The 57,671-nt window shown below is 57.4% G+C and carries 42 protein-coding genes (2 of these 42 cut by a window edge); 18 read left to right on the top strand and 24 right to left on the bottom strand.

What is annotated here, in order from left to right:
• Both K5K95_RS16390 and K5K95_RS16385 read left to right on the top strand, forming a co-directional pair.
• Positions 1-2,255: the 3' portion of a hypothetical protein gene (locus tag K5K95_RS16390; protein WP_222585178.1), read on the top strand. Its footprint begins 1,147 nt before the window's first position; only the last 2,255 of its 3,402 coding nucleotides appear in the window; its start codon lies off the left edge, out of view; it ends in the stop codon at positions 2,253-2,255.
• Between the two features lie 596 nt (positions 2,256-2,851).
• Positions 2,852-3,208: a DUF6124 family protein gene (locus K5K95_RS16385; protein ID WP_222585177.1), complete on the top strand. Its 357-nt coding sequence runs from the start codon at positions 2,852-2,854 to the stop codon at positions 3,206-3,208.
• Positions 3,209-3,418: 210 nt separating this feature from the next.
• On the opposite strand, the gene K5K95_RS16380 is transcribed toward K5K95_RS16385, so the two are convergent.
• Positions 3,419-10,591: a retention module-containing protein gene (locus K5K95_RS16380; RefSeq protein WP_222585176.1), complete on the bottom strand. Its 7,173-nt coding sequence runs from the start codon at positions 10,589-10,591 to the stop codon at positions 3,419-3,421.
• 591 nt (positions 10,592-11,182) lie between these two features.
• Between K5K95_RS16380 and K5K95_RS16375 the strand changes: the two genes are divergently transcribed.
• From K5K95_RS16375 to K5K95_RS16365, 3 genes are read left to right on the top strand one after another with little or no spacing between them, the layout of a single operon-like run.
• Positions 11,183-12,541, top strand: coding sequence for a TolC family outer membrane protein (locus K5K95_RS16375; RefSeq protein ID WP_222585175.1), 1,359 nt, complete (start codon positions 11,183-11,185; stop codon positions 12,539-12,541).
• Positions 12,542-12,560: 19 nt separating this feature from the next.
• Positions 12,561-14,720 carry a type I secretion system permease/ATPase gene (locus K5K95_RS16370; protein WP_222585174.1) on the top strand — a complete coding sequence of 720 codons (2,160 nt, stop codon included), beginning with the start codon at positions 12,561-12,563 and terminating at the stop codon, positions 14,718-14,720.
• Positions 14,721-14,729: 9 nt separating this feature from the next.
• The gene (locus tag K5K95_RS16365) at positions 14,730-16,109 is read left to right on the top strand and encodes an HlyD family type I secretion periplasmic adaptor subunit (RefSeq protein WP_090181407.1); all 1,380 of its coding nucleotides are present in this window, start codon (positions 14,730-14,732) and stop codon (positions 16,107-16,109) included.
• Positions 16,110-16,247: 138 nt separating this feature from the next.
• Here K5K95_RS16365 and K5K95_RS16360 read toward each other — a convergent pair whose 3' ends face one another.
• Both K5K95_RS16360 and K5K95_RS16355 read right to left on the bottom strand, forming a co-directional pair.
• Positions 16,248-16,844 (bottom strand): tRNA-uridine aminocarboxypropyltransferase, encoded by a 597-nt coding sequence (locus tag K5K95_RS16360; RefSeq protein WP_222585173.1) that lies wholly within the window; start codon positions 16,842-16,844, stop codon positions 16,248-16,250.
• Between the two features lie 4 nt (positions 16,845-16,848).
• Positions 16,849-17,742 (bottom strand): LysR family transcriptional regulator, encoded by an 894-nt coding sequence (locus K5K95_RS16355; RefSeq protein ID WP_007945995.1) that lies wholly within the window; start codon positions 17,740-17,742, stop codon positions 16,849-16,851.
• A gap of 308 nt (positions 17,743-18,050) precedes the next feature.
• Here K5K95_RS16355 and speB point away from each other — a divergent pair, with 308 nt between their 5' ends.
• From speB to K5K95_RS16325, 6 genes are all read left to right on the top strand, one after another.
• On the top strand, positions 18,051-19,001 hold the full coding sequence (speB, locus tag K5K95_RS16350; RefSeq protein ID WP_090181405.1) for an agmatinase: 951 nt from the start codon (positions 18,051-18,053) through the stop codon (positions 18,999-19,001).
• 10 nt (positions 19,002-19,011) lie between these two features.
• Entirely contained in the window at positions 19,012-19,434 is a 423-nt protein-coding gene (locus tag K5K95_RS16345; protein WP_222585172.1) for a YybH family protein, read from the top strand.
• 54 nt (positions 19,435-19,488) lie between these two features.
• A complete protein-coding gene (locus tag K5K95_RS16340) occupies positions 19,489-21,000 on the top strand; it encodes a purine-cytosine permease family protein (RefSeq protein WP_222585171.1) in 1,512 nt (503 codons plus the stop codon).
• 189 nt (positions 21,001-21,189) lie between these two features.
• Complete coding sequence (locus K5K95_RS16335; RefSeq protein ID WP_222585170.1) at positions 21,190-22,569, top strand: sodium:solute symporter; 1,380 nt, start codon at positions 21,190-21,192, stop codon at positions 22,567-22,569.
• Between the two features lie 85 nt (positions 22,570-22,654).
• Positions 22,655-23,380 carry an MBL fold metallo-hydrolase gene (locus tag K5K95_RS16330; protein ID WP_222585169.1) on the top strand — a complete coding sequence of 242 codons (726 nt, stop codon included), beginning with the start codon at positions 22,655-22,657 and terminating at the stop codon, positions 23,378-23,380.
• Between the two features lie 55 nt (positions 23,381-23,435).
• Positions 23,436-23,687, top strand: a complete 252-nt coding sequence (locus K5K95_RS16325) for an acyl carrier protein (protein ID WP_222585168.1) — start codon at positions 23,436-23,438, stop codon at positions 23,685-23,687.
• A 90-nt stretch (positions 23,688-23,777) separates the two neighbouring features.
• Here the strand turns inward: K5K95_RS16325 and K5K95_RS33080 are convergent, their stop codons facing one another.
• Both K5K95_RS33080 and ptrR read right to left on the bottom strand, forming a co-directional pair.
• Positions 23,778-23,906: a PA1414 family protein gene (locus K5K95_RS33080; protein WP_007914492.1), complete on the bottom strand. Its 129-nt coding sequence runs from the start codon at positions 23,904-23,906 to the stop codon at positions 23,778-23,780.
• Positions 23,907-24,045: 139 nt separating this feature from the next.
• Positions 24,046-24,939 carry a putrescine utilization regulator PtrR gene (ptrR, locus tag K5K95_RS16320; RefSeq protein ID WP_222585167.1) on the bottom strand — a complete coding sequence of 298 codons (894 nt, stop codon included), beginning with the start codon at positions 24,937-24,939 and terminating at the stop codon, positions 24,046-24,048.
• A 103-nt stretch (positions 24,940-25,042) separates the two neighbouring features.
• Between ptrR and K5K95_RS16315 the strand changes: the two genes are divergently transcribed.
• Positions 25,043-26,224, top strand: a complete 1,182-nt coding sequence (locus K5K95_RS16315; RefSeq protein WP_222585166.1) for an MFS transporter — start codon at positions 25,043-25,045, stop codon at positions 26,222-26,224.
• Here the strand turns inward: K5K95_RS16315 and K5K95_RS16310 are convergent.
• The 4 genes from K5K95_RS16310 to K5K95_RS16295 all read right to left on the bottom strand — a co-directional run bounded on the left by K5K95_RS16310 (position 26,169) and on the right by K5K95_RS16295 (position 30,364).
• Entirely contained in the window at positions 26,169-27,101 is a 933-nt protein-coding gene (locus tag K5K95_RS16310) for a DMT family transporter (protein WP_222585165.1), read from the bottom strand. The two genes, K5K95_RS16315 and K5K95_RS16310, sit on opposite strands and share 56 nt — an antisense overlap.
• A gap of 166 nt (positions 27,102-27,267) precedes the next feature.
• On the bottom strand, positions 27,268-28,713 hold the full coding sequence (locus K5K95_RS16305) for an NCS1 family nucleobase:cation symporter-1 (protein ID WP_222590252.1): 1,446 nt from the start codon (positions 28,711-28,713) through the stop codon (positions 27,268-27,270).
• Positions 28,714-29,091: 378 nt separating this feature from the next.
• Positions 29,092-29,481: a DUF2177 family protein gene (locus K5K95_RS16300; RefSeq protein WP_222590251.1), complete on the bottom strand. Its 390-nt coding sequence runs from the start codon at positions 29,479-29,481 to the stop codon at positions 29,092-29,094.
• A gap of 46 nt (positions 29,482-29,527) precedes the next feature.
• Complete coding sequence (locus tag K5K95_RS16295; protein WP_090181387.1) at positions 29,528-30,364, bottom strand: S1 RNA-binding domain-containing protein; 837 nt, start codon at positions 30,362-30,364, stop codon at positions 29,528-29,530.
• A gap of 351 nt (positions 30,365-30,715) precedes the next feature.
• Between K5K95_RS16295 and K5K95_RS16290 the strand changes: the two genes are divergently transcribed.
• The 3 genes from K5K95_RS16290 to K5K95_RS16280 all read left to right on the top strand — a co-directional run bounded on the left by K5K95_RS16290 (position 30,716) and on the right by K5K95_RS16280 (position 32,773).
• Complete coding sequence (locus K5K95_RS16290; protein WP_017337097.1) at positions 30,716-30,904, top strand: hypothetical protein; 189 nt, start codon at positions 30,716-30,718, stop codon at positions 30,902-30,904.
• Between the two features lie 205 nt (positions 30,905-31,109).
• Complete coding sequence (locus K5K95_RS16285; RefSeq protein ID WP_222590250.1) at positions 31,110-31,826, top strand: TorF family putative porin; 717 nt, start codon at positions 31,110-31,112, stop codon at positions 31,824-31,826.
• 77 nt (positions 31,827-31,903) lie between these two features.
• Positions 31,904-32,773, top strand: coding sequence for a DUF6279 family lipoprotein (locus K5K95_RS16280; RefSeq protein WP_222590249.1), 870 nt, complete (start codon positions 31,904-31,906; stop codon positions 32,771-32,773).
• Between the two features lie 126 nt (positions 32,774-32,899).
• On the opposite strand, the gene K5K95_RS16275 is transcribed toward K5K95_RS16280, so the two are convergent.
• Positions 32,900-33,289, bottom strand: coding sequence for a transcriptional regulator (locus K5K95_RS16275; RefSeq protein WP_222590248.1), 390 nt, complete (start codon positions 33,287-33,289; stop codon positions 32,900-32,902).
• A 177-nt stretch (positions 33,290-33,466) separates the two neighbouring features.
• Between K5K95_RS16275 and K5K95_RS16270 the strand changes: the two genes are divergently transcribed.
• Together K5K95_RS16270 and K5K95_RS16265 are read left to right on the top strand one after the other, a co-directional pair.
• Positions 33,467-34,201 (top strand): DUF899 domain-containing protein, encoded by a 735-nt coding sequence (locus tag K5K95_RS16270; RefSeq protein WP_222590247.1) that lies wholly within the window; start codon positions 33,467-33,469, stop codon positions 34,199-34,201.
• Positions 34,202-34,673: 472 nt separating this feature from the next.
• On the top strand, positions 34,674-34,946 hold the full coding sequence (locus K5K95_RS16265; RefSeq protein ID WP_129442062.1) for a hypothetical protein: 273 nt from the start codon (positions 34,674-34,676) through the stop codon (positions 34,944-34,946).
• Between the two features lie 260 nt (positions 34,947-35,206).
• Here K5K95_RS16265 and K5K95_RS16260 read toward each other — a convergent pair whose 3' ends face one another.
• The 6 genes from K5K95_RS16260 to K5K95_RS16235 all read right to left on the bottom strand — a co-directional run bounded on the left by K5K95_RS16260 (position 35,207) and on the right by K5K95_RS16235 (position 41,336).
• Complete coding sequence (locus tag K5K95_RS16260) at positions 35,207-35,575, bottom strand: hypothetical protein (protein WP_222590246.1); 369 nt, start codon at positions 35,573-35,575, stop codon at positions 35,207-35,209.
• Position 35,576: 1 nt separating this feature from the next.
• A complete protein-coding gene (locus K5K95_RS33615) occupies positions 35,577-35,759 on the bottom strand; it encodes a deaminase domain-containing protein (protein ID WP_409999731.1) in 183 nt (60 codons plus the stop codon).
• A gap of 232 nt (positions 35,760-35,991) precedes the next feature.
• A complete protein-coding gene (cdiI, locus tag K5K95_RS16250) occupies positions 35,992-36,351 on the bottom strand; it encodes a ribonuclease toxin immunity protein CdiI (protein WP_222590244.1) in 360 nt (119 codons plus the stop codon).
• 129 nt (positions 36,352-36,480) lie between these two features.
• Positions 36,481-37,128 (bottom strand): transposase, encoded by a 648-nt coding sequence (locus K5K95_RS16245; protein ID WP_261398167.1) that lies wholly within the window; start codon positions 37,126-37,128, stop codon positions 36,481-36,483.
• Between the two features lie 486 nt (positions 37,129-37,614).
• Positions 37,615-37,836 (bottom strand): hypothetical protein, encoded by a 222-nt coding sequence (locus K5K95_RS33070; RefSeq protein ID WP_261398165.1) that lies wholly within the window; start codon positions 37,834-37,836, stop codon positions 37,615-37,617.
• 8 nt (positions 37,837-37,844) lie between these two features.
• Positions 37,845-41,336, bottom strand: coding sequence for a DUF637 domain-containing protein (locus tag K5K95_RS16235; RefSeq protein WP_261398164.1), 3,492 nt, complete (start codon positions 41,334-41,336; stop codon positions 37,845-37,847).
• 403 nt (positions 41,337-41,739) lie between these two features.
• Here K5K95_RS16235 and K5K95_RS16230 point away from each other — a divergent pair, with 403 nt between their 5' ends.
• Positions 41,740-42,012 (top strand): hypothetical protein, encoded by a 273-nt coding sequence (locus tag K5K95_RS16230; protein WP_008076699.1) that lies wholly within the window; start codon positions 41,740-41,742, stop codon positions 42,010-42,012.
• Positions 42,013-42,549: 537 nt separating this feature from the next.
• On the opposite strand, the gene K5K95_RS16225 is transcribed toward K5K95_RS16230, so the two are convergent.
• The 8 genes from K5K95_RS16225 to K5K95_RS16190 form a co-directional block, all read right to left on the bottom strand.
• Complete coding sequence (locus K5K95_RS16225; protein WP_222590242.1) at positions 42,550-43,089, bottom strand: DUF2247 family protein; 540 nt, start codon at positions 43,087-43,089, stop codon at positions 42,550-42,552.
• Between the two features lie 179 nt (positions 43,090-43,268).
• Complete coding sequence (locus tag K5K95_RS16220; protein ID WP_146602964.1) at positions 43,269-43,688, bottom strand: hypothetical protein; 420 nt, start codon at positions 43,686-43,688, stop codon at positions 43,269-43,271.
• A complete protein-coding gene (locus tag K5K95_RS16215) occupies positions 43,685-45,319 on the bottom strand; it encodes a DUF637 domain-containing protein (protein WP_261398160.1) in 1,635 nt (544 codons plus the stop codon). The genes K5K95_RS16220 and K5K95_RS16215 overlap by 4 nt, the downstream gene beginning before the upstream one ends.
• Before the next feature lie 480 nt (positions 45,320-45,799).
• Positions 45,800-46,168: a hypothetical protein gene (locus tag K5K95_RS16210; protein WP_222590241.1), complete on the bottom strand. Its 369-nt coding sequence runs from the start codon at positions 46,166-46,168 to the stop codon at positions 45,800-45,802.
• A 368-nt stretch (positions 46,169-46,536) separates the two neighbouring features.
• Complete coding sequence (locus K5K95_RS33065) at positions 46,537-47,019, bottom strand: hypothetical protein (protein WP_261398159.1); 483 nt, start codon at positions 47,017-47,019, stop codon at positions 46,537-46,539.
• A gap of 328 nt (positions 47,020-47,347) precedes the next feature.
• The gene (locus K5K95_RS16200) at positions 47,348-47,545 is read right to left on the bottom strand and encodes a DUF4926 domain-containing protein (RefSeq protein WP_222590240.1); all 198 of its coding nucleotides are present in this window, start codon (positions 47,543-47,545) and stop codon (positions 47,348-47,350) included.
• Positions 47,546-47,555: 10 nt separating this feature from the next.
• Positions 47,556-56,672 carry a DUF6883 domain-containing protein gene (locus tag K5K95_RS16195; protein ID WP_261398157.1) on the bottom strand — a complete coding sequence of 3,039 codons (9,117 nt, stop codon included), beginning with the start codon at positions 56,670-56,672 and terminating at the stop codon, positions 47,556-47,558.
• A 24-nt stretch (positions 56,673-56,696) separates the two neighbouring features.
• Positions 56,697-57,671, bottom strand: partial view of a ShlB/FhaC/HecB family hemolysin secretion/activation protein gene (locus tag K5K95_RS16190; protein ID WP_222590239.1) — the 3' portion only. The gene runs 732 nt beyond the window's last position; 975 of the gene's 1,707 nt are visible here — the last part of the coding sequence; the start codon falls outside the window, past its right edge; it ends in the stop codon at positions 56,697-56,699.

Below are 57,671 nucleotides of genomic sequence, written 5' to 3'. Positions count from 1 at the left end.
CCCTGCCCTTGGGCTTGCCGATTGTCGATCCGCTGGTGGACAACAAGCTACCGGTCGACACCGCCACCGCCACCGTGCAGGTCGCTAAATACTGGCCGTTGAAAATAGGTGCAATTGTCAATCTCAACTGGCAAACCACGGATCAGGACGGGATTAAAGCCCTGTTCATTTTTAAATTGATCGTCACCGACCCGACCCAGCCCGTCATCTTTCATGTGCCCGCCAAATACATAGCCCCCTACGCCAACACCCCGTTGACCGTGCAATGCACAGTGACTAACCCGGGAGAAGTGGAGGTGTTTTCCAATTTGCTGCAATTGATGTTTGGCGAGGAAGTGATCGGAACGCCCCTGCCACCTCGCGTGGATGAGGCCGAAGCCGACGGCAAGAATCTTGTTCCGTTCAAGGCCCGAAATACACTGACCATTGTGGTGCCGACCAACCCCGCCTTCAAACCGGATGCCCGGCTGACCGTGTCCTGGATCGCAGCGGCCGGAACTCCGTCCGGTGGTTCCTATACCTCGGCGGCCACCTTGGTCAGTGCCGGTCTGATTATCCGCATTCCAAACTCGGTAGTGGCGTTCTGCTTGGGCACCGTGGTGAGAGTGTTCTACACAATTGTTCAAGATGGCAAAACGTACGTCTCGGGCGATTTGAATCTGTCGGTGCAACTCATCCCTCAGGAAAGCAGCGACCTGCCAACACCCACAATCGCCGGCGTAATGACTAAGGAACTGGATGCTTCCAAACTGGCGGGCAATGAAAAATTCAGCGTGGCGCAGTGGTTCTTGCAAGCGTATGGACAGGGTGTCTGGCTGCGCTATGACGGCTTCCTGCCAAACGGCAATGCCACCGAGTACGTGCTATGGACCGGCCAAGCGCATAAATATCCGCCTTCAGCGTTAATCACGCAGGCACCCATCGCGTGGTTGAAGACCCTGGCGGATCAAAGCGTCATGACGGTTAGATTTGGGGTGAACTTCAACGGCGTGGCAGACAAGACAAGGATGGTCGGCTTTCCCCGCCGGGAATACACCATCCGGGCCGCGTTGACGCTGCTGGCCCCTACCGTGAAGGAAGCGTCGAACGGCAAAACACTGGAGCCATTTGCGGCTCAGTACACACTGACCTGCCAAGTGCCGGCCAATACATTTGTCGATGGCGATCAGATCACCGTAAGCTGGATCGCGCCAACCGGCACCTCACCTGAAGGCTCCTATACGTCGCCGGCCACTCTGGTCAGTGCCGGCCTGGCCATCAGCATTCCGATTTCGGTAGTCGCCCACTGTCTGGGCCTGACAGTGACCGTCATCTACAACGTGATCAGAAGGGGCGTTTCATCACCTTCCAAGCCACTGTCACTGATGGTGTTGGCCATTGCCGACTTTGACAGCCGTCTGCCGGCCCCGACCATTCTCCAGGCCGAGAATAGCGGAGTAGGACCTGAACTGGATGTCACCAATCTGACGGGCCCGGCTACGATCCGTTGCCTGGTGTGGCCGCTGATTGCCCTGTTTCAACCTGTATGGCTAATTCTGAGTGGCAAGAACGCCAGCGGGGAGGACATCGCTACAACACTGCTGAGTTTTCCGAAGAATGCCGTTCACCAGGTCTGGATTAACCAAGGGCGCTTCGATTTAACTATTCCCGAGAGTTTTTACAGACAACTTGCCGACGGCAGTATCCTGGAAGCCAAGTTCCTGGTGGCATTTGATAAAAGCGCCGACATCAACAAAGCCATTACCTTTACCTTGCGCCGATATACCATTCGCGCATTGAAACCCATCTTGTCGGAAGACTTTGATCATCGCCCTACGCAACTCATCGCACCCGGTGGGCAAATCGTGCTGGACAGCATGACCATTACTTTCCGCGCAGGGAACGGCTATATGGGGATCACTCCATTAGCCAATGTCATCACAGGTCCTTATCCTCAAATACCGGATCAGTGCTACCGGCAGGTGCTGGAGATGCATTGGCAGGCAAGTGGCACTACGCAACACATGCACATCCAATTCAACTGGAGTTACTCCTTTGTCAGTTTCTACTGCCGATTCGCGCAGTTCAACAACCTTTCGGTTATCTACCGGGATGAACAAGGTAATCTCCTCCACCACATGAATCTTCCCAACAACTTTAATCCTCAGCTGATTACATATTCGACTGCCGGGCATAACTACATCTGGAGCATCGAAATCATCACCCCAGTAATGGATCTCATTGTGTTCGACTACTTCAAAATGAGACGCGTATAAGTTCGATCGTTCTTACGTTCCGCGTGGGAATGCCTCCCCCGGACGCAGAGCGTCCGCTTTTGGGACGCAGAGCGTCCCTTGCTGCATTCCCACGCAGAGCGTGGGAACGATCGAACGTACAACAAAAACCCGCCATTCCCTGAACAGGAATGGCGGGTTTTGTCGTTTCAGGTCACACGGTATTCACCGTCAGAACTGAGCTAAGGGGACTTATCAATTTATCACCGGAGTGAGAATTAAACGGTGATGTTTAAAAGACATCTCCAGACACTCTCTTAGGCTACACATTCTTGCGTCGTTGCCTACGACTGCGCCAGAATCCGCCGGCTTGTGCGCCTTGTGCCGGGTCTCTATTGTTTCCCGGTCGCTGACTGATCAGCGATCGGGTTTAGCAGCTCGGAGATTATCAAGGCACGTCAGTGCCGCCCCTGATCAACCGACATTGTTTTCGTCAGTTGGTCTGCATTATGGCGGCTTGCGTGGGGCACTTCGGTGCGCCGGGTTCCTTGATGCCTGGTCTGCTAACCCGCGTACAGCCGCCACCCATTTCGTTTAGCAGCGGTGGATGACGGCGCCACTCATCAAGGAGTTTCACCATGCCAAAGATCACCCCGAACCCACCCGAAATCGACGACGTTTCCCCCTACGAATCCACCGACCCCAAAAAGCTCAACGAAGCCGCCGACCGCGCCCTCGATTACTACCTCAAACCGGTCATCTCCCAAGACCTCCCCCGAAAACCCAGCACACTCTACCTCGTCGCCCCCGACGCAAACGACGAAACCCTGCTGGTCAACGCGTGCGAAACCTTGGCATCCGCCAGTGTGATGCTGAGTAATTTCGCAGGGCTGATGGAGGGCACGCATCGCAACACCTTGCTGGGGATTCAGCAGGTGGTGATGCTTGGGGAGTTGGCCGTGAATCGGATGCTGGACAGGATTGATCCGCAGTAATTGCGGCCATTGAAGAGTTGATTGATCGTTCCCACGTCGAGGCGTCGAACCGTCTGCGTGGGAATGCAGCCAAGGACGCTCTGCGTCCCAAAAGCGGACGCGGAGCGTCCGGGGAGGCATTCCCACGCAGAGCGTGGGAACGATCGAAGACAACAAAAAACCCGCCATTCCTTCAACAGGAATGGCGGGTTTTGTCGTTCCGACTTCAGGTCACACGGTATCCACCTTCAGCGAATGGTCGTTCAACATGCCGTTGATGATGGTCGCGGTGTCATGTCCTCCTGCAATCACGCCGCCCGCCCCCGGCGTGACGCCGTAGTGGCTGGCCAGGTTGACGCCGGCCAGGTCGATGGTCTGGTTCGGAGCCGCGCCGGCCATGGCGCTGACGTCGATGCTGGTGACGACCGAAGCGCCGCTGCCGACAACTTTGAAGTGCAGGTAGTCATCCAGCGATGCCGCCGTGCCGTTTTCACCTTGCAGCAGTTGTGACAAGTCGAGTTTGTCGGTGCCCGGGGTGAAGTCGGTGACGACGTCGTGGCCGCTGTTGCCTTTGAGCCACTGGAAGGTATCGGCCCCTGGCCCGCCGGTGAGGGTGTTGTTGCCGAGACCGCCAATCAGGATGTCGTCGCCACCGCCACCGTTGAGGATGTCGTCACCCAAACCGCCGTTGATGACGTTGTTATGGCTATCGCCCGTGAGGGTGTCGTTGAAGTTTGAGCCGACGAGGTTTTCGATTCCGGTCAGGGTATCGGTGCCAGCGCCTCCGGTGTTTTGCGCGGTCGCCAGACTCAGGTCGACGGTCACGCCCGCCGTAGCATGTGCGTAGCTCACGGTGTCGATGCCGGGGCCGCCGTCGAGCAGGTCGTTACCAGGGCCGCTGAACAGCAAGTCATTGCCGGCGCCGCCGTGCAGCTCGTTGTTGCCGGAACCGGCGGTCAGCACATCGTTGCCGTCGCCGGCATTGATCACGTTGTTGCCAGCGCCTGCCACCAACACGTCGTCGCCCGCGGTGCCAGTGAGGGTGTGGCCGTCCTGATAGCTGATGCTCACGCCTGCACTGTCACTGCCACCGTGGTTGTCGTTGGCGGTGTAGGTGCCGTGGGCGTCCGGGGTGATGTCGTGGGCGCCGGCGTAGTTGACGGTCATGGTCAGCTGGTAGTTTTCCGACCCCGACCCACTGTTGCCCGGGCCATTGGGGATGTTGGTGATGTGGATCTGGTAGGTGCCGTCCGCCGCAGCCGTGATGGTCTGGCCGTCGGCGAGGGGGATCCATGCGCCGCCGTTGAGCGAGTACTCCATCGTGACGTGCCCCGCCGCCAGGTTGTGGTCCAGGTTGAGCGTTTCGCCCTGTTTAAGACTGACGGTGATGCGGTCCTCATCGTTGGTGCTGTTGTTGCTGACCGAGCCGAGCGCCCCGCTGACCACCAACACGGCCGTCATGGCTGCGGTGTTGGCGACGAAGGCGCTGCGGGCGAGGGTCACCGCCTGGGCGTTGCTGCCGGTGAAGTTGAAGTTCTGATTGGTGCCGATGAAGTCTGCGCCCTTCGCCACCCAACCGGTGTTGAAGGTGGTCGGCGATGCGGTCATCGGATCCTTGTCCACATCGGTGTCGTTGGCCAGCAGCAATTCGCCGGGCACCACGATGTTGCCCGACAGTACGTTGGTGATGATGTGGTCATCGACCGCCACCGGCGCCGTATTCGGAATGACTTTGACCGTCAGCGTCGAGCTGGCCAGGTCGCCATCGTTGTCGCTGAGCGTGAAGCCGATGTTTTCGGTGATCACCACCGATGTGGTTTTTTGCGAGGTGTAGTTGTACTCGCCGGTGTCGAGGTTCACCACCAGGGTGCCGCCATTGTTGGTGGCGATGCTGAGGGTGTTGTTCACGGTGTTGAACGTGCCGTGATTGGCGCCGCCACTGAAGTTCAGCGCGCCCTGGTTGCTGTTGCCTTTAGGGTCGTAGGTGTACGTCGTGCCGTCGACCACGAGGGTTTTGATGAAGCCGCCATCGGCGCCGAATGTTCCGCCCTCCAGCAAGGTGCCCGTCACAGGTGCGCCCATCACCGTGCCCGAGAGCACCGAGTTGAGTTGGTTGAGATCGGTCACCACCACCGCGTTGGTGTTGGTGTGGGAGCTGCCGTCATAGGCCAGCGGATCGAGGTAGGCGTTGCTCACGCCACTGCCCAGGCCGATCGCATAGTTCTTGATGCCGTTGGCGTCGAGGAAGGCTTTGAGTGCGGCCTCATCCGCGCTGCCGATGTCGCCTTCGTTGGGTTTGCCGTCGGAGAAGAAGTAGCCGACGTTCTGCGCCCCGGTCAGTTTGCCCGAGGTGTCGAATGCGGTTTGCATCGTCGCGACCGCCGCATCGTAGTTGGTGCCACCGCCGGCAGTCAGACCGGAAATAATCGACTTGGCCGTCGCCACATCGACCCAGATCGAAGTTTTGTCGGTGGCATTGCTGCTGAACGTGACGATCTGCACCTTCACATCGCCCAGATCGTCGTATTTATCGAGCAAGGCACTGATCGCCTGCTTGGCCAGTTCGAGGCGGGACAAGCCCGGCACCCCGGAGGGGTCGACCATGCTGCCGGAGACGTCGATTACCAGCAGCAGGTTGGAATCGATCTCCACCGCCGCGACCGAACGCTCGGCGCCAACCGCTTTTGGCACGTCATCGACGATGTTGACCACGATGGTGCTAGTGGTGCTGTTGCCCAGCGCATCGGTGGCCTTGTAGGTGAAGCTTTCGCTCAGTGTGTTCGGACCGTCGTTGGCGTCCGGCGAGGTTTTCGGTGCCGAGGTCAGGGTGTAGGTGTAAGTGCCGTTGGGGTTGAGCAGGATTTGTCCGTACGTCCCGGTGGCGCTGCTGACCAAGGTGTAGGTTATAGCGCCAGTCGCACCGGTGACGGAGCCGACCAACGTGCCCGAGGCGGTTTCGCCGGTATGGCCGGGATCGCTGCCGGTGACGGTGCCGGCCGCCAGGTCCTGCCCGTCCTTGCTCAGGTCCAGGGCTTTTTCGTAGACGGTCACGTCATTGTCGCTGACCGCTTTGATGCAGCTGTTGTAGACGTCGATAGTGATGGTGGTGGTGCTTTCATCGCCATCGGCATCACGCACGGTGTAGGTGAAAGTGTCGGTGGCACCCGCCCCGCTCACGGCGTCCGGATTGCTGTGATAGACCGCGTTGCCGTGGGCATCCAGGGTCAGGTAGCCGTAGGTGCCGTTGATGTTCGAACCGAGGCCGCCGATGGCCGAGGTCGAGGTGTCGCCGCCCGCGCGCACGCCGACCACCGCACCACTGAGCGCCGGACCGTCGGCGCCGCCGATGTCGTTGTCCAGCACATTGCCGCTGACTGTGCCGCCTTCGACCACGCTTGCCGTATCCGCTTTGGCGGTCGGCAAATCATCGATGATGTTGACGTTGATCTGCCCCGACGCGGTACTGCCATCGGTGTCCGTGGCGACCACGTTGATATTCTCGGTGAGGCTGTTGGCACCGTTGCCGGTTGGATGGGTTTCGTTATCCACCAGGGTGTAGCTGTAGCTGAGCACGCCGGTGGCAGGATTGAAGCCGGTGATGGTCAGCGTGCTGCCCAACGGAGTGACGATCGATTGCGGGAAGCCTGCCGCGACGCCACCAACCACCACGTGAATGCCGCCGACATCGAGGGTTTGAAGACCATCGAGCGCGGTCACGGTGAAGGTGCCGCTCTGGGTCAGGGCCGGCGCATTGGGGCTGGTGCCATCGCTGAGGTTTTTCTCGTAGACGGTCAGCTCGCCACCGGAAACGTCGAGGCCGTTGAGGGTCACCGGATCATCGTTGTTGTGGACGTTCAGCACCAGGTTGGCAGTGCTGGTGTCGCCGTCGGCATCGGTGAGGGTGTAGGTAAAGGTTTCGGTGCCATTGCCGCCGCCGTGCAGGTTTTTGAAATCTGCATCGTTGGTGTTCAGCGTGTAGGTGTAGGTGCCGTTGGCATTGAGCACCAGGGTGCCGTAAGTGCCAGTGAAGGTGCCCGGGGTGACAGGCCCGGCGTTCGGCCCGGTGGCGACGTGGTCCGCACCTTGGATATCGTTGGTCAGCACGTTGCCATTGAGGGTCAGAACGTTTTCCGCTGCGGTGCCGGCGTTGCTGTCGTTGAAGGCTTTGGGCACGTCATCGACGATGTTGACCACGATGGTGCTGGTGGTGGTGTTGCCCAGCGAATCGGTGGCCTGGTAGGTGAAGCTTTCGGTCAACGTATTGCTGCCATCGTCGGCATGCGGCGTGGTGGTCGCCGGCGATGTCAGGGTGTACGTGTAGGTGCCGTTGGGGTTGAGCAGGATTTGTCCGTAGGTCCCGGTAGCGCTGCCAACCAGGGTGTAAGTGATTGCACCGGTCGCGCCGGTGACGGAGCCGACCAGGGTGCCCGTGGCGGTTTCGCCAGTGCTGGTCGGATCGCTGCCGGTGACCGTGCCGGCGGCGAGGTCCTGGCCATCCTTGCTCAGGTCCAGGGCTTTTTCGTAAACGGTTACGTCGGTGTCGCTGACCGCTTTGATGCCGCTGTTCGACACGTCGATGGTGATGGTGGTGGTGCTTTCATCGCCATCTGCATCGCGCACGGTGTAGGTGAAAGTGTCGGTCGCGCCCGGGCCGTTCACCGCGTTGGGGTTGCTGTGGTAAGTCGCGTTGCCGTTGGCATCCAGGGTCAGATAACCGTAGGTGCCGTTGATGTTCGAACCCAGGCCGCCGATGGCGGATGTCGAGGTGTCGCCACCTGCGCGCACGCCGACCACCGCACCACTGAGCGCCGGACCATCGGCGCCGCCGATGTCGTTGTCCAGCACGTTGCCCGAAACCGTTGCGCCCTCGGCCACCGAGGTGTGGTCCGGGTTGGCGGTGGGCAGGTCGTCGACGATGTTGACGTTGATCTGGCCCGACGCGGTGCTGCCGTCGGTATCCGTCGCCACCACGTTGAAGTTTTCGGTGATGCTGTTGGCGCCGTTGGCGGTCGGATGCGCTTCGTTTTCCACCAAGGTGTAGGTGTAGCTGACCACGCCTGTGGCAGCGTTGTAGCCGGTGACGGTCAGCGTACTGCCGAGCGGCGTAACGACCGATTGCGGGAAGCCCGCCGCCACGCCACCGACCACCACATGAATGCCGCCGACATCGAGGGTTTGCAGACCATCGAGGGCAGCCACCGTGAAGGTGCCGCTCTGAGTCAGGGCCGGTGCGTTGGGGCTGGTGCCGTCGCTGAGGTTTTTCTCGTAGACAGTGAGTTCGCCACCTTCGGCGTTAAGGCCGCCGAGGGTCACCGGGTCGTCGTTGTTGTGGATTTGCAGCACCAGGTTGGCGGTGCTGGTGTCGCCGTCGGCATCGGTGAGGGTGTAGGTGAACGTTTCCGTGCCGCCGCCGCCGCCGTGCAGGGCTTTGAAATCGGCATCGCTGGTGTTCAGCGTGTAGGTGTACGTGCCGTTGGCGTTCAACACCAGCGTGCCGTAAACCCCGGTGAAGGTGCCGGGGGTGATCGGCCCGGCATTTTCGCCGACGGTCACGCGGTCAGCGCCTTGCACGTCGTTGATCAGCACATTGCCGTTGAGGGTCAGCAGGGTTTCCGAGGCGGTGCCGGCGTGGCTGTCATCGAGCGCTTTGGGCACATCGTCGACAATGTTGACGTTGATCTGCCCCGACGCGGTGCTGCCGTCGGAGTCCGTCGCCACCACATTGAAGTTTTCGGTGAGGCTGTTGGCTCCGTTGGCGGTTGGATGTGCTTCGTTATCGACCAAGGTGTAGGTGTAGCTGACGACGCCCGTGGCAGCGTTGTAGCCGGTGACGGTCAGCGTACTGCCGAGCGGCGTAACGACCGATTGCGGGAAGCCTGCCGCAACGCCACCGACCACCACATGAATGCCGCCGACATCGAGGGTTTGCAGACCATCGAGGGCAGCCACGGTGAAGGTGCCGCTCTGGGTCAGGGCCGGTGCATTGGGGCTGGTGCCGTCACTGAGGTTTTTCTCGTAGACGGTGAGTTCGCCGCCTTCGACGTTGAGGCCGCCGAGGGTCACCGGGTCGTCGTTGTTGTGGATTTGCAGCACCAGGTTGGCGGTGCTGGTGTCGCCGTCGGCATCGGTGAGGGTGTAGGTGAAGGTTTCGGTGCCGTTGCCACCGCCGTGCAGCGCTTTGAAGTCTGCATCGTTGGTGTTGAGGGTGTAGGTGTACGTGCCGTTGGGATTGAGCACCAACGTGCCGTAGGTCCCGGTGAAGGTGCCGCCAATGATCGGCCCGCTGTGGGGTCCGACGGGAATGCGGTCGGCGCCTTGTACATCGTTGGTCAGGACGTTACCGGTGAGGGTCAGCAGGGTTTCCGAGGCGTTACTGGCGTTGCTGTCATTGACCGCTTTGGGCACGTCATCGGTGATGTTGACGTCCAGCGTGCCGGTGGCGGTATCGCCGTTGGAATCACCGGCCACCACGGTGAACTGTTCGCTGAGGTTATTGGCGCCGTCACCAGCGGAATGGGTTTCGTTGCCAACCAGAGTGTAGCTGTAACTCAACACGCCCGTGGCCGGGTTGTAACCGGTGACGGTCAGGGTGTTGCCCAGTTGCGTGGTGATCGACTGCGGAAAGCCGATAGCCACTCCGCCCGTGATCACGTTGATCCCGCCGATGCTCAGGCTGGTCAGGCCGTCAGGCGCGGATACGGTGAAAGTGCCGTTCTGGATCAGCGCGCCCGGGTTGCTGGCAGAACCGTCGGCGAGGTTGGCTTCGTTGAGGGTCAGTTCACCGCCCGCCACTGAAAGGCCCGTGAGGGTGACCGGGTTGTTCGGGACATCTGGAACGGGGGGCACAACGCCTGTGCCGCCAGCGCCGCCTGCACCGTTGTCGCCATTGTTCGGATCAGCGGCCAGACGCTCCAGCGGAAACTCGGGAATGCCGTTGAAGCCTGCGGTTGGAAAACCAATGGTTGGATCGACCCGGCCGCCCACTTCTTCGAGCATGACAAAACTGTGGCCGCCACCCGCGGCACCGCCGGGTGCGCCAGTCGGTGCCGGACCGGCCGCCGTAGCCTCAGCGTTCTGGGTCGGGTCATCACCGGCTGCGATAGCTTTTTGCAGCTGCTCGACATCGGTCAGTTGCGCTTGTGTCGGCGTCACTGCTTCGGCGGTGTCCACATGGGGAGCCTGATGCGCGAGCAACTGCGGCGTCATGTCCAGGCTGCTGCCACGCCCAAGGGTCAGTTCTTGGCCATTTTGCAGATGCACCGCCACCGCGCCTTCGGCACCGGTGACCAGTTGATCCCCAGCGAACAATCGGTCGCCCTCGATCAACGCGCGCCGGGTGCCGTCGCCCGCGACCGCGAACACTTCACCAATGACCTTACTGACGATACCGATGAGCGTTGCCATGTGCATTTCCTCCGCTGCCAACCGCTGTCGGCATCCTGTTGTTTGCGAAGAATGTGCTCATGGTTCAAGCAGGTGGCCTGGCGGATCGCCTGCCGGGCGCGTTTACCTGAGTAAGCCGCCGCCCTGGCGATCGTCTCGCCAAGCGTGTCGCTCACGGGCGAGGTGTCCGGATTTTTTGTAAACCTCAATGCAATCAATGACATTGAAGGTCTGTTCCGGGTCAACCTGCTCCGTGAGCGATGCGTAACGATTTTGAAGCAACAGAGTGACAAAAAACCGTCACCCCAAAACCGTTCGCCCCCCTCCCCTTCAGCACTTCTCCGCCCTATGTCGATGAGTGGATGGAACTTTTTCAAAGTCTCAAGAAGCTCCCTAGAGCCTCGAAATCAAGGGCTTTCAGAGTCAACAATGTGCTGGATTTGGCAGAGCGCATAAGTTTTTTTCGGCATAAGTCTTATGAAAAAAATTTCTTAGCTATTCTCTAGAATGTTCTTAGCTCTGTTGTTACAAGAGTGAAACGGTTTCACCTATAAAAGTCGTCAAATAATTGGCGATTGATAAAGCACCATCAGGACTCAGGGAGATGTACCCATGCGCGTTTTAACCCCCCTATGCAGCGCAATTCTGCTGGCCCTGGCCTGTACATCCCAGGCTCAAGCCATGTCATTGACCGAGGCGATCCAGAGCACCATTGCGACCCACCCGGAGCTGGCGTCACGCGTTGACAGCCGTCTCTCGGCCGATGAGCAAGTGAAAGTTGCCAAAGGGGGCTTTTATCCAACAGTTGATCTGAATGCCGCCTACGGGCGCGGGTACAGCGATAACACCAATACCCGGGCGTTGGGCAATCACCACACAGAAACCCTCACCTACACCCAGTCAGAGCTGCGTCTGCGGCAAATGCTCTTCGACGGTTTCAACACCGCCAACGAGGTTGAGCGCACCAAGGGCGTGGTCAATTCCCGGGCCTATTACGCCCAAGGCACCGCCCAGGATCTGGCATTGCGCACCATCGAGGTCTACCTCGAAGTGCTCAAGCGTCGTGAACTGGTGACCCTGGCCACGAACAACCTGCAGGCGCACTTGCGGGTCAACGACCAGATAGGCCTGCGCACCCAGCGTGGCGTCGGCAGCAACGCCGACTCCGACCAATCGGTAGCCCGTAAGGCTCTGGCGCAAAACAACCTCGAAACCGCCGAAGTCGATCTGGCGGACGCCGAGTCGAATTTCTACTCTGTCGTGGGGCGCATGCCCGATGAACTCGAAACACCGTCGTCGATCCGCGGCGAGGTGCCCGACAATCTGCGGGAAGCCCAGCAGAGCATGGTGGAAAACAACCCGTACCTGAAATCCGCACAGGCCGACGTGCAATCGGCCGAGAGCCAGTACGAAGTCGCCAAGTCGCCGTTCTACCCGCGTTTCGACGCCGAAGCGGCAGTGGGTGCCAACAACAACGTGCAAGGCGATATTGGTCACGACAACGAGTGGCGCGCGGGTGTGGTGATGAACTACAACCTGTTTCGCGGTGGCAGCGACAAGGCGCGCCTGGCCTCCGACGCGCACCAGATCAACCAGGCAATGGACATTCGTAACAATGCCCTGCGCCAACTCAACGAAAACATCCACCTGGCCTGGAACGCCATGGTCAACGCCAAGAAACAAACCCCGACCGCGCGCGAATACGCTGAGACCAGCCGGCGCGTTCGCGTGGCGTATCAGGATCAGTTCGGCCTCGGCCAACGCACCCTGCTCGATTTGCTCGACAGTGAAAACGAGCTCTACAACGCCAATCGCCGCTACACCGAAGTGCGCTACATCGAGGAATTCTCGATGTACCGCGTGCTGGCGAACATGGGCCAGTTGCTGAGCAAACAACGCGTGGTGCTGCCCGCAGATGCGATCGCCTCTTCTGAAGTGAAAAACGAAGCGCGCTTGCCTGAACTGAAATAGCTCAACCGGAGCGATCAATGTGACCAGCATGGAACCCGGCAACATCGGTGTTGATCCGCGCCTGAGCTTCGATGACCCGCTTCTGGACGGTCTGTTGATCCTCTGCAAACTCCACGGCGCGACGGTCAGTCGCGCCAGCCTGAGCGCCGGGCTGCCCTTGAACAAACAGCGTCTGAGCCTGGACCTGTTGCCACGCGCAGCGGCTCGGGCCAGCTTGCAGGCGCGTTTGCTGCGCCGTGAACTGGCGGATATTTCCGCACTCAACCTGCCGGTGATGCTGATTTTCAATAACGGGCGCACCGCCATCCTGCGACGTTTTGGCGATGACGGCCGGCTGTTGATCCTGCCCAGCGAAGCCGACGGCGGTGAACAATGGGTCAGTCGTGAGGAACTGGCCGAAAATTACAGCGGCCAGGCCCTGTTCGCCCGGCCACGCCACGAACTCGAAGACTTGCGCTCGCCACTGGTGCCGCGTGTGGAAGCGTGGTTTCGCGACACGTTGAAGCTGTCGAAATGGCTGTACAGCGATGCGATTCTCGCGAGTTTCCTGATCAACCTGTTGGGGTTGATGGTGCCGCTGTTCGTGATGCAGACCTACGATCGGGTGGTGCCGAACCAGGCCACGTCGACCTTGTGGGTTCTATCGATCGGTCTGTTGATCGGCACCGGTTTCGAGCTGGTGTTGCGGGTGGTTCGCGCGCACTTGCTGGACACTGCCGGGAAGAAAACCGATGTAATTCTGTCGGCGACATTGTTCGAACGCATCACCGGCATGGCGATGAAAGCGCGGCCGGCGACCATCGGTGGTTTCGCCCAGAGCATTCATGACTTCCAGGGCCTGCGTGAGTTTCTCACCGCGGTCACGCTGACCAGCCTGATCGACCTGCCCTTCGCCGTGCTGATGCTGGTGGTGATCGGCTTGCTCGGCGGCTGGCTGGTGGTGATTCCGCTGCTGGCATTTCCGATCACGATCATTTTCGCCATGGTGATTCAGGTGCGCCTGCGCGACACCGTGCAGAAAAGCTTGAGCCTGGGCGCGGAACGCCAAGCGTTGCTGATCGAAACCCTCGGCGGCCTCGAAACCCTCAAGGCCTGCAGCGCCGAAAGCGAACGCCAGCACAAATGGGAAAGCACCCACGGCGCCCTCACCCGCCTCGACAGCCATGCGCGCAACCTCTCGGCGCTGGCCACCAACGGCACGCTGTTCATCCAGCAATTCTCCGGCATGGCGACCATCGTCGCCGGGGTCTACAGCATCATCGCCGGTAACCTCAGTGTCGGTGCGCTGGTGGCGACCTACATGCTCGGCAGCCGCGTTCTCGCGCCACTGGGGCAGATCGCCGGTCTGATCACTCGCTACCAGCAAGCGCAACTGACGATGAAAAGCACCGATGCGCTGATGTCCTTGCCGCAAGAGCGCGACGCCAAACAAAGACCGCTGGAGCGCACGCAACTGCAAGGCGCACTGGACGTCAGCGGCGTGACCTTCCACTACAACGGCCAGAATGCGCCGGCACTGGCCAACGTCAGCTTCAGCGTCAAACCGGGTGAGCGGATCGGCATCATCGGTCGCAGCGGCTCGGGCAAGAGCACTCTGGCGCGGCTGGTGATGGGGTTCTACGCCCCGGAAGAAGGCCAGCTGCTGCTCGATGGCCTGGACCTGCGCCAACTCGATGTCGCCGACCTGCGCCAGCAAGTCGGCTACGTCGCCCATGACCTGCCGCTGCTCGCCGGCAGCCTGCGCGACAACCTGACCCTCGGCGCGCGTTACATCAGCGACTCGCGGATGCTCGAGGTGGCTGAATTGACCGGCGTCACCGAGCTGGCTCGCCAGCATCCACAAGGCTTCGACCGGCCGGTGGGCGAACGCGGCCAATTGCTCTCGGGCGGCCAGCGTCAAGCCGTGTTGCTGGCCCGGGCATTGTTGCTCGATCCGCCGATCATGCTGCTAGACGAACCGACCAGCGCGATGGACAACAGCAGCGAAGACGTCTTGCGGCAGAAGCTTCACGGCTGGGTCCAGGGCAAAACCTTGTTGCTGGTGACCCACCGCACCTCGATGCTCAGCCTGGTGGATCGGCTGGTGGTACTGGACAACGGGCGGATCGTCGCCGACGGTCCGAAAGAAGCGGTCATCGATGCACTGCGCAAGGGCCGTGTCGGCTCTGCGGCTGTCTAGGAGCTCACCATGGCCCGTTCATCTTCCGACGCGTCGCTCCCTGAATCGAAGTCGCGCGGCTATTTCGGCAGCTTCGGCAAAACCGCCGAGAGCGAGTTCATGCCGGAAACCGCTGGCGCTTCGTTGCAGGACTCACCCCGTGGTTCGCGGATCACCGTCTGGCTGGCCGCCGGGCTGATTATTGCTGCGCTGGTCTGGGCCAAGTTTGCGGTGCTGGAAGAAGTCACCATGGGCGAAGGCAAGGCGATTCCCTCCAGCAAGGTTCAGGTGATCCAGAACCTGGAGGGCGGCATCGTCACCGAGATTTTTGTCCGCGAAGGGCAAATGGTGAACAAGGGCGACACCTTGCTGCGCCTGGATGACACGCGGTTTCTGTCGAACAAGGGCGAGAGTGAAGCGGATCGCTACGCGCTGACGGCGCAAGTCGAACGTCTTTCGGCGGAAGCGGAAGGCCGGCCATTCAAGCTCTCGCCCGAAGTGATCGCCAAGGCGCCGCAAGTGGCCGAAGACGAGCGCTCGCTGTATGAGCAACGCCAGCGCCGACTCGCCAGTGAACAGCGCACGTTGAGTGAACAACTGCGGCAGAAAACCCAGGAACTGGCGGAATTTCGCTCAAAACAAGGGCAGTTCAGTTCAAGCCTGGCGCTGCTGCAACAAGAGATGAACATGTCTGCGCCACTCGTGGGCACGGGGGCGGTTTCCCCGGTGGAAATCCTGCGCCTCAAACGCAGCGCGGTGGAAATTCGCGGCTCGTTGAATGCAACGACGCTGGCGATTCCCCGGGCCGAATCGGCGATCAACGAGATCAAGAGCAAGATCGACGAATCGGAACAATCCTTCCGCTCGGACGCGGCGAAAGAGCTGAATGAAAAACGCACCGATCTGTCGAAAATCACCGCGTCGAGCATCGCCATCGACGACCGCGTGAGTCGCACCACGGTGGTGTCGCCGGTGCACGGGATTATCAAGGTGCTGAAGGTCAACACCATCGGCGGGGTGGTCCAGCCCGGCAGCGACATGGTGGAAATCGTGCCACTGGAAGACAACCTGCTGATCGAAGCCAAGGTGCGGCCGCAGGACGTGGCGTTCCTGCATCCGGGGCAGAAAGCGATGGTCAAGTTCAGTGCCTACGATTACACGATTTATGGCGGGCTGAGTGCCAAGCTTGAGTTGATCGGGGCGGACACGATTACCGATGACAAGGGCAACAGCTTTTATTTGATTCAGGTGCGCACGGACAAGAATCACTTGGGCGGGGATGTGAAGCCGTTGCTGATCATTCCGGGGATGGTGGCGACGGTCGATATCATTACCGGCGAGAAGAGCGTGCTGGATTACCTGCTTAAACCGGTGCTTAAAGCCCGGACCGAAGCGATGCGCGAAAGGTAGTTTCTGCTGGGATTCCATGTGATTTTGCTACCGCTATCGCGGGCAAGCCCGCTCCCACAGGTGACCGAGTTCTTCCTGAAGAAATGCGATCAAATGTGGGAGCGGGCTTGCCCGCGATGAGGCCATCAGCGACACCGCCTATTTCGGCCCATGGTTACGCTGGAAGGTCTCCTCCCCCATCGCTGCAATCTGCCCCTCGATCAACGCCTCGAACGGTTTTAACAGGGGCTCGAACGTCGTCGGTGCCTCCAGCGTCTGCAACGCCTGAACTATCGCCTCCACCGTCGACAACGCCCCGGGCCCCGGCGCCTTGCGCAGTCGATAGCGCGACACGCCGCCCTCCGCCAGCGTCACCCTCGGCAACGCCGCCAGCAAAGGGTTGAGGTGCAGCAGCTTGCGCGCCTTGCGCCAGGTGCCGTCCGGGACCACCAGCAACAACGGCTCTTCGTTCGCGGTGTACGCCTGCAACGGCTGCGCATCGTCAGCAGGAAACAACAACCGCGCCTGATACCCCGGCTGGTTCAACAACGCCGGCAGACCCTCGAACACCTCGCCCACCACCAACTCGGCATTCTTCAAGCCCAACGCCGCCAATCGTGCGGTGTTCAGCGCATGGTTCACCTCGCTCGGATGCTGCAACAACAGCACCCGCGTGCGGCTGTCGAGGCTGGGGATCAGTGGGCACAGGCAATGGGTTTGTGGGCGCAGACAGCGCGGACATTGGGCTCTGGACATGTTCTCAAGCCTGATTCAGTTGTGCTTTAAGCAGGTCGCGGAAGGTCTGGATCAACGGTTCGCGGCTGCGGCCACGGCGCACGATCATCGAGAACGGCGCCTGATAACCAAAGGTCGCCGGCAGCAACACGCGCAAATCGCCCTTGTCGGCCCACGCCTGGGCGTAATGCTCCGGCAGGTAACCGATGTAGGCACCGGACAGCACCAGGATCAACTGCGCTTCCATACTTTCCACGGTCGCGGCGCTGTGCTTGAAACCGTGGCGGGCCAGTTCAGCCTGGCTCCAATAGCCCCGGCCGACCATGCGTTGCTGGGTGATGACTTGTTCCGGGATGCGCCGCTCGGTGAACAGCGGATGCCGGCTGCTGCAATACAACCAGTGCTGCTCGCGGTAAAGCGGCATGTAGACCAGGCCACTCATGCGCGTGGAAAACGCTCCGATGGCCAGGTCGAGGCGGTTGTCCTGCACGCCGAGCTGCAATTCGTAGGGGCTCATGACCGACAGGTGCAAGTGCACGGCCGGGTGTTCCTGGCTGTAGGCGCCGATGGCTTCGGCGAAAGGCAAGGCCTTGTCGCTGACGGTGGAGTCGATCACGCCGAGGTTCAAGGTGCCGCGCAGCTCGCCCTTGAGCGCCGCCGCGTATTGCTCGAAACCTTCGAGCTCGCCGAGCAGGCGCAGGGTTTCCTGATGGAACAACTCGCCCTTGCTGGTCAGGCTGAACCCGCCGCGACCGCGATGGCAGAGTACCAGGCCAAGGGCAGCTTCGAGCTGGCTCATGTAGGTGCTGATGGCCGAGGTCGAGAGGTTGAGCTCTTGCTGGGCGTTGGCAAACCCCTGATGGCGAACCACGCTGACGAAGATGCGCAATAGTTTCAGATCGGGTAAAGCGTTGGCCATGGGGTTCTCCACCGGTCGATCGTTCCCACGCTCTGCGTGGGAATGTAGCCCGTGACGCTCTGCGTCACATGCACAAAAAAGCGGGACGCGGAGCGTCCGTGGATGCATTCCCACGCAGAGCATGGGAACGATCAGCGGCAAGTCTATCGTCGTCGCGGCCTTTAGTTTAGAAAAATCTGAACTAAGTATTTGCCCGTAGCGATTCTTCCCGTGCACTACATTTCGCAGAATCGCCCCACAACGGTGCCTGTGTCTGTCCAGACCTGCGCAACCGACATAAATAAAACAACGACGATGAGGCCTTTCCTGTGGACAAGATTCTTCACCAACCACTGGGCGGCAATGAAATGCCGCGCTTCGGCGGCATCGCCACCATGATGCGCCTTCCCCATTTGCCAACCGCTGCCGGTCTGGATGCTGCCTTCGTTGGTGTCCCGCTGGACATCGGCACCTCCCTGCGTCCAGGCACCCGTTTCGGACCTCGCGAAATCCGCGCTGAATCGGTCATGATCCGCCCGTACAACATGGCGACCGGTGCTGCCCCCTTCGACTCGCTGTCGGTGGCCGACATCGGCGACGTGGCAATCAACACGTTCAACCTGCTGGACGCCGTACGGATCATCGAAGAATCCTACGACGCCATCCTCGAACATAACGTGATCCCCCTGACCCTGGGCGGCGACCACACCATCACCCTGCCGATCCTGCGTGCCATTCACAAGAAGCACGGCAAGGTCGGCCTGGTGCACATCGACGCTCACGCCGATGTGAACGACCACATGTTCGGCGAGAAAATCGCCCACGGCACCACGTTCCGTCGCGCGGCCGAAGAAGGCCTGATCGATTGCGATCGCGTGGTGCAAATCGGTCTGCGCGCTCAGGGCTACACCTCTGAAGACTTCAACTGGAGCCGTAAACAAGGCTTCCGTGTGGTTCAGGCCGAAGAGTGCTGGCACAAATCCCTGGCTCCGCTGATGGCTGAAGTTCGCGAGAAAGTCGGCGGCGGTCCGGTGTACCTGAGTTTCGACATCGACGGCATCGATCCAGCGTGGGCGCCCGGCACCGGCACCCCGGAAATCGGTGGCCTGACGACCATTCAGGCGATTGAAATCGTTCGTGGCTGCCAAGGCCTCGACCTGATCGGCTGCGATCTGGTAGAAGTCTCGCCCGCTTACGACACCACCGGCAACACCTCGCTGTTGGCCGCCAACTTGCTGTACGAAATGCTCTGCGTACTGCCTGGCGTGACCCACCGCTGAGGGATGGTTGATGAACGAACGTGATCAGGTTCTGAAAGCCGCCGCCGACCTGGTGTCGGCGTTTGCCCGCAACGATCGCGAAGCCTACTTCGGCGCCTTCAGCGCCGATGCCAGCTTCGTCTTTTACACCCTCGAACAGCCTCTGCTGTCACGCGATGCCTATCAGGCTTTGTGGGACACCTGGCGCTCGGAAGATGGCTTCGAGGTGCTCTCGTGCACCTCGAGCAATGCCTTCGTCAGCCTGCAGGGTGATGTAGCGATTTTTATCCATGACGTGGCCACCGAGCTGCGCATGCAGGGGGAGCAACACTTCAGCCAGGAGCGCGAGACGATTGTTTTCAAGAAACAAACGTCTGGCCAAGAACAACAAGGCCTATGGCTGGCCTGCCACGAACATTTGTCCGCAATGCCGGAAGGGCTGCCAACCACTTAGCCAAACAGGTGACGCTCACACACGATGAGCGCGCCTTTATGATCGGAGCTGATCATGAATAACAACAACAAAGACCAAAGCCTTACGCAAATTGAAACCTATGGGGTGGAACAGATCCCGGACAACGAACGCACCGCAGGCCCGACGGACTTGTTCCGGATGATCTTCGGTGGTTCGAATACCTTTGCCACCGCCGTGCTCGGCAGTTTCCCGGTGCTGTTCGGCCTGTCATTTCAGGCCGGTGTCTGGGCGATTGTGCTGGGTGTGTTGCTGGGTTCGCTGATCCTCGCGCCGATGGGCCTGTTCGGCCCGATCAATGGCACCAACAACGCCGTGTCTTCCGGTGCGCACTTCGGCGTGCACGGGCGGATCGTCGGTTCGTTTCTGTCGCTGTTGACCGCCATCGCCTTCTTCTCGCTCTCGGTGTGGAGTTCGGGTGATGCGCTGATCGGTGGTGCGAAACGCTTGATCGGCCTGCCGGAAACCGACCTGACCCTGGGCCTGGCCTATGGCCTGTTCGCGATCCTGGTGCTGACCGTCTGCATCTATGGCTTCCGCTTCCTGCTGTGGGTCAACAAGATCGCCGTGTGGAGCGCCAGCTTGCTGTTCCTGCTGGGCATCTTCGCCTTCGCCGGGCCTTTCGATGTGAACTACGCCGGCACCGTGAGCATGGGCCAACCGGGCTTCTGGGCGGCGTTTATCGGCGCTGCGCTGGTGGCGATGAGCAACCCGATTTCTTTCGGTGCGTTCCTCGGTGACTGGTCGCGCTACATCCCTCGTGAGACGCCCAAAGGCCGGATCATGGCGGCGGTAGTAATCTCGCAGATTGCGACCTTCATCCCGTTCCTGTTCGGCCTGGCGACCGCCACCATCGTGGCGATCAAGGCGCCGGACTACATCGCGGCCAACAACTATGTCGGCGGTCTGCTGGCAGTTTCGCCGAGCTGGTTCTTCCTGCCGGTGTGCCTGATTGCGGTGATCGGCGGCATGTCCACCGGCACTACGTCGCTGTATGGCACCGGGCTGGACATGTCCAGCGTGTTCCCTCGCGTACTGTCGCGGGTCAAGGCGACGTTGCTGATCGGTGTGATGTCGATCGCGTTCATCTTCATCGGTCGCTTCGCGGCGAACCTGGTGCAGAGCGTGTCGACCTTCGCCGTGCTGATCATCACCTGCACCACTCCATGGATGGTGATCATGATCATCGGCCTGGTCGTGCGTCGTGGCTTCTATTGCCCGGATGACCTGCAGGTGTTCACTCGCGGCGAGAAAGGTGGTCGCTACTGGTTCACGCACGGCTGGAACTGGCGTGGCCTGGGTGCCTGGATCCCGAGCGCACTGGTGGGCCTGTGCTTCGTGAACCTGCCAGGGCAGTTCGTCGGCGTGCTGGGCGATCTGGCGGGCGGCATCGACATCAGCCTGCCGGTCACCCTCGGCCTGGCGTCGCTGGTGTACCTGACGTTGCTCAGCCTGTTCCCGGAGTCACGGGAAGTGTTCGGCCCGCAGGATGCACGCAGCAAGGGTTCCAATTCGCTCGGTAAATCGGCGGCTCGACAGGCCGCCTGATCAAACGCATTACCTTCGGCCAACGCATGACCTGTGGGAGCGGGATTACCCGCGATGAACGATGACGCGGTCTGTCTGACAGATCGCTGTACTCCCATCGCGTGCAAGCCACGCTCCCACAGGGATTGATGTTCCCGCAGGAATTGATTTTCGCTTCACCATAAAAAAGACAATCGGAGACACGCCAACATGGCACTGGATTTATTCGTCGTACTCATCTACGCAGCCGCAATGCTGATACTCGGCTACTACGGGATGCGTAAGGCCAAGACCAACGAAGACTTTTTGGTCGCCGGCCGTAACCTCGGCCCGAGCCTGTACATGGGTACCATGGCCGCCACCGTGCTGGGCGGCGCGTCCACCGTCGGCACCGTACGCCTGGGCTACGTCCACGGCATTTCCGGTTTCTGGCTTTGCGCCGCACTGGGTTGCGGGATCGTGGCGCTGAACCTGTTCCTCGCCAAACCGCTATTGAAACTGAAGATCTACACCGTTACCCAAGTGCTGGAAAAACGCTACAACCCGATGGCCCGCTCCGCGAGCGCGGCGATCATGCTGGCCTATGCGCTGATGATCGGCGTGACGTCGATCCTGGCGATCGGCACGGTTCTGCAAGTGCTGTTCGGCCTGCCGTTCTGGGTCTCGGTATTGCTCGGTGGCGGCGTCGTGGTGATCTACTCGGCGATCGGTGGCATGTGGTCCCTGACCCTGACCGACATCGTCCAGTTCGTGATCAAGACCGTAGGCCTGATGTTCATCCTGTTGCCGATCTGCCTGTATCGCGTCGGCGGCTGGGATGAGTTGGTGCTGAAACTGCCGGCAACCGCCTTCAGCTTCACCACCATCGGTTGGGACACCATCATCACCTACTTCATGATCTACTTCTTCGGCATCCTGATCGGTCAGGACATCTGGCAACGGGTGTTCACCGTCAAGTCGGCCAAAGTCGCTCAGTACGCCGGTACCTTCGCCGGTTTCTACTGCATCCTTTACGGACTGGCCTGCGCCCTGATCGGCATGGCCGCTCACGTGCTGATCCCGGACCTGGACAACGTCAACAACGCCTTCGCCGCCATCGTCAAACTGTCCCTGCCGGACGGAATCCGTGGCCTGGTGATCGCGGCTGCACTGGCGGCCATGATGTCCACCGCCAGCGCCGGCCTGCTCGCCGCTGCCACCACCCTGACCGAAGACCTGCTGCCGAAACTGCGTGGCGGTAAACAGTCGAGCCTGGGCATCAACCGCCTGTTCACCCTGCTGACCGGTATCGTTGTGCTCGGCATCGCGCTGGTGGTCAACGACGTGATCAGCGCGCTGACCCTGGCTTACAACCTGTTGGTCGGTGGCATGTTGATCCCGCTGATGGGTGCGATTTTCTGGAAGCGCGCCACCACCGCCGGCGCTATCGCCAGCATGGGCATGGGCTTCGCTACCGCGCTGGTGTTCATGTTCAAAGACGGTCTGGACGCCAACACTCCGATCTACTACAGCCTCGGCGTCGGCCTGGTGAGCTTCGTGCTGGTCAGCTTGCTGTCCCCGCGCCCGGCAGCCGTGGCCAGCCCAGCCTAAGCTGAATATAACGACTTGATGCTTTCTTCGACGGGTGTGGCGTCGGTTGCCACACCCGTTTTTTTTCGCCTGAAGGAAACTGCTTATGAAGATCGTCAGCCGCGACCAGTGGTTCGAAGTCAAACAGCTCAGTGACGGCATTCGGCTGATTCACGAGCCTTACATCCGGCCCTTCTACCGCTGCAACCTCTGGCACGTTCAGGGCCGCGACAAGGACCTGCTGCTGGACAGCGGATCGGGGCTGGTGAGCCTGCGCGAGCAACTGCCGTGGATCACCGAGCGGCCGTTGGTGGCGGTGGCCAGTCACTGCCATTTCGACCACATTGCCGGGCATCACGAATTCCCCGAACGGCTGGTGCATCCGGCCGAAGCCCAGATTCTTGCCGCCCCCGATGGCGAGAACACCCTGAGCACAGCGTTTGTCGGTGACGACATGTTCGAGGCGCACCCGGACTGTCCGTTGTGCTACGCCGAATACCGGGTCAAAGCCGCACCGGCCACCGGCATGATTGAAGAAGGCGACGTGCTGGATCTCGGTAATCGCGTGCTGCAAGTGCTGCACACACCGGGGCATTCACCGGGCGGCATCAGCCTGTATGAAGCGGCGACCGAAACGTTGTTCAGCGGCGACATCATCTACGACGGCCCGCTGATCGAAGACGCCTACCACTCCAATCTCGACGACTACGCCCGCAGCCTGCAGCGCTTGCGCGAGTTGCCGATCCGCACGGTTCACGGCGGGCATTTCGGCAGTTTTTCCGGGGAGCATTTGCGCACGATGATTGACGAGTGGCAGCGCTCACATGCCTGAAGCCTGCTGTACTCAACGTCAGGGAAAACAAGAATAACGCCCTCGAAGAACAGCCATGAAAAGAGCCGCCGTTCGCGCCGCCGTGCATCGCTTTATCAGCCGCCTGCTGGAAAGTCAGGATGACTTCGACGACAACGCCAGTCTGGCGCAGTTGGGATTGGATAAGCAGGAAATCGAAGAGTTGATCTTCCATTTGGAAGATGAGCTGGGCTTGACGGCATTTACGGCGGAAGAAGACCAGATGCTCAAGACCGCCCGGACGGCGAATGACTTGAGCCGGTTTTTGATCGAGATCGGGCGGCATTGAAAATCCGCCCCACTCTATTGCATTTGCGTCTGAGCCGCCGAACGCGGCCTCGCGGGCTCGGCAGCGGCTACAAACACTACTTGCGCCGCGTTACCGGCGGCGCTGCTGGCGTCGGCGTTGTTCGTCGTCAGTACGAATAGGCACAGGTTGCAGAGGCGGTTCAATCAAACCGAGTGCAACACCCAGATCGTGCAGCCAGTTTTGGATTTTCTCTTTCATGGTGCCCCCTTCAGGGTAGTGCCGAGCGACCGGAATTCTGTAGCCGCTTCGCACTGATAATAGTCCGAAGTCCTACGTATTGCTCGTCCAAATCCGCAATGATCTGTTACTGAATTGAACAAAATACTTGACCATTAGTTCAAGCAATCGCCTGATCCTCAAACGCTGTCGATGGATAGACCGCTTGCTGCTGTTCGATCCAGGCATTCAGATTGGCCCCGACCATGCCCTTGCGCCACATCAGCCAGGTGGTTGCGCTGGCAAATGGTTCGGCCAACGGGTGCACCGCCACGCGTTCGCGACCCGGCAGGCTGGCGAGCATCGACTCCGACATCAGCGCCACCCCTGAACCCGCGATCACACAGGCGAGCATCCCCGGGTAGGACTCGATCTCCATCGCCCGGCCCATGGCGGCGTGGTCATGAGCAAACCAGGCCTCCAGACGCATCCGATACGAGCAGCCCTGCCGAAAGGTGAACACTGACCGGCCTTCCACATCCCTCGCGCTACGCACCGGCGGGTGGTCGGCCTCGCTGATCAGCACCAGCCGTTCGTCGCACAATGGCAAGCCATCCAGGCCCGCCAGTTCCAGCGGGCCATCCACCAACGCGGCATCGAGACGACCAGTGAGCAAACCTTCGAGCAATTCGCCGCTGGGCCCGGACTGCACCTGCAGGTTCACCGCCGGGTACGTGCGGTGATAACGCGCCAACAACTCCGGCAGATGAATCGCCGCCGTGCTGTACATGGTGCCCAGCACAAAATCCCCGGCCGGTTGCCCGCCCTGCACGGCCGCACTGGCTTCATCATGCAGGGCGAACAGCTTGGCGGTGTAGTCCAGAAGGACTTTTCCCGCAGGCGATAACTGCAAACGCTGACGCTCGCGGACGAAAAGTTCTACACCCAGTTGCTCTTCAAGCTGTTTGAGCCGGGTCGACAGGTTTGACGGCACCCGATGCAAACGCTCCGCTGCGCGGGTGATCGAGCCTTCCTGCGCGACAGCCTGAAAGATCCGTAATTGGCTGAACTCCACGATCTTCTCCAATTCAGAACAAGTTCCTCACTATTATTCATTTTTAAAGAAAGTCAATCAGTCCTAGCCTGACGGTCATTGATCCTTTGCTGGAACTCAGACCATGTCCCCTCTGATTCGCTTGTCCGCCAGTTTTATCGCCCTGATGATGGCCATGGGCATCGGGCGTTTCGCCCTCACCCCGCAGATGCCGCACTTGCTCAGCGAAGGCCAGATCGACCTGACCGCCGCCGGTCTGATTGCCGCGGCCAACTACCTCGGCTACTTCGTCGGCGCCGTGGATGCGATGTTCTCCCGTCGCCCCGAGCAGGTCCGGCGACGTCTGCTGGGAGGCTTGTGGCTGTGCGTGCTACTGACCCTGGCGTCGTTTTGGGCCAACGGTTTCTGGTCGCACCTGGTGTTGCGCTTTGGCACCGGCGTCGCCAGTGCGTGGGTGTTGGTGATGATTACGGCGTTGAGCCAGCCACTGGCCGCAGCCGCCGGACGTCCACGGCTGGGCGCTCTGGTATTTGCCGGACCGGGTTTGGGGATTTTTCTGACAGGGTTGTTGGCTTTGGGCTCGAACCTGCTGGGGCAGACCTCTGCCACCCTGTGGCTGGTATACGCCGGCGTAGGGCTGGCGATGCTGCTTGGGATTCTGCTTTTTCTGCCGCAACCTGGCGCGAGTGCGCCCACCGTGCAACACGCCGCCACTTCGGGCAATCAAGGCATCGGCCGTTTGGGCTTGATCTACGGTTTGTACGGTCTGGGCTACATCATCCCGGCCACATTCCTCTCACAAATGGCCAGCGCACAGTTTCATGGCCAATGGCAGGCCGACCTGTTCTGGCCGTGCTTCGGCCTGGCGTCGGCCATCGGCGTGGTGCTGGTCAGCCTGCGTCGGCAAACCGCGAATGGCACGCGTCACTGGTTGATAACGACATTGTGGCTTCAGGCGGCCGGGGTTTTCGCCTGCCTGTTGGGCAGCGGTCCGGGGCTGGCATTGGGGGTGATCCTGTGCGGCACGCCGTTCCTGGCCTGCATGCAACTGGTGATGCAACGCTCCCGGGAGCTGGCGCCCCACGCCACCCAGCGCAACGCCGGGCTGCTGACCGCGTGCTTTGCCGTGGGCCAGCTCTGCGGGCCGTTGCTGGCAGCCTTGAGCAGCCACTTCAGCGGCGGATTGGCGCCAGCGCTGGTATTCGCCGGCAGCGGCTTGCTCATCGCCGGCGGGCTGTTACTGCGCCCGGTCAGTGCTGCCCAAGGGCTTTGCGCAAACGACGGCGCACCCACTGCTCAGCGCTGACAAAGGTGATGCCGAGCAACACCAGCACGGCGCCGATGACGAAGTTGAGGCTCAATTCCTCACCCAGCAGCACAACGCCGAACGTGACGCCGAACAGCGGCGTCATGAACGAAAACACTGCCAGGTTCGCCGCCAGGTAACGGCGCAACAGCCAGAACCATGTCAGGTAGCTGAAGAACGACACCACCAATCCCTGAAACAGCACGCTCGCCACCGCAAACGTGGTCAGGCTGACATGGGTGACCTGGCCACTGAGCACCGCGATCAGCAGCAGGCCGACGAATCCGACGATCAGTTGATAAAACAGGGTCAGGGTGACGGGCGCTTCCGACAGTCGCGAGGCGCGCACCACCACTGTGGTCGCGCCCCACGAGGCACCCGCCAGAACGCCCAACGCATCGCCCATCAACATGCGGTGATCGAGGTTGTCCCAGGACACGCCGCCGGCAAAGGCAACAGCGATCCCGACGAACGCGAGGAATATCCCCAGCCACTGCACGGGCCTCAAACGCTCACTGGGCAGCAGCCAGTGCACGCCCAACGCGGTGAAGATGGGCGCGGTGTAAAGGAACACCGACATGTGTGCGGCCGTGGTCAGTTGCAAACCTTCGGAGATGAAGAAGAACTCCAGTCCGAACAATGCCCCCGCCAGCAACCCGCCACGCCAAGTGCTACCGACCTGATCCCAGCCGCCCTTCCAGCAGATCAACAGTCCTACAAGCAACGCGGAAATACCCGACCGCCCCGCCGCTTGCATCACCGGTGCAATATCGGGCGCCGCCCACTTGATCATGACCTGTTGCACGCCCCAGATCAGGCACAACCCGATCATCACTTGCAGGGCAAATCCATCGGCGCTACGCCGGGTGGCGCTCACCGGAACACCTCGACAACACAATCCATGGCAGTGACTCGACAGTAAAAAGCAAAGCCCCGGCGTGCTTGTTCAAAAAGCATCGCCGGGGCGAAAAATTATGCTGTCGATTATTAACCAGTTGGCCAGAAAATTCCGCCTGAACGGGACCTTTAAATTCCCGATTGCGTCATCCGGCGGTGGCCACGGCAGTGATTTGCTGGGCTTGCTGGCGCCAAGCCAGAACGAAATACAGCGCGCCTCCGAGGAAACAGCCAGTGAACCAGGCGAAGTTCGCCATCGGTTGCAGCACAGGGGTAAAGGTAATGGCCACACCCGTGAGGGTTGCAGGAATCAGCGCTTTGACCGCCGTCCAATTGACCCCGCCGCTGTAGTAATACTTACCGCTGGGGCCATCATCGAACAGCGCATCGACGTCAATCTGCTGTTTTTTGATCAGGTAGTAATCCACCAGCAGAATCCCGAACAACGGGCCGATGAATGCGGCCAACACGTCGAGGGTGTAGTGAATCACTTCGGGGTTGTTGAACAGGTTCCACGGGGTGATGAAGATCGAGGCCACGGCCGCAATCATCCCGCCGGCACGCCAGCTGATTTTGCTCGGGGCGACGTTGGCGAAATCGAATGCAGGGGACACAAAGTTGGCGACGATGTTGATGCCGATGGTCGCGGTGACAAAAGCGAAGGCGCCGAGCAGTACGGCCACGCTGTTGTCGATGCGCGCTACAGTGGCGATCGGGTCGTGCAGCATTTCACCGAACACCGGCAACGTGCCGGAAACGATGACCACCGTAACCAGGGAGAAGGCGAGAAAATTCACCGGCAAGCCCCAGAAATTTCCACGCCGCACGTCTTTCATGCTGCGGCAGTAGCGACTGAAGTCACCGAAATTCAGGGTCGGGCCGGAAAAGTACGACACCACCAGCGCCGTGGCGACAATCACTTGTCCGAACGCTTCCCAGCCGGACAGGGATTTTTCCGCGAGGGTGAAACTGATGTTGCTCCAGCCGGCCTGCCAGACGATCCAGCCCGCGAGCATGAACATCACGCCATACACCACCGGCCCTGCCCAATCGATGAAACGCCGGATCGACTCCATGCCGGCCCAGAACACCAATGCCTGGACACACCACAAGCTAAGGAAACCGAACCAGCCGAGGTAGGACAAACCGGCGAAATGCGGTTCGGCGTAGGCTGCCATTGAAGGAAAGAATCGCAACACAACGATGATCAAGGCGCTGGACGCGAGGTACGTCTGAATTCCGTACCAGGCCACGGCGATCAGCCCACGGATAACCGCAGGAATATTCGCCCCGAACACGCCGAAGGCCAGTCGGCAGATCACCGGGTATGGCACCGCCGCTTGTTGGCTCGGTTTGGCCACCAGGTTGGCGATCAGTTGCACGATACAGATCCCGCCAAGTAACGCGATCAATACCTGCCAACTGGCGAGGCCCAGGGCGAACAGACTGGCAGCGAACACATAACCGCCGACGCTGTGCACATCGCTCATCCAGAAAGCGAAGATGTTGTACCAATTCCATTTCTGCGGCAGCGGCCCCAGATCCTCGTTATACAGGCGGGGGCTGTAGCCGTTGGGCAATTGCTCGGTCATCGCGGGGCTCCTCGAAACAGCCCCCGGAATTGATGCAGCAACCACACTGCACACGGGAGCTGGCATGGTTTGTATACGAGTTGCTACGCAGAATGCGTGCCATGCGACAAGAACCTGTGACAAACCGGCCTTTCAGCGCCAGATAGCGTCGAGCAATTAGGGGTTGAAGCTCACGACAATGCCCATGAACAGGGCAACCCCGCCAGCAAACGGTGCAGGATTTTATGTATACAACCGAAAAAGTGGCTGCTGCGCAACTAATCGCGAGCAGGCTCACTCCCACATTTGATTGTTGTCGTACCGAATATTTGTAATCACTGAAGATCAAATGTGGGAGCGAGCCTGCTCGCGATGGCGTCACTGCAAACCGCCGAGATACTAGGCCTTGCGCGCAGCCAGGAATCCAATAGAACAGGCCACACACGTCGCAAAAGTACCCCAGGCCATATCCATCAACGCCAACTGCGCCGACCACCCATGCAGCGTCGCCCAATTACTCAAGTCATACGTGCCGTAAGCCACCAGCCCCAGCAACGCGCCCAACGCCGAGGCACGTCGCCAGGTTTTCGCCGGCAACACAACGAACACCACACAACCGAATACATAGAGCAGATAGAACACCGCTGCCGGGGCCAGCAGCGGTGAATCGAGCATCAGCGAACCGAGCAGCGCCCGATAAGTGGGCGCCATCAACACGCCAAGCCAGAGGCCGTCGAGCACGAGAAACGCCAGCAAGGTGCCGGCGTAAGCCCACAATGATTTCTTCATAGCCGCTCAACCCCATGCCATCGACCTGCATGGGGCCGATGCGAGGTCAGCTTAGTTCAATGCGATCGGCATGAATGACGATCTGGCCATTCTTGTACAGCGCACCGATGGCCTTCTTGAAGTTGCCTTTGCTGACGCCGAACAGATTGGTGATCACTGTCGGGTCGCTCTTGTCGCTGACCGGCAGGGTGCCGTTGTTTTCACGCAACTTGGCAAGGATCTTCGAATTGAGGCTGGTGGCCGCTTCTTCGCCGACCGGTTGCAGGCTCAGGCTGATCTTGCCGTCGGCACGGACTTCTTTGATAAAGCCCTTCTCTTCTTTGCCGGCGCGCATGAACTTGAAGATTTCGTTCTTGTGAATCAGGCCCCAGTGCTTGTTGTTGATGATCGCCTTGAAGCCCATGTCGGTCGCTTCAGCCACCAGCAAATCAACTTCCTGACCGGGGGTGTAATTGGCCGGGGTCTTGTCCAGATAGCGATCCAGACGCGCCGTCGCGGTGATGCGGCGGGTATGTTTGTCGAGGTAGACGTGCACCACGACATATTCGCCAGCGGTCATCTGGCGCTTTTCTTCGGAGTACGGCAGCAGCAGATCCTTCGGCAGACCCCAATCCAGGAAAACACCGATGCTGTTGACTTCAACGACTTTCAAACTGGCGAATTCACCGACCTGAACTTTCGGCTTTTCGGTAGTTGCGATGAGTTTGTCATCGCTGTCCAGATAAATAAAAACGTTGAGCCAATCTTCATCTTCGCTGGGAATATCTTTGGGAATATAACGATTAGGCAGAAGGATCTCGCCTTCCGCGCCACCGTCCAGATATAAACCGAAGTTAGTGTGTTTAACCACTTGCAAACTGTTGTAACGCCCGACTAAAGCCATTTCCAATACCCTCATTGCGTGGGCGACATTCTACCCGGTTTTGCGGGCGGCGTTTCCGTGGCCAGCCCGGTGACAGCGGATTTTCTTCCGAACGCCTTGATTTCCGCGGGTTCTGCCGCCTGTGTCTGGCCGCTCGTCAGACTGCACGGTCGATTTATACCCTCCTCGACCGATCAAACGGCTGAATTTCACTCCCCTTGTTCTTAGTTAAAACAGCGGCTTAGGGGCTTATTTCGAATAATAATCGGCGAATAAATACGCCCTACGATGTGTATTTTGAGGGGATATTTACCAAGCAATTGTCAAGTATTTCATGTACGATGCCTGGCCAAGTTAATTTTCTACAGGTTAATGGCCGCCATGCGTGTAAAAGCATCCAACAGCAAAGCAAAGCCAGCTCCAGCCGTTGAAACCAGCGAATCAATCAACAACCAGATCGCTGCGTTCCTCAAGTCCGGCGGCGAGATCCAGCAAATTGCCAAAGGCGTCAGCGGCCAGACGTTCGGCCCGTCCAAGCAGATTACGCTGGGCAAGAAGTAACACCCCGCGTTAACTGGTCCATAAGCGCTTTGAGCTTCGAAGCGCTTGGACTGGAACCCTCCCCGCAACACCCCGAAAAACCCATCTAATTTTCAAAAATCGACGAACGGCCTTCGATGCCGAGCATTCGCCGGTATGCTTGCACACGTCTAGATCAAGCGTTTCAGTAGGTTTTAGTTCCTGCTCCGCGGTCATGGAGTGACGCATGCTCAACCCCTCCTGTTTATTACTCGGCACCCTGTTGTCGTGTTCGTTCGCCAACGCGCAAGTGTTCCAGCGCGAATTGGGCGATTTCGATCTCAAATTAGGCACCACCGCCAGCCGCAGCATGGCGCAGGGACTGGTCAAGCCTTCCACCACTGGCTCGTTCCACGGTGGACTCGACCTCAGCCACAACAGCGGTTTCTATGTGGGCCAATGGGCACCCAGTATGGGCTTGACGCCTGGGGCCAACCTTGAAGTCGACTCCTACATGGGCTTCAAACAGTCTTTCGATCATACCCTTGGCTATGAAGTCGGCATGATCCATTACAGCTATCCAAAAGTGGACACCCTCGACAGCCAGGAGCTGTTCGGTGGCCTGACCTTCCTGGGCAGCCGTTTCGGCGCAGCGTTCAGCAACGACCCCGACAAACAGAACAGCACCGTCTTCGCCGACCTGGGCGGCAATCAGCCATTCGGCATCGGGATCAGCATGAAATACACCACCCACCAGCTCAACAGCCCGGTGTCCGTCGACGGCGGATATGTCGGCAGTTTCACCGATTGGTCGGTGCAACTTTCCCGGCCCTTCATGGGCGTCGACCTGGACTTGATCTACAGTGGATCCAGCCTCAACGGCGGCGATTGCTCGGCCTATTCCGGGCACAACAGCCAATGCGACGGACTGGTCACCCTCAAGGCCGAACGCGCATTCTATTAATGGGCTGAACTGCCGCGCTCATGCAGCGCTCTTATAAGAATCCACTCAAGAAGCCAGAACTTCGCAAGGATTCGCCCATGCCGCGCTGGTTAAAGTGTCTCGCCGTCATCATCACCCTCAGCCTCGCACTCGGTGCGTGCAGCCGCGTGGGCCTGGCCTACCGCAATCTCGATGTGATCATTCCATGGACGCTCAGCGATTACCTGGATATGAACGGCGAGCAGAAAGGCTGGTTCAACGAGCGCCTCAAAGAGCACTTGAGCTGGCACTGCAGCACGCAACTGCCGGGATACCTCGACTGGCTTGATCGCTTGCAGACCATGGTCGAGACCAATCAGGTCACCGACGCCGCGCTGCAAACCCGCACGGAGGAAGCCAAAGCCGCCATCGCCCAGACCGCCCGGGAAATCACCCCGTCGGCAATCGAATTGTTACAAGGGCTGGACGACAAACAAGTTGCAGAGATGAACGACGCCTTCGCCAAGGACCAGCGCAAGCGCCAGGAGGAATACCTGAAACCGACGCTCGATCAGCAGATCAAGGAACGTAGCGAGCGCATGCAAAAACGCCTGAATGACTGGCTCGGCCCACTCAGCCCGACCCAGCAACAACGCGTGGTGACCTGGTCGAAAGCCTTGGGCGACCAGAACACCCAATGGATCGCCAACCGCGCCCACTGGCAGAAACAGTTCAGTGCCGCGGTCGAGCAACGGCACAGTCCAGAATTCCCACAGCGAATCGAGACACTTCTGGTAAATCGTGAGAGCTTATGGACACCGGCTTACCGTCAGGCCTACGCCAATACTGAGGCTCAGGCACGGGGATTGATTGTGGATCTGATGGCCGAAAGCACACCCGCGCAACGCCAGCGGCTGTTGAAAAAGATCGAAGGGGTGAGGAAGGACTTCAATGATCTGAAGTGCCTGAAAGCCGCTAAACAAAACTAAGCACAACACGCAATCAACTGTGGGAGCGAGCTTGCTCGCGAAGGCGGTGTATCAGTCGACATCATCGTTAACTGACACACCGCCTTCGCGAGCAAGCTCGCTCCCACATTGGTTTCAGGTGGGCATTCAGGCAATCTGCGCCTTCGACGCCACCTCATCAAACGTCCCCTCATCCAGCGCATCTTTCTGCTCATCCAATACCTGGCGCGGATGGTCATTACCCGGAATGCTGCTGTCGATCAGGCTCAACAAACTCGAGCCCCGGAGCGTCAAAATGTAATTGGAGCCCGTACCGCCCTGCTCTTCAGGCCGAGACTCGATATAACCACGCGCCAACAGTAGTTTTTCGTACTCGCCAGCCACCGCTTTCAGGTGATCCAGGTTTTCCGGCTCCTCACCCTCCGTAGCTTTCTTGGCTGCGTAATCTTCGGCATAAGCCCGTGGGGTGTAACTGGCAGCACCGTTCTGCACTTCGTGCAGCAAGCGTTCAATCAAATCCCAGTTGTAAGTTGTCATCCTGATTCAACCTCCGAAGCCTGTGAGTGAAATGGCCTTCTTAAGTTGTGACCCACTGGGTGTGCAGCCGTTCAGCTGAGGTTTCGAACAGCACCGCCCGGCGGCGTGTCGAATTTGGCGTAGGTCAAACGACTAGGCTTTGTCAGTCACCTCCCAGCACATCGCAGGAGAAAGCCAATGAACATTCAGAATCATCCCGTCGTGTCCCGCGAAGAATGGCTCGTCGCCCGCAAACAACACCTGGCCCACGAAAAAGCCTTCACCAAGGAACGAGACAAACTCAGCGCCGAACGCCGCGCCCTGCCTTGGGTGAAAATCGACAAGGACTACCGCTTCCAAGGCCCCCACGGCGAACTGAAACTCGCCGACCTGTTCGGCGGCCGCAGCCAACTGGTCATCTACCACTTCATGTTCGCCGCAGGATGGGACGAAGGCTGCCCCGGCTGCTCGTTCCTATCTGATCACATTGACGGCGCCAACCAACACCTGGCCCACCATGACGTCGCCGTGGTGGCGGTTTCCCACGCACCGTTCGCCGAATTCCAGGCATTCAAACGGCGTATGGGCTGGAAATTTGATTGGGTGTCGTCAGAAGGCAGCGATTTCAACTACGACTTCGGCGTCTCCGCCCGTGCCGAGGACGTTGTCGCCGGTAAAGCTACGTACAACTACGAAAAGTCTGACGGCGCCGAGGAAGAACTGCCTGGTCTCAGTGTGTTTTATCGCAGTGAAGCGGGTGAAATTTTTCACACGTATTCCACTTATGCGCGGGGGCTTGACCTGTTGGTTGGCGCCTATAACTACCTGGATTTGACGCCCAAGGGCCGTAATGAAGAGGAAATCATGGAGTGGGTGAGGCATCACGACAAATACGAAGAAAAGGGATCGCAGAGTTGCTGCCATGGGGGATAGGCAGTAGGCAGCGAGTCGCGGTCATTGCAGGAACCTTCTGATCTTTATGGAGGACGGGACAGGCAAAACAAATAGATCTTTCCCCTTTTCGGGTTGGTTTCGATCAGGTATTTGTGCGGCTGGTATTTACCGGCGTTGCTTGGCAGGCCTTGGACGCGGTTGATCGTAAAGGTCCTACACCAACCTCGGAATCAGGCACCTTGCACCGCTGGAACGATGAAGCTTATAGTCCGCCCGTCGTCCATATGGCGATTCAGGTTTGGCGACCTGATCATAGAGAATGCGAAGGCTATCGGCTTAATTGCAGGTTCCGACGCACCCGCAAAGCCGCTATTTATGGCGGCTGTGCGCGGGAGATCTTCGGATCTGCCGGTTTTCTCTATGCCGGTTCGCCAACCTGCGCACAGCTGCCACCTAATCGTTTGGCGACGACTGAGTGACGGCATTGGCTCATCAAAATAGAGATTTTCAAATGAATCGATACATGCCCCTCACCGGAATCGACCTGATCCCGGCATCACTACTCATCGACACCCAAGCGCCATTGGATGTCCTGCAAGCAATGGCGGATTACCGTATTCGCACGGTTACCCAGGTATTGGAGAACATCGCCTTTCGCGCAGAAATCGGCTGCGACACCGTCGTGCTATCTGACTTCTCAAAATTGCTCGCCATACCGTTGCGCGATGGCTGTGATTTGATGGATGTGATTGGTCGGCGGTTGCGGGCGCAGGCTGCGGAGTGAATGAAAACGGGCGACCTGTAGGTCGCCCGTTTCATATGGCTGATACAAAAAATAATAGTCTCGACTCATCGATTTTTCATACAAAAATCGGTATTTTCTCAGGGAGAGATTTATCTCTGGACAATAAATAAATTCGTCACCACTCAGTACATCAAGCTGTTATCAAAAATCCTAAAAAGTCCTCGAAAGCTGTATTTTCCACCTATCCAGGAATCCGAAAATTAGACCACTACAAAATCCCTATTTAATTTTCCGCACGATCACTTTAAAAAATTTTCTTTCACAAAATCCATCTCTAATTTCATACGCTCCAAATCCTCTCCACCCATCCCAACTTTTATTAATTCTTGCACAGCACACTTCCCATATATATCAGCTAAAAGCTCCAATATCTCCTGCGCGTACAGGCTATCCTTTGACAACACCAACCCACGATGGGCCCCTTCAATATATATAGCAGTTTGAAGAACCGCATTTATTCCTGGCGAACCATCCTGAAGCAAACTTTCCGTCTCATCTTGGACATATGCAAACGCCTGTTCAGGCCGAAACTTTCGCCCTTCAATAGCATCACTATAAAGTCTTTTTACCAAACAAACCGCATCATGAAAATCAAGATCAACCTTCACGTTAATTCTCCACTGTAAACACGTTCAACTGAATTTTCGGGTATCGATCGCGAAACTGTCTAATCACATCAGTACAGCTAGGGCAAACCGACTTCTCCGATATTAGATTTATTTGCCCAACAGCACTCGGATTGTCTCCTAACCGCTGAGCGACAGTTTCAAGAATTTTGAACTCTGTATCCATATCCCGCAAATATGCCTCGGGTGTTCCAATGTATTTGGATGTAGCAGACTGTGGTTGCAGCACCCAAGATTGCAGATCACCAGGTGGCTTAGGTAGAAACTCACCAATGCGCTCATCGTATTGAAAAAAAGGGGACAGATCTATTTTTTCTGGTTTGTCCAGTCCTGAATAAGGTTTACACATTCTAATCTTTATGGGACATGACAAACAAATAGATCTGCCCCTTTTCTTCTTAGTTTGAGGAGCCCAACAACTCACTTATTTTCCCTGTATCTCCGGGGTGACGTTTTAAATACTTAGCACAAGCGAGCCTTAGAAACTCACGAAACTTCTCGTAGCTTACAACTACCGATACATCCTCCTCCAGAAGATACCCACTGGAAAATCTGACACCTTCGAAATGGTCTTCCTCAAAATAACTGTTCATATCGGGAAAACTGCAATATGCGCCATCCGTACTAAAACCACACTGCTTAACAATATGTTCCAAAGCCTCAACAAATCTTCCATCGTCGTACATCCGGTCGAAATAGGCTTCAATAACCCAATGCAAATCCCGTCGATCGTAGGGCTTACCAAACAATTCGTTCACAGCTTTACCCCCTCAACTTATCTCGTGTGGAAGTTACGGACCGTACCGGTAGTCGGGTCCAGATAAATCCTGAACTTGATATATAAACGGGTATAAACGGGTACAGACCACGTTTTCCATCTAAAAAATCTAGTGCTTTTTCGGTCTGCCCGGGCATCCCCGCCGAGTTCGTCGCCCAATCATAGCTTCAATTTCGGCTGCAAATCGAGAACCACCAAGTACATAGTTGCCATTGGTGGCAGCCCGAATCTGGTCAACCAATCCTATCTCCAACTTGCTTCTAAAAAGCTCGCGATAGACTTCAGCAGTCGACACATCTGTGTCCCCAAGCGATAGGTACTGAGCATGCGGGGTAATGAGATGCGAAAACTCTGATTGTGCGTTAGCACGATAACTCGACCAACGATATTCCGCAGGATGCGTCACCATTTTGGCTCTGACAGGATTCATCTCAATGTAGCGATAACAGGCCAATACATAACTATCACTTTGAACAAGGCACGAACGGAAGCGTCCTTCCCATAAAGTCCCACTACGTCCATATGTACGATTTATGTATTGCACATATCGTTGCCCTATTCCTTTCATAAGCAAACTGGTACTGCTGTGCTCATGAGGGCTAATCAACAAATGGACATGGTTAGTCATAAGACACCATGCGTGAATTTCACACGAATTTTTGTTGGCCTGTTCAGCAAGCAGCTCTAAATAAAAAAGGTAATCATCCTCTGAAAAAAAACAAACTGATCTATTATTTCCTCGTTGAATCAGATGCAAGGGGACACCTGGCATCAAGAGACGTGCTCTGCGTGGCATATGGTGAATCCGTTCACAATTAATGATGCCAATAGCTTAGTCAATTCTATGAAAAACAATCTCCCTATCTATTTCACACTATTTCAGATCACTAAAGTGCGACACAGAAAAACGTAGTCTGCCCCCATTCTCTGCCATTCTCAGGATAAACGTGGTCTGTCCCCGTTTTTCTTTGAATTTTGCGCCACCTCCGTGAGGTGGGGAGGCCGGCCAGATGATTCTCAGATCTATTTTTTGTCCAGTAAGTTGCCCACGAAGCTTGGCGGCATTCGCTAAGCTTGCTGCGTCGCCTGCGCCTTTGCACCAACTAATCAGTGATAGCCGCTTCTACCTCTCCGCCCCGAATTATGACTCGCCCCCAATCGCCAGACAGAATATAAGCACCATCATCGCTAACAAAACTGTCTATATTTCCATAGTCCAAATCACCTGTACTATCTACAAACCCTATGAGTCTCCTATCAAGCCATTCGATAGAGTCGCGCTACGCAACAAAACCTTGCGATAGCAATACTGCTCTCCGTTTTGTGGTTCCTCATATTGTGGGTGATTCTTAGTAAGAACAGCCTCCAGTTCAAAAGTCAGTGATCCTGCCACCTCATCAATTGACAAAACGTAGCTATCTTCGAGATAAAAATTTGAGAGCGATAAAATTTCATAATAGTTCATGTCGCTTCTCAAAGGTCGAAGTCAATTGAGGTGTGATTGTCTGGGCTTTTCCTAGTTACCGGATTACCAAAGGCATCGGTTCTTTGGCCTGTGGCATCCTTGAACTCAACATGTGGATCAGAACTTCCTGGCGCGCGCGAGCTACCTTGTTTGATTGTCACACGAGGAATGCCATTCTCGTCAACGTATTTGAGGGGGCCACCATCGGTCTGAGAGGGCTTCCAGCCTTGAGCCTTCGCGTACTCTTTTAACTCACTTGCTTTTGGCGTGCGACCGGCTTCAAAAATCTTATCAATGCCTTTTGCACCCTCTCCAAATCCATCAGCATCCTTGGAGATTCCATCCCCTTTTTTTACACCATTGCCAAGCGAATTGCCATTGGCGGCCTTACCCCACCCCTCGGTCAACATCGTATTGCCGAGGTTGAGCAACATCCCGGCCTTCTCAGAAACACTCAATACCCGCCCAGCGGCGTTGTCCATCCAAGACGTTTCTTTAGTCCAAGTGTCTAGATGAGCTTGCTCCGCAGTGGTCAACCATCCTTCTTGGATGTACTTGGCAAAGGCTAGTTGATCATCGGTAACAAAAGTGCCTCCCCACGCATCCATGCCTTGTGAAGGAATGGCAACCTTGCTCGGATCACCCACCATCAATCCATACATGTCATATGCGATGGAGGTTTTGAACAGGTTCAACAGGTCCTTTGCAACCGGATCGTCCATGGCGATGGTATTGGCTTGGATAGATTCGACACATGCACGCGTCGTACAAGCGTCGATCAAGGCAGATCGCGCAGACGAAATTTTCTCGTATTGCGCTATCACCTCGCGAATTTTGGCCTCGCTGCAATTGCCACTCGCTTTGCAGTCTTTGATCTCATTCAAAAGCTTTTCAGCCGTTGGATGATCGAGGCTATTGAACTTTGTCGCCTGGGCGGCGACCCAACCGGATATCGCCTGATCCTTGTCCGAGCCGCCAGCAGCGGCAGTCACAGACAAACCGATCAGCTGTGAAGTCAGCGCCAGAAGCTGATCGTGTGCGTCGCCTTTAAAAATGGAATCGCCAATTGTGGCAACAAATGCCTCATTAGCCCCGGCGGCCAGAGCGCCCATTTTGAAATCACCGCCAGCCAACTCTGCGATCAGCCCACCCACCAATGCATGTGCTGCAACTTTTGCAGGGAGTCCTGAAAACTCCAGCTGGGTCCCAAGCTTGTTATAGAGAGAGGCCGACAATGCGTCGGCAACACTGCCTATGGCAGCTTGAGCCAGTGCGTCTTTGAGGCTGCCGCCATTGAGCGCTGCGTTTGCCGAAGCGGCGAAGCCATTTTCAGCCAAGGTGTATCCGGCATACTTGGTGAAACCGTCCAGCTCACCCAATGCGAAACCATGAGTGGCCTTGCCCGCGCCTTCGGCAGTCACGCCAAATGCTTTGTCTAGGACACCCGCCGCAAAGCCCGCTACCAGCCCGCTAACCACATACCCTTTTAGGCTCTCCGAAGAGGTCACATCCTTGAGCGTGGCACCCAAGTTGCCCTTGTTGTTGATCCCGCTGATGGCTGCCTGCGATAAAACGGCCGAGAAACTCGCCGTTGCAGCAGCCGCTGCTGCGGCGCCAATAGTTGCTGCCGTGGCTGCTGACATACCAGCGGCCAACGCGGCAGTTTGTGCTGCGGCGGAAGCGGAACTTGCAAGAGCTGCGGCAGTGCCCGAGCCAGCAGTCAAGACAGTGACAATGATAATGATCGCCAGCATCGCCCCTTGACCGAGCCCGGAGTTGCTGTACTCGTAAGAGTCGTGCACCTCCTGAATTAGCTGCCAATCCACGTCCCCACGCTGCTCAGCATCTTTCAGCCAGACCATTTGCGGGTCGGCTGCCACCATCGCATCAATGGCCTGGCTCACCGTCTGCTGATTGACTTGCTTGAGGTCAATATGCAGCCCATTTACCGCATTTATTGCGACATTGCCCTGCGCGGCTAGCACGCTTTGGCGCAACGTTTCATCGGTGCTGCCCTTGCCTGACATCGACATCCACGCGAGGTTGGTATCACTCTTTTCGTGACCTTCCTGATGCGTATCTTTCACTGCCTCAAACGTAATGCTGCCGCCGCTGTCCAGCGTCAGGTCTCCGCCGCTGTTGAGCTTGGCGCCCTGGTAACGCTGATCGCCACCGCTGACTAGGGTCAGGTCGCCGCCTGTGGTGATTTGGCTCCCGATGTTTTTCACATCAGTCACCTCATCACGCTGGGTCTTTTTACTGCCCCAACCACCGCTTTTTTTCATGTCATACAGCGAGTAATCACGGTCCTGTGCGGCCAGCAGTTGCAGGTCGCCGTCGGCGTGCAGATAAGCTTCTTTGCCGGCGCTGATGTCGCTGGCAACCAGCGTCATGTCCTTGCCGGACTTGAGGGTGAGTTTGCCGCCCGCATCCAGTGAGGTGCCGATCTGGCTGACGTGGTCTTCCTGGCGAGTTTCCTTTTTGTCCTTGAAGTAGCTGTGTTGTTCGTCGGCGGCGGTGGCGAACAGCAGGTCGCCCTTGGCGTCCATCGTCACGTCGCCTTTGGCGTCGAGCTTGCTCGCCACCACGGTTACGTCGCGGCCGGAATTGACGGTCAGGTCCCCGCCCGCACTGACGCTGGCGCCGTGCTGGGTCAGGGTAGAGTCGAGGAAGTCGGTACGGCTGTCGGAGTGGCGCTCTTCCACAGCAGTGATGCTGACGTCGCGCTTGGCATCGATGGTCATGTCGCCACCGCTTTTCAACACACCCCCGGTGTTAAGAACGTCGCGCCCGGCGTTGATCACCAGTTTGTTGGCGGCTTCGATGCGGGCGGCGCTGTCCACGAAGTCGCGCGCGTGGCTGTAGTCGCCGACGCTGCTGTCGTGGGAGGTCACCGTGCGCTCGTTGACCACGTCGCCGTTCGTGGCGCTGAGGGTTACGTCCCGCCCGGCAATGATGCCCCCCGCCTTGTTGGTCAGGTTATTGGTGGCGAGCAAGTCCAACCGTTCCCCCGCCTCCACCAGCCCGCTGCTGACCAGGTCTTTTTTGGCCGTCGCCTCCAGGTTCTGGCTGGCGCGTAGGGTGCCGGCGTTGTTCAGGTCTTTGCCCGCGATCAGGGTCACGTCGCTGCCCTGGATCAATGCGCCGTTGGCGGCGAGGCGGTTGTTGGCGTTGGCCAGGTACAGCACCGGCACCAGGACTTTTTCGCCATTCACTTCGTGTTCTTCGAGCCAGACGATATCGTGGGTCAGGGCCGCGACTTGCTGTGCGGTGAGGGTGACGCCGAGGCTGAGGTTCAACGCGTCCTTGCTGGCGATGGCGTTGTTCATCAGGTACTTGAAAACCGCCTCGTCCGAGGTCTGGCCGTCGATGAAGCGCTGGCCGGTGCGGGCGACCACGGCTTGCTGAATCAGTTTCTGTTCGAAGAGGCCATCGCCCAGGCGCTTGGCGCTCTGGTCGGGGTTGTAGCCCAAGCCTTGGAGCAGGTAGTCCGAGCTCATGAATTGCTTGAGGTCGGTGAGTACCGGGTTGGTTTCGATCAGGTATTTGTGCGGCTGGGATTTGCCGGCGTTGCTTGGCAGGCCTTGGACGCGGTTGATCGTAAAGGTCCTACACCAACCTCGGAATCAGGCACCTTGCACCGCTGGAACGATGAAGCTTATAGTCCGCCCGTCGTCCACATGGCGACCGGGTTTGGCGACCTGACGAACGAGTGCGAGAGCTGTCTGCTTATTTGCAGGCGCCTTCGCATCCGCAAAACTGTTTTTATGGCAGTTGTGCGCGGGAGACCTTCGGGTCTGCCGGTTACTCGTTTCCGGTTCGCCAACCTGCGTACAGCTGCCACCCCATTTCGTTTGGCGACGATCTGCTGGCAGTCTCAGCAAACTAAACGAGGCTTCAACTATGGATAGATACATGCCCCTCACCGGAATCGACCTGATCCCGGCATCACTCCTCATCGACACCCAAGCGCCATTGGATGTCCTGCAAGCAATGGCGGATTACCGTATTCGCACGGTCACTCAGGTGCTGGAAAACATCGCCTTTCGCGCAGAAATCGGCTGCGACACCGTCGTGCTATCTGACTTCTCAAAATTGCTCGCCATACCGTTGCGCGATGGCTGTGATTTGATGGATGTGATTGGTCGGCGGTTGCGGGCACAGGCTGCGGAGTGAATGAAAACGGGCGACCTGTAGGTCGCCCGTTTTATATGGCTGATACAAAAAAACCTGACAGTCTCGGTTCTTTGATTTGTCGTACGAAAAATCGGAGATTTCTCAGGGAGAGATTTATTTTCTGGGCACAGGCAATAAATAAATTCGTCCCCTTTTCTCTGATCACCCTGTGTTCTCCTGCTCGGAAAGTGAGCAGAAGCAGTTGAACCACCTAGGTCAGTTTTCAGTCGGCAGAACAGCCTTTACGCGGTCAGTTTTCGGTCAGCGGCAACAGCTCTGCACGTCAGTCTGGATGATTTGGTGTTCGCTGAAGGAGAACGCGGACCGTCCGACGATTTACGCCTGCGCTTTGAGGCCGCCAGCCATATGCCCGAAGCCGAGAAGTCGGTTATCAAGGCACTGCTCGATGGGATGATTCTAAAGTGCCAGGCATCGCGGATTATGGGAACCAGCAGTAACAACCAAGCGAGCAGCTAAGAAGAAAGGTTAATGCAGATAAAACAACACCGGCGCAAGGCCGGTGTCGAGATTGTCAGATCAAGTTGAAACTTTTCTACAGCTCAAAGCAGCCAGCTCATCTTTCAACCATTGCTCATGTTCATGAACAACGTGATCATAGTTCGATGCCGAGTGGTATTGATGCTCCGGCAAAGTCATCGCGCCGGGAGTCATCGACAGTGGAGCATCAGCAGGCCACTCCCAATTTGACCAAAACTCCGACAGCTGTATCAACCCATAGAGCGGGTCCGAGTCTAGGTTTGTTAGCAGTTCTTCCAGTGCGACAGCTCGCCATATTTTCCTGGCTCGTTGCATGTCCGCATTTTGAAACTCGCTCATTTTTTGCAACTGCGAGCATAGCTCAGATACAGGCAGGTCACTATCGTTAGCCAAGCTAACAATCACATCGAGCAAGGGATTATTCCCAGCCATTTTTTCAAGTTCAGCGTTTGCAAAATTTTCCACACAAAACGCTGGCAAGCGCCCCAAAAGGCTCGGAATACCGCAGACGCCCTGAAGCACCACGGCCCAGTCAGTCAAGCCATGTTTGGAAATTCGTTCAAAGACTGCTTGAATCATGGTTTCACCGGTATACCGTTAACAGTTCCATTTGGCACAAACATTCTGTGTGTTACACCGCCCAACTTCGGATCTACAATCCATTCAAACCTACCCGCCACACCGTTGTAGCTACCTGAAGGGAAAACGGGGAAAACTGGGGGAAAACGGGGACAGACCACGATTAAATTGAAGGAGCATTATCCACCCCCTCGATAAATGTGGTCTGTCCCCGCTTTCGTTAAATTCGCCGACCTTAACTCCGTCAATACATTTAAAAATCTAGAGTACGCCAAAAAAGGCACATGCAACGCCATTACAAACCTCTGACTAAAAATCTCCAAAGGAACAAAAAATTCTACATCTCGCTTATTAGATACCTCAGAGCAGAGCTCTGCCGAAAGGTGGCTTCTTATTTCAGAAATATCCAAAAACAAAATATCAACACCCCCCCTACCACCTTTCAAATGAACACCAGTTTCCGAAATGTAAAACACACCTTCCGGAAGCTTGACTGAGTACAAATAACTGCCAACAGACTCCACTGCATCATAATCCTCCCCAAAACCGGAAGACACCAAGCTTACAATTCGTTTTTTTACTGAAGAACTAATGCTCATTTCCTTAAGCCTCTAAGAAACTCTTTAAGCCCGTCATTCGTAGCTGGAAAACTGAGAGAGAACTTCTCGCCGACCTTGCCACCACCTAGGGACGCTCCCTCTTCGGTAGCATAATAACCTTTAAACGTTACTGTTTTTGCTCCTTGCGCCTGTGAGTACTCTACCAGTTTTTTCAAAGGTCCCACCAATTCGGCGGCCCCATCTGCACCGACACCAATAAAACCTTTCGACGTCCCAACGGAAAAATCATTAAATATTATCTCTGTTGAATTTAGCGTCACCTTAGGAGAATAAAGCGTCCCTACATCATTCGCTGCATTAAAAGAAACTCGACCGAGGTCCTTAATTACAGCTTGTACAACATCAGCCCCTACGCCCCGTGGCTCAGTACCAGTATACCTCTGCCAATCCGGATCATATGGATCAGCCTTCATCTCATCCGTAACGTGAGTAATCGGACCTTTTTTGGCATCCGAGGCAGTTTTTGCCAAGTCTGTTAGTAATGCATCCGCTTCCTGGGCTTTTCCCTCCATCAAGAGTGTTTTGACTTCTTGAAGCCCCTCGCCAAGTTTAGAGGCTATTTTTCCAAACGGAACCACATCCACAGACGCAAAAAGGTAGTCCCAAATGTCTTCTGCCTCTGCAAAGCTTTTGCCGGCGCCGATAACAGGGAGGAAATCAGTCACGATGGACATCAGATTTTTACTGATGCTGGTGGACAGTTCTCTCGTCACCGCATCATCAAGCACCCGAATGCTGCGCAGCTCCGTATCAATGGTGTATCTCAGCAACTCTGGATCTTCCAGGGCCAATCGAACCTGCTCGCGAGCTTCCGGGGTGTTTTGATGTACCAGAAGGTCAAACTCTGCTTTTTTGGCTGCAATACGTGCGTTTGTACAGGCCGAACTTCCAGGGTCGTTTTTACAAGCAGAAAATAGAGCCTTATCTCTCTCAACATCCAGCTTATTCAATTGCTCTACACGGCCACAGGCCTGAACATCCCCCGCCTCACAATCCCGTTGTGCCTCAAATCGTTCATTGTTTTCGCGGTGGCTCAGGAAGTTGTACTGAGTCGCATTGTTGGCAACCCACGCCCCAGTTTGCAAAGTCTCCGCATCAACATTCCCTTGTGTCGACGCCGCAAGAACACCAACAATCTGAGACGCCATCGAGAGCAGATCAGGATTACCACCGACCAATTTATTCAGGTCGACGATGAGCGCTTCATTCGCACCCGCCGCCAAGGCTCCGGTTGCAAAATCACCACCTGTTACCTCTGAGAGCAGCCCACCCACCATGGCATGAATGACGACTTTAGTTGCAGAACCATCGTCAAACACGCCTTTGGTGTAATCGCCCACGGCGTTGAAGCTGGCTGCCGCCAATGTGTTGAACAAGGCAGTTTTCAACACATCACTAACGTTGACGTCTTCCCCCAGCGCCTTGCCCAGCAACGCGGACGTCCCGCCTTGCAACACCTGATTAACGCCAAACCGCCCAATCCCTTCCAGGCTGCTGAGGTCTACCTTGCCTGTAATCGTTGTTTTCAGAATGTCTTTAAAGAACCCAGCTGTTACACCAGCCGTCACCCCCGAAATCACATATTCCTTGAGCGCTTCCGAGGACGTCACGTCCTGGAACACCACTAAAAAAGGGGACGGATTTATTTTCTAGCCACCGCACGAGCCAAACAAATAAATCACTCCCCTTTTCTCTTTATATGAATTTTTTGTCACTACGGCCTTCGCTTCATCAAATTGAATCTGCGACGCCAGCCCCTTCCAATTATTCTTGTCAAAACTAAGAGCCTGCTGAAACTAAACAAATAAATCAGTCCCCTTTTCTTCACTTTTCTTCAGGGCAAGTTGGCTTTTAGCCTTGACTCGAGACCGGCTAATGGGTGTCCCCTTTTCGTCTGGGTTATTATCGACGCTTTCGATATGTGAGGCGAATTGTTCGCAAGTAGTTATTTCCAGATCTTTGTATTCGCCCTTCTGAATCACATGCTTTTAAAATGCATGGCCACTAGATATCTCTTATCCAGTAAGGTGCCCACGAAGCTTTGCGGCATTCGCTAATGCTTGCTGCGTCGCCTGCGCCTTTTGCACCAACTAATCAGTGATAACCGCTTCTACCTCTCCGCCCCGAATTATGACTCGCCCCCAATCGCCAGACAGAATATAAGCGCCATCATCGCTAACAAAACTGTCTATATTTCCATAGTCCAAATCACCTGTACTATCTACAAACCCTATGAGTCTCCTATCAAGCCATTCGATAGAGTCCACGCTAAAAAAACGCAACAAAACCTTGCGATAGCAATACTGCTCTCCGTTTTGTGGTTCTTCATATTGTGGGTGATTCTTAGTAAGAACAGCCTCCAGTTCAAAAGTCAGTGATCCTGCCGCCTCATCAATTGACAAAACGTAGCTATCTTCGAGATAAAAATTTGAGAGCGATAAAATTTCATAATAGTTCATGTCGCTTCTCTAAAAAAGGGGACGGATTTATTTTCTAGCCACCGCACGAGCCAAACAAATAAATCACTCCCCTTTTCTCTTTATATGAATTTTTTGTCACTACGGCCTTCGCTTCATCAAATTGAATCTGCGACGCCAGCCCCTCCCAATTACTCTTGTCAAAACTAAGAGCCTGCTGAAACCAGACAAATAAATCAGTCCCCTTTTCTTCCATACATTATATGGCTGATACAAAAAACCTGACAGTCTCGGTTCTTTGATTTGTCGTACGAAAAATCGGATATTTCTCAGGGGGAGATTTATTTTCTGGGCACAGGGAATAAATAAATTCGTCCCCTTTACGTCTTCTTCAAGTTGCTTTTGCACCATCAGTTTTTTATGCGCCCTAAGAACTCCACCATTGCTAGTGGATCACGCTCCACGAGTTTTTCAATCAAATCTTCGGCTGCCCAGTGCAGAATCATGTCACCCCCATCCCCATCCTTGCAGAGGATGAGATCACTTGACAACGAAGAGTCAACAACATTGACCTCTCTATCACTGAGTGCCATCAGGCCACCGTAACCATCATAAGGAATGACCCAGTAAAAGCGCTCGTTCTCTATCCAGTAAATCCCAAACACCTGCACAGGCTCTTCTCGCCCAATTTCTCGAACAATCATATCCACATCACTCAATAGTTCTTCCGGGCTGCTGCCAACAAATAAATCTGTCCCCTTTTCTCTGGACATAATTGACCAGCATGTTTTGCGCGAACTGAAATAAGGGGACAGATCTATTTTTTGGGGGATGCACCAATACCAAATAAATCCGCCCACTTTCCTGTCGTGATATTCATTGATAATGGTCATGACAAACAAATAAACAAATAAACAAATAGATCTGTCCCCTTTTCGTTTTGTAGGTCGCCCGTTTTATATGGTTCATACAAAAAACCTGACAGTCTCGATTCTTTGATTTGTCGTACGAAAAATCGGAGATTTCTCAGGGAGAGATTTATTTTATGGGCAAACGCAGTAAATAAATTCGTCCCTTTTCTCCGGCTCCGCATGCTCTAAACATGCAAAACTCTGTTTCCTTGAACTGATCCTTGTCCATAATCTAGACCTGCTGGAGTTGTCCAAGTCCGGGTAGTCTTGTCAAATGTTAGCTCTATTGCACTACCTGTTGTTTTTGCACCTACTTATAGAGTTGGAATTGATCAGAAGATAATGCCAACTGCGCAACTGTTCGCCCCTGCTCGTCACAAAACTCTATTTCATATCCCTCAACTGGCTGACTATATATCTCAATAATCGCTCCCTTCATACCTGTTCGCAATCCCTCCTCCGGGATATCCTCGACTAACACAACCACATCAAAAAGCGAATAACCCACCTTATACTCCTTACTTGACATAGAGGGTCGTCATCCTAGGTGTGGCAGAGCCCGGATCATATATCCAGCCTGTACGGACAGTTGCCGTATTACCATTTGGCCCAGTTATTGGCATATCTATAGTTATACGCTGACCAAATTTATCAGAAACGCCTAACTTCGCAGGATACAACGCTGCACCCTCCTGTACTTTTGTTATCAAACTGGCAGCATTCGTTTGATTGTAGCCCAAAGCCGACTCAAACACCTTTGCTTTGTTACCGCCAACAGGGTGCGCTGTGTTCAATGCATAAGATGTCACTTTGCTCGGATCAATAACCGCTTGTTCTGCATTTACCAACCGACCAGATGTTTGGGTCTGAATGACAGCCTCTGCGTGAGTGTAATTTTTCCAGTTACCTGTCGGACCTGCTAGAGGAGTCCGCGGCACGGTAGCAGCTACCTCTCCGGTTGCTTTTGCACCTACCGTAGTCCTATCAAATACGTCTGCCGCCTCTTTTACAAGCGTACTACCTGGATTCGGATTCGTCACAGGAAGCTCGCCTATGCCCGAAGCATTCGGCAAACGCGTATTCGGAACCCTAACACTAGCGACTCCCAGAGCCCCCACCACTATGTTCCCAGCAGCGTTCCAGAGATCACCATTAAACGCCTGATCCACACCATAACCCGCCTGGAGCACACCGTTGGCCGCTGCCGCGATTCGTATACCAGTCCCCAATGGGCCAGTGAGACCGTACAACGCCGGATTACCGAGGTTCGAAAGCCCCTGTTGCTCGTTGTTAATCTGCAAATAGCCTTGGGCGTCTTTATAAACCAGCTCGTTTTCACTTTTTGGCCTGTTCCACGCCAACTGATCGACCCAGCCTCCCAGTTGTGTACGCAACGCGTCGGCGAAGGCGTTTTTTGCCTCGGTGGTCCCGGCATAGGGATAAATGCCAACGGAATCAGGACCGTTCTGGATCAAAGCATTCGTAAGGGTACGCGCTACATCTTCACCGTATTTGAGCGCCATATCGTATGTGTAAACCTGCACATACGCATTTAGCTCCGCGAGTTCCGCAGCCGAGAGCGAGCCGTTGCCCAGTCGATATTTCGCAAGAAGGTTATCGCTTCGTTGATCAGCGCCTTCCAGCTCCACCAGTTGTCTGGCGGCACCAATACCATTTGTTTCCTTGAACTCTTCACGCGCTTGATCACGTTTGGCTTCAGCGTGATCGCCCAAGAAGTTGTACTGCGTAGCATTCGCCGCCACCGCAGCACCAACCCCGACATCCCCACCCGAAGCCGCTGCGCCTAGCACCCCCACAATTTGCGAAAGCGCGAGAATGTTGGCCTGGGCCTGGTTGTAGTCCGTGGAACCAGGAACGAGGTTCGAAGGTAAAAGTTTGTCGCCCAGCAATCCGACCAGTATTTCGTTGGCGCCACCTGCCAGCGCTCCGGTTCGGAAATCTCCGCCCATCGCTTCAGCTAGCAAGCCACCCAAACCCGCATGCAGCAGAATTTTTTCCAAACCGCCCTCTGGCAGGGGCAGATCGCCAATTTTCCCGGCCCCGACTGCGCCGCCAATACTTGCGGCTACGCTGGCAGCCGAACTGGCCAGATTGTCTTTGAAGCTTCCTCCGTAGACAGCCGTCTTGACCACTGCGTCGGCGGTTACCTTGATCGCCACAATCTTCACGCTATTGGCATCTAGCCCCAGTGCGCCCGGATCGTAATTGAGTCCTTGCATAACGCCCGCTGTTGCGGCGGCCGTCACATAACCTTTGATACTGTCCTTTGAGGTAACGTCCTTGATGACCTTGCCAAGATTGCCCCGGTTGTCGATGGTGCTGACAGTGGCCTTGGTCGCGGCACTCACCGCGACTGCCTGCAACATCGTGTTCATGCCGGCCATCATCGGCCCCATGACGGCAGCCAACGCAATCGCAATGATCAACTGCGATGCCGGCCCGAGTCCCGAGTTGCTGTACTTGAACGACTCATGAATCTCCTTGACCTGCCTCCAGTCCACATCGCCCCGAGCTTCGGCTTGCTTCAGCCAGGCCAGTTGCGGATCAGCCTGGACCATCGCATCAATGGTCTGACTGACGCTTTGCTGATCGACCTGTTTTATGTCTATTTTCAGGCCATCCACAGCCTTGATCACGATGTTGCCTTTGGCAATCATCTGGGTCTGGCGCAGTGTCTCGTCGGTATTGCCCTTGCCTTTCGATGAGGTCCAAAAGGCGTCGCCATCACTCTTGGTATGGCTCTCGTCATGCAGGTCCTTCACCCCTTCAAAAATGATCGCCCCACCACTGTCCAGCGTGATGTCCTTGCCACTCTCCAGCCTCGCCACCTGATACCGCTGATCCCCACCACTGGACAGCGTCAGGTCGCCGCCGGACTTGATCTGCGTACCGATGTGGGTGACCTGCGTCACCTCATCGCGCTGGGTCTTTTCGCTGCCCCAACCACCGCTTTTTTTCATGTCATACAGCGAGTAATCACTGTCCTGTGCGGCCAGCAGTTGCAGATCACCGTCGGCATGCAGATAAGCTTCTTTGCCGGCGCTGATATCGCTGGCAACCAGCGTCATGTCCTTGCCGGACTTGAGGGTGAGTTTGCCTCCCGCGTCCAGTGAGGTGCCGATCTGGCTGACGTGGTCTTCCTGGCGGGTTTCCTTTTTGTCCTTGAAGTAGCTGTGTTGTTCGTCGGCGGCGGTGGCGAACAGCAGGTCGCCCTTGGCGTCTATCGTCACGTCGCCTTTGGCGTCGAGCTTGCTCGCCACCACGGTTACGTCGCGGCCGGAATTGACGGTCAGGTCCCCGCCCGCACTGACGCTGGCGCCGTGCTGGGTCAGGGTAGAGTCGAGGAAGTCGGTACGGCTGTCGGAGTGGCGCTCTTCCACGGCGGTGATGCTGACGTCGCGCTTGGCATCGATGGTCATGTCGCCACCGCTTTTCAACACACCCCCGGTATTGAGGACGTCGCGCCCGGCGTTGATCACCAGTTTGTTGGCGGCTTCGATGCGGGCGGCGCTGTCCACGAAGTCGCGCGCGTGGCTGTAGTCGCCGACGCTGCTGTCGTGGGAGGTCACCGTGCGCTCGTTGACGACGTCGCCGTTCGTGGCGCTGAGCGTTACGTCCCGCCCGGCAATGATGCCCCCCGCCTTGTTGGTGAGGTTATTGGTGGCGAGCAAGTCCAACCGTTCCCCGGCCTCCACCAGCCCGCTGCTGACCAGGTCTTTTTTGGCCGTCGCCTCCAGGTTCTGGCTGGCGCGCAGGGTGCCGGCGTTGTTCAGGTCTTTACCCGCGATCAGGGTCACGTCGCTGCCCTGGATCAACGCGCCGTTGGCGGCGAGGCGGTTGTTGGCGTTGGCCAGGTACAGCACCGGCACCAGGACTTTTTCGCCATTCACTTCGTGCTCTTCGAGCCAGACGATGTCGTGGGTCAGGGCCGCGACTTGTTGTGCGGTAAGGGTGACGCCGAGGCTGAGGTTCAACGCGTCCTTGCTGGCGATGGCGTTGTTCATCAGGTACTTGAAAACCGCCTCGTCCGAGGTCTGGCCGTCGATGAAGCGCTGGCCGGTGCGGGCGACCACGGCTTGCTGGATCAGTTTCTGTTCGAAGAGCCCGTCGCCCAGGCGCTTGGCGCTTTGATCAGGGTTGTAACCCAAGCCTTGGAGCAGGTAGTCCGAGCTCATGAATTGCTTGAGGTCGGTGAGTACCGGGTTGGTTTCGATCAGGTATTTGTGCGGCTGGGATTTGCCGGCGTTGCTGGGCAGGCCCTGGACGCGGTTGATGGTGACCGGCGTAGACGATGCACCGGCGGTGACTTTGCCGCCGCTAAGCGTCCAGCTCTGCGGGCCGGTCGAGGTCGGGGCGCTGATGCCTTCCTGGCTCAGACGGAACATCCCGTTCTGGCCGGTGGGCAGGCTGAAGCCGGGCAGATCCACCGGGTTGACGTGCTGCTGGGCAAGATCCGGCGGCAGTTGCGCGTTGATAGTCACCGGCGTGGAGAAGCCGTTGCCGGCCCCCGTCTCAGTGTTGGTCTTTCCGCCAGCGACGTAGCTGTAATAAGGACGCACCACGCTGTTGTCGATGGTCTGCGTCGCGTTGAGGGAAATGTTGCCGCCGGCCTGGATCACCGCATCATAGGAACTGCCGGAACCCGCTACCGTGGTGGTGCTTTCGGTCAGCATGCCGCCGCCCAGCAAACTGATGAAGTAGCTCAGGTCGGATTCGACCGTGGCCGAGGGGGCTGGGCTGTTTTTCTGATTGAACTCAGCCGCTGCAGGCACCGTGGCGAAGATTTGGTCGACGTAGTTCCAGAATGTGCGCTTGGTGATGATGTCCTGCTCTTGCAGCCCGGTGTTGTTGATCGTGTCGGCAGTGACAGTGATGTTGCCTGTGGACGCGATGGTGCTGCTGGTGTTGTTCAGCACCTGAGCGTTGATCGTCATGTCGCCGCCGCTGGTCAGACTCGCAGCCTCGCTGCTGTCAGAAACCTTCAGGCGGTCGGTCTCGGCAATCTCCCAATGGCCGTTACGACGCGAACCGCTGCGGAAGTCGCACCCCGCAATCGGGATCAGGTTGCAGTCCAGCTCAGTGATCACCACCGAACTTTTCTCATGCGCGGTGTATTCCAGAATGTCCCGTACGTTGTTCACCGTCAGGGCATTGATGGTCAGGTCCTGCGCGCTGTAGATGTCGCCGGAACGGTTGTCCAGCAAGTCGGCCTTGCCGCTGTCGCGGTCCCGGCCAATGTGCACGTTGCTCAGGCCATAGACCTGGCCATAGGCGTTGGTGAAGCTGGACAGCAGCAGCCGCATATCGCCGCCGCTGGAAATCAGACCGCGGCTGTTGAGCAGTGCGCCGGTGGTGAGGGTCAGGTCTTTACCGGAACCGATCGTGCCGTAGTTGTTAAGGTTGGCGGCGCTGATGATCAGGTCGCCGCTGGAGGTCAAACGGCCTTGGTTGTTCAACTCGCCATTGATGTTAACCGTGGTGTTGCCACCACCGGCGATGCTGGTCGCCGCGTTGAGGGTCAGTTGATTGGCTTTGAGCGTCAGATCACCGAGGCTGCTGAGGCGACCATTGCCGCTGTAGTTGCCCCTCAGTGTCAGATCGAGTTTGCCATCGCTGGCGATCAAGCCATCGTTGTTCCAATTGCCGCCATTGCCGGTCAACTGGCTGCCGGCCAACAACTGGCCGCCGGATGTCTGATTGAGGCTGTTGACGTTGACGGTCAGGCGATCGGCCTGGATCACACTGCTGTTGGTCCAGCCGTCGGCGTTGAGCGTCAGGCTGCCACGGGTGACGAAGGTGCCGCCCGCGCTGCCGACTTGACCTGTCGCGATATCGAAAATACCGGTACCGACGTGCAGTACGTTGCCGCCGACGTTGAGCAGTCCTCCAGCGCCAAGGCTCAGGTCAGTGTTGGCGCTTTCGACAGTGCCGTTGCTGTTGTCGAACACCCCACCAATGCTGAACGCTGTTTTGCCGGCAGTGCCCAGTGCGCGCAACTGGCCGGTCTGGTTATCCACGCTACCGGCGCTGATGCTCAGGGTGCTGGTGCTTTCAATGATCCCTTTGCGGTTGTTCAAGGCGCCGCGCAGGCTGAGGTCGATCTGTTTTGCGCCGACCTGGCTGTCGGCGTCGCCGTTGTTGTAAAAGTCCTTGCCCGAGACACTGATGCGCCCCAGGGCAAACAGGCCGCCATTGCGGTTGTCGAAGTTGCCGTTGGTGCCGGTGTCGACGATGGCATCACCGGTTTGCGCGGTGATTCGCCCGCCATAGTTGTCGAGGCCGGCCAGTGCCTTGAGGTCCAGGCTCTGGGCCTGAATGACCCCGCCCTGACGGTTATTGTTCAGGTCATAGCCGTTACGCAGTACGCCGGTGATATGGCTACTGAACGCACCTTGCAGGCTGGAGAGCACACCGCCACGGCTGTCGAGGCTGGCGGCGGTGATGTCGAGGTTGCCGGCCTTGGCGACGATGCGCCCGCTTTGGTTATCGATGGCGCCGGTGGTTTTCACCGTCAGATCGCCCTGGCTTTGCACAATGCCCTTGGCGTTATCGAGGCTGGCGGCGTCGAGCGTCAGTCCTGCGTCACTGCTGAAGATCTGACCGCCCGCGCTGTTCTGTACGGTGCCGCTGGCGGTAATGGTCAACGAATCATTGGCCGCGACAGTGCCGCCATTGCGGTTATCGAGGCCTCCGGTCAACAGGCTCAGCAACCCCTGGCTGGCAAGCTGGCCGCCCTGGTTGTCGATCTGCTGCGCGTGCTTGATCACCAGTGGGCCGTTGCTCACCAGTTTGCCATTGGTATTGCTCAGGGTGCCGAGCAGATCGAGGGTGATCGCGCCCTTGCCGGCCAAGGTACCGACGCTGTTGTTCAGATGGGTGCCGGTGAAACTGATGTCGTTTTGGGCATTGATGGTTGCATTGGCGTTGTTCAGGGTTTGAGCCTGAATATCCAGAGCGGCGCCGCTGTCGATCAAACCGCCTTGGGCGTTATTCAGTGTTCCGGCAATGACAAACGTTTGCGCGCCGGCACTGGAAAGAATGCCGTTGTCACTGTTGTCGAGGCTGGCCGCCGTGACCTTCAACGTGCCGTTACTGGCCAGAGCGCCAGCGTTGCTGTTGAGCACAGCGCCGGTAAGGTCCACCAGCACGTCACCGTCGCGGCTCGACAAGGTGCCATGATTGCGGTTGTCGAGGCTGCCGCCCAAAAGGCTCAGGCTTTGCCAGCCGGAAATCAGACCATTGAGGTTAGTGGTGGCATCGGCAGTGAGGTCCAGTTGCTGGCGACTGATGAGTTTGCCGTCGCTGTTGTCCAGGTTGCGGCCCTTCAGCGTGTAGCTTTGGCTGCTGGAGAGTTCACCGCCACGGTTGTTCAAGTCCCGCAGGTTGCGGATGCTCAGTTGCCCGGCAGTGGTGATCAGGCCGTTGGCGTTGTTCAGGTCGCCCATGGTGCCGCTGAAGTCGATGGCAATGGCGCTGCCGAGCAACGAGCCGCCGTTCTGATTGTTCAAACTCGCCGCGTTGATGCTCAGGTTTTGGGTAGCGTTGATCAGCCCCTTGTCCTGGTTATCGAGCTGGCCGGTAACCCGAAGATCGAGGTTGGTGCGACTGGTAAGAGTGCCGCTGTTGTTGTTCAGGCTACCGGCCTGTACATCGACGCTTTGCGCCGCGATCACGCCTGTGACGTTGGTCAGGGACTGCTGCACGCGCAGGGTCACGGTCTGGTTGCCGAGCAGTTTGCCGTTGCTGTTGTCGAGGCTGTCAGCCGCCAGCGTGAACGCTTGGGCACTGGAAATTTCGCCGTTGCGGTTGTCCACCTGCGCGAGGTTTTTTAGCACCAGCAACGGGGCGTTAATCAAACCGTTCTGGTTGTTCAGCTCGCCGTGATTCAGATCCAGCGCCAACGACGTAGCGCTGGTGAGCTGCCCACCATCATGCTGATCGAGACTGACGACACTGGCGGTCAGCGCTTTGTTGCTGGCAATCCGGCCCCCGCTGCTGTTATCGACCCTGCCGGCGTTGAGGCTCAGGACGTCGAGGCTGGTGAGTTTGCCGCCCTGATTGTTCACCGTCGCCGTGGCGGTGATGCTCAAGGCCTGACCGGCGTTCACCAGCCCTGCCACGTTATCCAGAGTCGCCACGCGCAACGTCGCGGCGGCCAGGCTCGAGAGTTCGCCAGCGCGATTGTTCAGGTAACCAAGGGTGGCGTTGAGATTTCCGGTACTGGTAATCAGACCATTGCCATTGAGTACCTGATTGGCCGCGAGATTGAGACTGCCGTTACTCAACACCCGACCTTTGTTCTGGTTATCCAGAGTCCCGGCGGTGATGTTGGCGGTTTGCCCGGCGCTCAGCGTACCGCCCTGGTTAGTCAGGGTCTGCGCGGTATTCACGGTGATATTGCGACTGGCAACCACGCTTTTGCCGCTGTTGTTGAGATTCTGCGCGCTCAGGCTCACATCACCCGTGGCGTTACGGCTGGTGTCAGCATTGACCCCGGCTTCGATGATGCTGTTGTTGGTCAGCACACCACCGGCACTCAGAACGATGCTGTCCCGCGCCGCAAGGGTTTGCTGGTTGGTCAGGTTGCCTTGGGTTTGTACGTTGACGGAGGTGCCGGCATAAACCGGGCCCAGGGCATCAAGGCTGGCAGCTTTGACATTCACCGCACCGGCAGCAGAAGTCTGCGCCAGGCTCAGATGGCCATTGGCATCGATCTGAATATCGCCACCACTGGCCGCGAGGTTGCCATCGAGTTTCACCCCGACCCCGGCCTCGGTGCCGACCAGTTTGATCGCCCCGGCGTACATCCCGCCCAAGGCCGATGAGTCGATGGCCAGTTGCGGCTTGGGGCTGCCGTCATCGGCGCGGGCGGTGGCGTTGAGGTTGTCGGCATTGACGTCGTTGCGACCGGCCACGATGGTCAGGTTCTTCGCCTGAATCTCGGCATTGATCTTCGCGCTGCGGGTGATGATTTCGAAGCTGTCGACGTTGTTGGCATTGAGCCCGGCGCCATCAATCGTGACGCTGCCCTGATCGACCTGGAAGCGATCCAGTCGACCGTTGTCGAGCACCGGTTTGCCGGTGGTCAACGTCACGCGTGGCGTGTTGATGAAACCGCAACCGTTGCAGCTGATGCCGTAGGGGTTGGCGACGATGACCCGCGCCGATTGCCCCGCCACTTCGGTGTAGCCGCGCAATTGACTTGGGCTGCCGCCGACCACTTCGTTGAGGATGGTTTGCGCCGCGCCCCGGTTGGTCAGGTTGGGGTTGCCGACAATGATGCCGCCCAGTTGCGTCGCGCCGGTCTGCGCGGCGACGTTGTTGAGGATGACGCCTTGGGTACCGACGTTGTAATCCTGAAACTGGTTATGCGACAGGCCGGTGCCGTTGGGGGTGGCGATCTGGATGATCGGCACGCCATTGCCCGCCTGACCGAGGCTGGTGCCCGGCGTAGCCACGACGATGCCATCGGCCTGAGCCCACATCGGTTGCCAAAACATCACGTTGGCCAACAGGAACGCCAGTCCGCGCTTGGGCATGCCCAGGAAGTGCTCGCGGGTTTTCACGGCAGCAGAAGGTTGGCGAGCGAGAAAAACGTAGTGGCGAACGTCCATGTGAAAGGTCCCGATGCAGCGAAATTAGAGGAAGAGATCCAGGCGGAAATAGATCGGCGCTTCGCGCTCGGCCAGGGTGTCCGGACGTTCCAGGGAATGGGCAAAGGTCACGCTGGCGGCCAGGTGTTGACCTCGCGCGAACAACTCGACCGAGTTGCTGGACATGCGCCCGTGTTGATCGCCGTTGTAGCGATCATGGGTGATCACGCCTTGGTCGTAGCCGAGGCTGGTGCCGTATTCGGCGAACACTGGGCGTAGCCATTCCAGGGTGACCGGACGGCTCCAGCGCAGGTCGTTGCGCCAGTAGCCGCCGCTGTCGCCGGACAAGGACTGGTCCTTGTAACCGCGGATCGAAGACAGCCCGCCGAGGCTGGTGCGTTGCGGGCTGAACAGCACGTCTTCACTGTGTTGGCCGGTCATCAGGCTGCTGAAACTGAACGACTCGCCCCACACCTTGAACGGTTGCAGGTAGCTCAAGGTGCCGGTGTATTTGCGATAGCGCGCGTCGGGTTCGCCTGGCCCTGGATGACCGTTGCCCTGCGCGTCCAGAATGCCGATGCCTTCCTGCATCCCCAGATCCAGGTTGACGAAGGCACTGCCGATCCGCCGACCGTGGTTGATGCCGAACTGCGCTTCGCTGATGCGGTTACTGCTCAGCTTGAGCTTGCTGTCTTCAATGAAGTTGTTGGTGCGCAGGTAAGACAGACCGGTGCTGAGGGACGTCTTGCTCACGGCATCGCGATGGATCACCCGCTCGGCGTGTAGCTGATGGTTTTCGCTGTCGCCGGTCTGTTTGAAGTTGAAGCCGTTGGCTTGGGCCAATGAGCGATAGTCACTCTGGCTGTAGGTGTAATTGAAGTTCCACCAACCCCACGGCAGGTTGTAATTGAGCATCGCGTTGCTGGAGGTGTGCTGGTGATCGCTCACCGCATCGTGGCCGCCGCGCAGATTCAACTGGTCCGCCAGACCCAGCGGGCTGTCCCAATCGAACGTCGTGCC

Origin of the sequence: Pseudomonas sp. DR48 (assembly GCF_019823085.1) — a bacterium.
GTDB lineage: Bacteria > Pseudomonadota > Gammaproteobacteria > Pseudomonadales > Pseudomonadaceae > Aquipseudomonas.
Note: the sequence above shows the minus strand (reverse complement) of the source record. Positions and strands in the feature narration are given on the sequence as shown.

Excerpts from the sequence above, each read along its gene's own strand:
- K5K95_RS16385 (WP_222585177.1), top strand. The coding sequence starts at position 2,852 with ATGCCAAAGATCACCCCGAACCCACCCGAAATCGACGACGTTTCCCCC.
- K5K95_RS16380 (WP_222585176.1), bottom strand. The coding sequence starts at position 10,591 with ATGGCAACGCTCATCGGTATCGTCAGTAAGGTCATTGGTGAAGTGTTC.
- K5K95_RS16375 (WP_222585175.1), top strand. The coding sequence starts at position 11,183 with ATGCGCGTTTTAACCCCCCTATGCAGCGCAATTCTGCTGGCCCTGGCC.
- K5K95_RS16365 (WP_090181407.1), top strand. The coding sequence starts at position 14,730 with ATGGCCCGTTCATCTTCCGACGCGTCGCTCCCTGAATCGAAGTCGCGC.
- K5K95_RS16360 (WP_222585173.1), bottom strand. The coding sequence starts at position 16,844 with ATGTCCAGAGCCCAATGTCCGCGCTGTCTGCGCCCACAAACCCATTGC.
- K5K95_RS16355 (WP_007945995.1), bottom strand. The coding sequence starts at position 17,742 with ATGGCCAACGCTTTACCCGATCTGAAACTATTGCGCATCTTCGTCAGC.
- K5K95_RS16345 (WP_222585172.1), top strand. The coding sequence starts at position 19,012 with ATGAACGAACGTGATCAGGTTCTGAAAGCCGCCGCCGACCTGGTGTCG.
- K5K95_RS16340 (WP_222585171.1), top strand. The coding sequence starts at position 19,489 with ATGAATAACAACAACAAAGACCAAAGCCTTACGCAAATTGAAACCTAT.
- K5K95_RS16335 (WP_222585170.1), top strand. The coding sequence starts at position 21,190 with ATGGCACTGGATTTATTCGTCGTACTCATCTACGCAGCCGCAATGCTG.
- K5K95_RS16330 (WP_222585169.1), top strand. The coding sequence starts at position 22,655 with ATGAAGATCGTCAGCCGCGACCAGTGGTTCGAAGTCAAACAGCTCAGT.
- K5K95_RS16325 (WP_222585168.1), top strand. The coding sequence starts at position 23,436 with ATGAAAAGAGCCGCCGTTCGCGCCGCCGTGCATCGCTTTATCAGCCGC.
- K5K95_RS33080 (WP_007914492.1), bottom strand. The coding sequence starts at position 23,906 with ATGAAAGAGAAAATCCAAAACTGGCTGCACGATCTGGGTGTTGCACTC.
- K5K95_RS16315 (WP_222585166.1), top strand. The coding sequence starts at position 25,043 with ATGTCCCCTCTGATTCGCTTGTCCGCCAGTTTTATCGCCCTGATGATG.
- K5K95_RS16305 (WP_222590252.1), bottom strand. The coding sequence starts at position 28,713 with ATGACCGAGCAATTGCCCAACGGCTACAGCCCCCGCCTGTATAACGAG.
- K5K95_RS16300 (WP_222590251.1), bottom strand. The coding sequence starts at position 29,481 with ATGAAGAAATCATTGTGGGCTTACGCCGGCACCTTGCTGGCGTTTCTC.
- K5K95_RS16295 (WP_090181387.1), bottom strand. The coding sequence starts at position 30,364 with ATGGCTTTAGTCGGGCGTTACAACAGTTTGCAAGTGGTTAAACACACT.
- K5K95_RS16290 (WP_017337097.1), top strand. The coding sequence starts at position 30,716 with ATGGCCGCCATGCGTGTAAAAGCATCCAACAGCAAAGCAAAGCCAGCT.
- K5K95_RS16285 (WP_222590250.1), top strand. The coding sequence starts at position 31,110 with ATGCTCAACCCCTCCTGTTTATTACTCGGCACCCTGTTGTCGTGTTCG.
- K5K95_RS16280 (WP_222590249.1), top strand. The coding sequence starts at position 31,904 with ATGCCGCGCTGGTTAAAGTGTCTCGCCGTCATCATCACCCTCAGCCTC.
- K5K95_RS16275 (WP_222590248.1), bottom strand. The coding sequence starts at position 33,289 with ATGACAACTTACAACTGGGATTTGATTGAACGCTTGCTGCACGAAGTG.
- K5K95_RS16270 (WP_222590247.1), top strand. The coding sequence starts at position 33,467 with ATGAACATTCAGAATCATCCCGTCGTGTCCCGCGAAGAATGGCTCGTC.
- K5K95_RS16265 (WP_129442062.1), top strand. The coding sequence starts at position 34,674 with ATGAATCGATACATGCCCCTCACCGGAATCGACCTGATCCCGGCATCA.
- K5K95_RS33615 (WP_409999731.1), bottom strand. The coding sequence starts at position 35,759 with ATGGATACAGAGTTCAAAATTCTTGAAACTGTCGCTCAGCGGTTAGGA.
- K5K95_RS33070 (WP_261398165.1), bottom strand. The coding sequence starts at position 37,836 with ATGAACTATTATGAAATTTTATCGCTCTCAAATTTTTATCTCGAAGAT.
- K5K95_RS16235 (WP_261398164.1), bottom strand. The coding sequence starts at position 41,336 with ATGAGCTCGGACTACCTGCTCCAAGGCTTGGGCTACAACCCCGACCAG.
- K5K95_RS16230 (WP_008076699.1), top strand. The coding sequence starts at position 41,740 with ATGGATAGATACATGCCCCTCACCGGAATCGACCTGATCCCGGCATCA.
- K5K95_RS16225 (WP_222590242.1), bottom strand. The coding sequence starts at position 43,089 with ATGATTCAAGCAGTCTTTGAACGAATTTCCAAACATGGCTTGACTGAC.
- K5K95_RS16220 (WP_146602964.1), bottom strand. The coding sequence starts at position 43,688 with ATGAGCATTAGTTCTTCAGTAAAAAAACGAATTGTAAGCTTGGTGTCT.
- K5K95_RS16210 (WP_222590241.1), bottom strand. The coding sequence starts at position 46,168 with ATGAACTATTATGAAATTTTATCGCTCTCAAATTTTTATCTCGAAGAT.
- K5K95_RS33065 (WP_261398159.1), bottom strand. The coding sequence starts at position 47,019 with ATGACCATTATCAATGAATATCACGACAGGAAAGTGGGCGGATTTATT.
- K5K95_RS16195 (WP_261398157.1), bottom strand. The coding sequence starts at position 56,672 with ATGGACGTTCGCCACTACGTTTTTCTCGCTCGCCAACCTTCTGCTGCC.